Annotated in this window: 65 protein-coding genes and 1 riboswitch (1 of these 66 cut by a window edge); of the genes, 8 read left to right on the top strand and 57 right to left on the bottom strand. The window is 47.6% G+C overall.

Annotated elements, in window-relative coordinates; all coding sequences use genetic code 11:
* Both ribE and ribD read right to left on the bottom strand, forming a co-directional pair.
* Positions 1–237, bottom strand: partial view of a riboflavin synthase gene (ribE, locus tag AM231_RS05635; protein ID WP_053488814.1) — the 5' end (the start) only. 432 nt of this gene lie to the left of the window's left edge; only the first 237 of its 669 coding nucleotides appear in the window; the start codon lies at positions 235–237; the stop codon falls past the left edge of the window.
* Positions 238–261: 24 nt separating this feature from the next.
* Positions 262–1,362, bottom strand: a complete 1,101-nt coding sequence (gene ribD / locus AM231_RS05630) for a bifunctional diaminohydroxyphosphoribosylaminopyrimidine deaminase/5-amino-6-(5-phosphoribosylamino)uracil reductase RibD (RefSeq protein ID WP_054401635.1) — start codon at positions 1,360–1,362, stop codon at positions 262–264.
* Positions 1,363–1,631: 269 nt separating this feature from the next.
* Positions 1,632–1,815, bottom strand: a riboswitch (FMN riboswitch).
* Between the two features lie 575 nt (positions 1,816–2,390).
* On the opposite strand from ribD, the gene AM231_RS05625 reads away from it, so the two are divergent.
* Both AM231_RS05625 and AM231_RS05620 read left to right on the top strand, forming a co-directional pair.
* A complete protein-coding gene (locus AM231_RS05625; RefSeq protein WP_054401634.1) occupies positions 2,391–2,855 on the top strand; it encodes a hypothetical protein in 465 nt (154 codons plus the stop codon).
* A 598-nt stretch (positions 2,856–3,453) separates the two neighbouring features.
* Entirely contained in the window at positions 3,454–3,855 is a 402-nt protein-coding gene (locus AM231_RS05620; RefSeq protein WP_054401633.1) for an acyl-CoA thioesterase, read from the top strand.
* Positions 3,856–3,926: 71 nt separating this feature from the next.
* Here AM231_RS05620 and AM231_RS05615 read toward each other — a convergent pair whose 3' ends face one another.
* The 16 genes from AM231_RS05615 to AM231_RS05535 form a co-directional block, all read right to left on the bottom strand.
* A complete protein-coding gene (locus tag AM231_RS05615; protein ID WP_053488818.1) occupies positions 3,927–4,358 on the bottom strand; it encodes a peptidylprolyl isomerase in 432 nt (143 codons plus the stop codon).
* Positions 4,359–4,557: 199 nt separating this feature from the next.
* Entirely contained in the window at positions 4,558–5,889 is a 1,332-nt protein-coding gene (lysA, locus tag AM231_RS05610) for a diaminopimelate decarboxylase (protein WP_054401632.1), read from the bottom strand.
* A gap of 117 nt (positions 5,890–6,006) precedes the next feature.
* The gene (locus AM231_RS05605) at positions 6,007–7,644 is read right to left on the bottom strand and encodes a spore germination protein (RefSeq protein ID WP_054401631.1); all 1,638 of its coding nucleotides are present in this window, start codon (positions 7,642–7,644) and stop codon (positions 6,007–6,009) included.
* Positions 7,645–7,667: 23 nt separating this feature from the next.
* Positions 7,668–8,096, bottom strand: a complete 429-nt coding sequence (locus AM231_RS05600) for a stage V sporulation protein AB (protein WP_054401630.1) — start codon at positions 8,094–8,096, stop codon at positions 7,668–7,670.
* The gene (locus tag AM231_RS05595) at positions 8,093–8,737 is read right to left on the bottom strand and encodes a stage V sporulation protein AA (RefSeq protein WP_054401629.1); all 645 of its coding nucleotides are present in this window, start codon (positions 8,735–8,737) and stop codon (positions 8,093–8,095) included. Before AM231_RS05595 ends, AM231_RS05600 begins: the two co-directional genes overlap by 4 nt.
* Positions 8,738–8,920: 183 nt before the next feature.
* A complete protein-coding gene (gene sigF, locus AM231_RS05585; protein WP_053488823.1) occupies positions 8,921–9,676 on the bottom strand; it encodes an RNA polymerase sporulation sigma factor SigF in 756 nt (251 codons plus the stop codon).
* Positions 9,677–9,687: 11 nt separating this feature from the next.
* Positions 9,688–10,146, bottom strand: coding sequence for an anti-sigma F factor (spoIIAB, locus tag AM231_RS05580; protein WP_054401627.1), 459 nt, complete (start codon positions 10,144–10,146; stop codon positions 9,688–9,690).
* Complete coding sequence (gene spoIIAA, locus AM231_RS05575) at positions 10,143–10,496, bottom strand: anti-sigma F factor antagonist (protein ID WP_053488825.1); 354 nt, start codon at positions 10,494–10,496, stop codon at positions 10,143–10,145. The genes spoIIAB and spoIIAA overlap by 4 nt, the downstream gene beginning before the upstream one ends.
* Before the next feature lie 88 nt (positions 10,497–10,584).
* The gene (locus tag AM231_RS05570) at positions 10,585–11,778 is read right to left on the bottom strand and encodes a D-alanyl-D-alanine carboxypeptidase family protein (RefSeq protein WP_054401626.1); all 1,194 of its coding nucleotides are present in this window, start codon (positions 11,776–11,778) and stop codon (positions 10,585–10,587) included.
* Between the two features lie 197 nt (positions 11,779–11,975).
* Positions 11,976–12,797 carry a purine-nucleoside phosphorylase gene (locus tag AM231_RS05565; RefSeq protein WP_053488827.1) on the bottom strand — a complete coding sequence of 274 codons (822 nt, stop codon included), beginning with the start codon at positions 12,795–12,797 and terminating at the stop codon, positions 11,976–11,978.
* Between the two features lie 54 nt (positions 12,798–12,851).
* Positions 12,852–13,733, bottom strand: a complete 882-nt coding sequence (gene xerD, locus AM231_RS05560; RefSeq protein WP_054401625.1) for a site-specific tyrosine recombinase XerD — start codon at positions 13,731–13,733, stop codon at positions 12,852–12,854.
* A 39-nt stretch (positions 13,734–13,772) separates the two neighbouring features.
* Entirely contained in the window at positions 13,773–14,006 is a 234-nt protein-coding gene (locus AM231_RS05555; RefSeq protein WP_053488829.1) for a YqzK family protein, read from the bottom strand.
* A gap of 277 nt (positions 14,007–14,283) precedes the next feature.
* The gene (fur, locus tag AM231_RS05550) at positions 14,284–14,745 is read right to left on the bottom strand and encodes a ferric iron uptake transcriptional regulator (protein ID WP_053488830.1); all 462 of its coding nucleotides are present in this window, start codon (positions 14,743–14,745) and stop codon (positions 14,284–14,286) included.
* 109 nt (positions 14,746–14,854) lie between these two features.
* A complete protein-coding gene (gene spoIIM, locus AM231_RS05545) occupies positions 14,855–15,478 on the bottom strand; it encodes a stage II sporulation protein M (protein ID WP_053488831.1) in 624 nt (207 codons plus the stop codon).
* A gap of 89 nt (positions 15,479–15,567) precedes the next feature.
* Positions 15,568–16,782: an endonuclease Q family protein gene (locus AM231_RS05540; RefSeq protein ID WP_053488832.1), complete on the bottom strand. Its 1,215-nt coding sequence runs from the start codon at positions 16,780–16,782 to the stop codon at positions 15,568–15,570.
* 1 nt (position 16,783) lies between these two features.
* Positions 16,784–17,365: an NUDIX domain-containing protein gene (locus AM231_RS05535; RefSeq protein ID WP_054401624.1), complete on the bottom strand. Its 582-nt coding sequence runs from the start codon at positions 17,363–17,365 to the stop codon at positions 16,784–16,786.
* 94 nt (positions 17,366–17,459) lie between these two features.
* Here AM231_RS05535 and mciZ point away from each other — a divergent pair, with 94 nt between their 5' ends.
* Both mciZ and AM231_RS05530 read left to right on the top strand, forming a co-directional pair.
* Complete coding sequence (gene mciZ / locus AM231_RS27990) at positions 17,460–17,612, top strand: Z-ring formation inhibitor MciZ (protein ID WP_082341543.1); 153 nt, start codon at positions 17,460–17,462, stop codon at positions 17,610–17,612.
* A 110-nt stretch (positions 17,613–17,722) separates the two neighbouring features.
* The gene (locus AM231_RS05530; protein WP_054401623.1) at positions 17,723–18,919 is read left to right on the top strand and encodes a hypothetical protein; all 1,197 of its coding nucleotides are present in this window, start codon (positions 17,723–17,725) and stop codon (positions 18,917–18,919) included.
* Positions 18,920–18,993: 74 nt separating this feature from the next.
* Here AM231_RS05530 and AM231_RS05525 read toward each other — a convergent pair whose 3' ends face one another.
* Positions 18,994–20,124 (bottom strand): tripeptidase T, encoded by a 1,131-nt coding sequence (locus AM231_RS05525; protein ID WP_054401622.1) that lies wholly within the window; start codon positions 20,122–20,124, stop codon positions 18,994–18,996.
* 110 nt (positions 20,125–20,234) lie between these two features.
* Between AM231_RS05525 and prli42 the strand changes: the two genes are divergently transcribed.
* Entirely contained in the window at positions 20,235–20,336 is a 102-nt protein-coding gene (gene prli42, locus AM231_RS28530) for a stressosome-associated protein Prli42 (RefSeq protein ID WP_106406049.1), read from the top strand.
* Positions 20,337–20,362: 26 nt separating this feature from the next.
* Here prli42 and lipB read toward each other — a convergent pair whose 3' ends face one another.
* From lipB to lpdA, 5 genes are all read right to left on the bottom strand, one after another.
* Positions 20,363–21,043: a lipoyl(octanoyl) transferase LipB gene (gene lipB / locus AM231_RS05520; protein WP_054401621.1), complete on the bottom strand. Its 681-nt coding sequence runs from the start codon at positions 21,041–21,043 to the stop codon at positions 20,363–20,365.
* Positions 21,044–21,196: 153 nt separating this feature from the next.
* Complete coding sequence (locus tag AM231_RS05515; protein ID WP_054401620.1) at positions 21,197–22,588, bottom strand: dihydrolipoamide acetyltransferase family protein; 1,392 nt, start codon at positions 22,586–22,588, stop codon at positions 21,197–21,199.
* A 19-nt stretch (positions 22,589–22,607) separates the two neighbouring features.
* Positions 22,608–23,594 carry an alpha-ketoacid dehydrogenase subunit beta gene (locus AM231_RS05510; protein ID WP_054401619.1) on the bottom strand — a complete coding sequence of 329 codons (987 nt, stop codon included), beginning with the start codon at positions 23,592–23,594 and terminating at the stop codon, positions 22,608–22,610.
* A 2-nt stretch (positions 23,595–23,596) separates the two neighbouring features.
* Positions 23,597–24,625, bottom strand: coding sequence for a thiamine pyrophosphate-dependent dehydrogenase E1 component subunit alpha (locus tag AM231_RS05505; RefSeq protein ID WP_053488839.1), 1,029 nt, complete (start codon positions 24,623–24,625; stop codon positions 23,597–23,599).
* Between the two features lie 174 nt (positions 24,626–24,799).
* Positions 24,800–26,221: a dihydrolipoyl dehydrogenase gene (gene lpdA / locus AM231_RS05500; RefSeq protein ID WP_054401618.1), complete on the bottom strand. Its 1,422-nt coding sequence runs from the start codon at positions 26,219–26,221 to the stop codon at positions 24,800–24,802.
* A gap of 158 nt (positions 26,222–26,379) precedes the next feature.
* Between lpdA and AM231_RS05495 the strand changes: the two genes are divergently transcribed.
* Complete coding sequence (locus AM231_RS05495) at positions 26,380–26,685, top strand: DUF2627 domain-containing protein (protein WP_053488841.1); 306 nt, start codon at positions 26,380–26,382, stop codon at positions 26,683–26,685.
* A 65-nt stretch (positions 26,686–26,750) separates the two neighbouring features.
* Here AM231_RS05495 and AM231_RS05490 read toward each other — a convergent pair whose 3' ends face one another.
* The 33 genes from AM231_RS05490 to AM231_RS05330 all read right to left on the bottom strand — a co-directional run bounded on the left by AM231_RS05490 (position 26,751) and on the right by AM231_RS05330 (position 55,139).
* Positions 26,751–26,963, bottom strand: a complete 213-nt coding sequence (locus AM231_RS05490) for a hypothetical protein (RefSeq protein WP_054401617.1) — start codon at positions 26,961–26,963, stop codon at positions 26,751–26,753.
* Between the two features lie 65 nt (positions 26,964–27,028).
* Positions 27,029–27,916 (bottom strand): NAD-dependent epimerase/dehydratase family protein, encoded by an 888-nt coding sequence (locus tag AM231_RS05485; RefSeq protein ID WP_054401616.1) that lies wholly within the window; start codon positions 27,914–27,916, stop codon positions 27,029–27,031.
* 460 nt (positions 27,917–28,376) lie between these two features.
* Complete coding sequence (gene spo0A, locus AM231_RS05480) at positions 28,377–29,180, bottom strand: sporulation transcription factor Spo0A (protein ID WP_054401615.1); 804 nt, start codon at positions 29,178–29,180, stop codon at positions 28,377–28,379.
* 195 nt (positions 29,181–29,375) lie between these two features.
* The gene (gene spoIVB / locus AM231_RS05475) at positions 29,376–30,710 is read right to left on the bottom strand and encodes a SpoIVB peptidase (RefSeq protein WP_053488845.1); all 1,335 of its coding nucleotides are present in this window, start codon (positions 30,708–30,710) and stop codon (positions 29,376–29,378) included.
* A gap of 116 nt (positions 30,711–30,826) precedes the next feature.
* Entirely contained in the window at positions 30,827–32,551 is a 1,725-nt protein-coding gene (gene recN, locus AM231_RS05470; protein ID WP_053488846.1) for a DNA repair protein RecN, read from the bottom strand.
* A gap of 49 nt (positions 32,552–32,600) precedes the next feature.
* Positions 32,601–33,050 (bottom strand): transcriptional regulator AhrC/ArgR, encoded by a 450-nt coding sequence (ahrC, locus tag AM231_RS05465; RefSeq protein WP_053488847.1) that lies wholly within the window; start codon positions 33,048–33,050, stop codon positions 32,601–32,603.
* A gap of 18 nt (positions 33,051–33,068) precedes the next feature.
* Positions 33,069–33,560: a hypothetical protein gene (locus AM231_RS05460; RefSeq protein WP_054401614.1), complete on the bottom strand. Its 492-nt coding sequence runs from the start codon at positions 33,558–33,560 to the stop codon at positions 33,069–33,071.
* Positions 33,561–33,628: 68 nt separating this feature from the next.
* Complete coding sequence (locus AM231_RS05455; protein ID WP_054401613.1) at positions 33,629–34,501, bottom strand: TlyA family RNA methyltransferase; 873 nt, start codon at positions 34,499–34,501, stop codon at positions 33,629–33,631.
* A 19-nt stretch (positions 34,502–34,520) separates the two neighbouring features.
* Positions 34,521–36,431, bottom strand: a complete 1,911-nt coding sequence (dxs, locus tag AM231_RS05450; RefSeq protein WP_054401612.1) for a 1-deoxy-D-xylulose-5-phosphate synthase — start codon at positions 36,429–36,431, stop codon at positions 34,521–34,523.
* 107 nt (positions 36,432–36,538) lie between these two features.
* Complete coding sequence (locus tag AM231_RS05445; protein ID WP_207383529.1) at positions 36,539–37,462, bottom strand: polyprenyl synthetase family protein; 924 nt, start codon at positions 37,460–37,462, stop codon at positions 36,539–36,541.
* The gene (gene xseB / locus AM231_RS05440) at positions 37,437–37,697 is read right to left on the bottom strand and encodes an exodeoxyribonuclease VII small subunit (RefSeq protein WP_053488852.1); all 261 of its coding nucleotides are present in this window, start codon (positions 37,695–37,697) and stop codon (positions 37,437–37,439) included. The genes AM231_RS05445 and xseB overlap by 26 nt, the downstream gene beginning before the upstream one ends.
* The gene (gene xseA, locus AM231_RS05435; protein WP_054401610.1) at positions 37,687–39,057 is read right to left on the bottom strand and encodes an exodeoxyribonuclease VII large subunit; all 1,371 of its coding nucleotides are present in this window, start codon (positions 39,055–39,057) and stop codon (positions 37,687–37,689) included. Before xseA ends, xseB begins: the two co-directional genes overlap by 11 nt.
* A gap of 2 nt (positions 39,058–39,059) precedes the next feature.
* The gene (gene folD / locus AM231_RS05430) at positions 39,060–39,920 is read right to left on the bottom strand and encodes a bifunctional methylenetetrahydrofolate dehydrogenase/methenyltetrahydrofolate cyclohydrolase FolD (RefSeq protein ID WP_054401609.1); all 861 of its coding nucleotides are present in this window, start codon (positions 39,918–39,920) and stop codon (positions 39,060–39,062) included.
* Between the two features lie 47 nt (positions 39,921–39,967).
* Complete coding sequence (nusB, locus tag AM231_RS05425) at positions 39,968–40,438, bottom strand: transcription antitermination factor NusB (protein WP_054401608.1); 471 nt, start codon at positions 40,436–40,438, stop codon at positions 39,968–39,970.
* Between the two features lie 178 nt (positions 40,439–40,616).
* Positions 40,617–40,850 carry a DUF2273 domain-containing protein gene (locus AM231_RS05420; protein WP_006209372.1) on the bottom strand — a complete coding sequence of 78 codons (234 nt, stop codon included), beginning with the start codon at positions 40,848–40,850 and terminating at the stop codon, positions 40,617–40,619.
* Between the two features lie 15 nt (positions 40,851–40,865).
* Positions 40,866–41,405 (bottom strand): alkaline shock response membrane anchor protein AmaP, encoded by a 540-nt coding sequence (amaP, locus tag AM231_RS05415; protein ID WP_053488856.1) that lies wholly within the window; start codon positions 41,403–41,405, stop codon positions 40,866–40,868.
* A 70-nt stretch (positions 41,406–41,475) separates the two neighbouring features.
* Entirely contained in the window at positions 41,476–41,889 is a 414-nt protein-coding gene (locus tag AM231_RS05410) for an Asp23/Gls24 family envelope stress response protein (protein WP_053488857.1), read from the bottom strand.
* A gap of 120 nt (positions 41,890–42,009) precedes the next feature.
* Positions 42,010–43,353, bottom strand: coding sequence for an acetyl-CoA carboxylase biotin carboxylase subunit (gene accC / locus AM231_RS05405; RefSeq protein WP_054401607.1), 1,344 nt, complete (start codon positions 43,351–43,353; stop codon positions 42,010–42,012).
* Positions 43,354–43,407: 54 nt separating this feature from the next.
* Positions 43,408–43,911: an acetyl-CoA carboxylase biotin carboxyl carrier protein gene (accB, locus tag AM231_RS05400; protein WP_054401606.1), complete on the bottom strand. Its 504-nt coding sequence runs from the start codon at positions 43,909–43,911 to the stop codon at positions 43,408–43,410.
* Positions 43,912–44,078: 167 nt separating this feature from the next.
* On the bottom strand, positions 44,079–44,933 hold the full coding sequence (locus AM231_RS05395; protein ID WP_054401605.1) for a SpoIIIAH-like family protein: 855 nt from the start codon (positions 44,931–44,933) through the stop codon (positions 44,079–44,081).
* A 75-nt stretch (positions 44,934–45,008) separates the two neighbouring features.
* The gene (gene spoIIIAG, locus AM231_RS05390) at positions 45,009–45,653 is read right to left on the bottom strand and encodes a stage III sporulation protein AG (RefSeq protein ID WP_207383600.1); all 645 of its coding nucleotides are present in this window, start codon (positions 45,651–45,653) and stop codon (positions 45,009–45,011) included.
* A 14-nt stretch (positions 45,654–45,667) separates the two neighbouring features.
* Positions 45,668–46,387, bottom strand: coding sequence for a stage III sporulation protein AF (gene spoIIIAF, locus AM231_RS05385; protein WP_054401603.1), 720 nt, complete (start codon positions 46,385–46,387; stop codon positions 45,668–45,670).
* 40 nt (positions 46,388–46,427) lie between these two features.
* Entirely contained in the window at positions 46,428–47,636 is a 1,209-nt protein-coding gene (spoIIIAE, locus tag AM231_RS05380; protein WP_053488863.1) for a stage III sporulation protein AE, read from the bottom strand.
* Between the two features lie 15 nt (positions 47,637–47,651).
* On the bottom strand, positions 47,652–48,041 hold the full coding sequence (gene spoIIIAD, locus AM231_RS05375) for a stage III sporulation protein AD (protein WP_054401602.1): 390 nt from the start codon (positions 48,039–48,041) through the stop codon (positions 47,652–47,654).
* Between the two features lie 10 nt (positions 48,042–48,051).
* Positions 48,052–48,255 (bottom strand): stage III sporulation protein AC, encoded by a 204-nt coding sequence (gene spoIIIAC / locus AM231_RS05370; protein ID WP_007129715.1) that lies wholly within the window; start codon positions 48,253–48,255, stop codon positions 48,052–48,054.
* Between the two features lie 16 nt (positions 48,256–48,271).
* Entirely contained in the window at positions 48,272–48,790 is a 519-nt protein-coding gene (gene spoIIIAB / locus AM231_RS05365) for a stage III sporulation protein SpoIIIAB (RefSeq protein WP_053488865.1), read from the bottom strand.
* Positions 48,783–49,781: a stage III sporulation protein AA gene (gene spoIIIAA, locus AM231_RS05360; RefSeq protein ID WP_054401601.1), complete on the bottom strand. Its 999-nt coding sequence runs from the start codon at positions 49,779–49,781 to the stop codon at positions 48,783–48,785. The genes spoIIIAB and spoIIIAA overlap by 8 nt, the downstream gene beginning before the upstream one ends.
* Positions 49,782–49,882: 101 nt before the next feature.
* The gene (locus AM231_RS05355; protein WP_053488867.1) at positions 49,883–50,149 is read right to left on the bottom strand and encodes a YqhV family protein; all 267 of its coding nucleotides are present in this window, start codon (positions 50,147–50,149) and stop codon (positions 49,883–49,885) included.
* A 197-nt stretch (positions 50,150–50,346) separates the two neighbouring features.
* The gene (locus tag AM231_RS05350) at positions 50,347–51,600 is read right to left on the bottom strand and encodes an aspartate kinase (RefSeq protein WP_053488868.1); all 1,254 of its coding nucleotides are present in this window, start codon (positions 51,598–51,600) and stop codon (positions 50,347–50,349) included.
* Between the two features lie 237 nt (positions 51,601–51,837).
* Positions 51,838–52,395, bottom strand: a complete 558-nt coding sequence (gene efp / locus AM231_RS05345; RefSeq protein WP_053488869.1) for an elongation factor P — start codon at positions 52,393–52,395, stop codon at positions 51,838–51,840.
* Positions 52,396–52,485: 90 nt separating this feature from the next.
* A complete protein-coding gene (locus tag AM231_RS05340; RefSeq protein WP_054401600.1) occupies positions 52,486–53,556 on the bottom strand; it encodes a M24 family metallopeptidase in 1,071 nt (356 codons plus the stop codon).
* A gap of 153 nt (positions 53,557–53,709) precedes the next feature.
* The gene (gene aroQ, locus AM231_RS05335; RefSeq protein ID WP_053488871.1) at positions 53,710–54,156 is read right to left on the bottom strand and encodes a type II 3-dehydroquinate dehydratase; all 447 of its coding nucleotides are present in this window, start codon (positions 54,154–54,156) and stop codon (positions 53,710–53,712) included.
* A gap of 485 nt (positions 54,157–54,641) precedes the next feature.
* Positions 54,642–55,139, bottom strand: coding sequence for a YqhR family membrane protein (locus tag AM231_RS05330; RefSeq protein ID WP_053488872.1), 498 nt, complete (start codon positions 55,137–55,139; stop codon positions 54,642–54,644).
* A gap of 163 nt (positions 55,140–55,302) precedes the next feature.
* On the opposite strand from AM231_RS05330, the gene AM231_RS05325 reads away from it, so the two are divergent.
* Positions 55,303–56,295: a DUF1385 domain-containing protein gene (locus AM231_RS05325; RefSeq protein ID WP_053488873.1), complete on the top strand. Its 993-nt coding sequence runs from the start codon at positions 55,303–55,305 to the stop codon at positions 56,293–56,295.
* A gap of 6 nt (positions 56,296–56,301) precedes the next feature.
* Complete coding sequence (locus tag AM231_RS05320) at positions 56,302–56,634, top strand: hypothetical protein (RefSeq protein ID WP_053488874.1); 333 nt, start codon at positions 56,302–56,304, stop codon at positions 56,632–56,634.
* Positions 56,635–56,736: the final 102 nt, after the last annotated feature.

Here is a 56,736-nt window from a genome sequence, read left to right as displayed (position 1 = left end):
CCCTCCAGGCTGCAAATCCTTTAGATTGGTGCTTCTATAGGTTTCAGGCATGACGTCCACCGTGAAAATTCCTTTGTTAATCGTCGTAGCTGTTAAGCAGACGCCGTTCACGGATACACTGTCGCCCAGCTTTAAATCATCCATGATCCGGCTAGCTGAGATGCTCAGCAGCATGGCCTCGCCTTTGCGCCCAATCCGTCTCATCACGCCGATCTCCTCGACCAATCCGGTAAACACAGGCATGCCTCCTTCCATGTTCTCTTAATGCCAGACCGGAATGCCGGTGACATATATATTGTCATCCAGTCTTTCCATCTCAAGCTTTGTCAGCTGAATCGCTTGATTCATCAACTCATATCCGCTAAACATGTAATTTCCTGGGGCATCGAATCCTCCGACAATTTTTGGAGCGATAAACTGAATGATCCGATCCACCAGCTTATTCTCCAGCATTGATCCATTGAGTGTACCCCCGCCTTCAAGCAGAATGGAGGACATCCCCATCTGCCCCAGCTTTGCCATCGCAGACTTCAAATCAACGCGAGGCCCTGCTCCGCAGGGAATGACCTGAATTCCCTGTTCTTCCAACCTGGATCGCTTTGTCGCATCCGCCTTCTCCGTTGTCAAGATCCATGTAGGAGCCAATCCGTCTGTTACAACCCTGCTGTCAGGCGGTATGCGCAAGCTGGAATCCACAATAATCCTGATTGGATGCAGCCCTTCAACGCCAAGCCGGGTCGTAAGACTCGGGTTATCCGCTATCACCGTCGATACGCCAACCATGATGCCTTGATGCCGGTGACGAAGCGTATGCACAAGCTCCCTGGATTCCTCATTCGAAATCCATTTGCTATCGCCTGTCTTCGAAGCGATCTTGCCGTCCAGCGTGCTCGCCGTCTTAAGCGTTACGAAGGGATGGCCCGACGTAATGTATTTAATAAAGGCTTCATTAAGGCGGAGAGCACGGTCTCTGAGTATGCCAGTCTCGACCTGGATTCCTGCTGCACGAAGCATCTGAATCCCTGTTCCCGCTACAAGGGGATTCGGGTCTTCGCAGGCAACGACAACTCGCTTAACCCTCTCGGCAATCAGTCTTTCGCTGCAAGGCGGCGTCGCACCATAGTGACTGCAAGGTTCCAATGTTACGTATACTGTGCTGCCTGCTGCTTTTTGGCCTGCCATATTCAAGGCGTGCACTTCGGCATGCGGGGTTCCGCGCTCCAGATGCGTGCCTACTCCTGCAAGCGCGCCGTCCTTTACGATGACGCAGCCGACAACCGGGTTCGTCCCCGTTTGGCCCTGAGCGCGTTCAGCCAAGTCCAGGGCAAGTGTCATATAGAATTCATCGTTTACGATATCCATCCTAAGCCCCCCCTTTCATTGCATTCAAACAAAATAAGCCCCGGTAGGATTCGGCGGAATCCTTACCAGGGCTTGATGAGAGTTAAAATAAAGGACACGATAAATAACCGTTATGAACGCAGATTTTGACTACAACAAACGATCCAAATCCGTTATCAGAGGCGCCAAAATAATCGCCATAACAGCTTTGAATTGCATGTGAAAACCTGCACAAAACGCATGTCACGTTGTGCGCGCAGACACAATAGCACCTAATGCATATGTGTCTCTCACTCCTTCTCCCATCCAGACTATACTGTCGGTCCCGGATTTACACCAGGTCCACCGCATACGGTGTGTATCATCACACACATATCCGGGTCACGGACTAAGACGCAGCGTTCAGCTTTGTTAAGCTGCTGTACTGCGTACATCACCGCCGGTAGGGAATTTCACCCTGCCCCGAAGGATTTTGCTAGATATTCTGTTTTTCCTTGTTTTGCTCCTACTCACTCTAAAATTAACACCCATAAATAAAAAAAGCAAGTGAAAAACACCCTTGCTTTATAACATATATATTTATTCTCCCTCTAGCCAGGCTGTAAAGACAGCTTTACTCACTCTAATTATTCTGCGCTTACCAACCCTTTCACGTGAAAAGTGGGTCTTTAAGATGCTCTGTTTTCTAACAAAATCTGTTTGCTATAGTTTGGTTTGGTCCTTGAAATAAAGCAAAGGAAAATAATGAATACTATTCCCCTTCATTTCATGCATTCTTAGTGCTTTCTCCATCTTAACTTATTTTATTTAATTGTAATCTTAATTATATAACATCCTCATAACATTGTTATTCATTTGTTGAGTTTTAGTTAACATTGTATGGCTAATTATTAGAATTAATTAAAATTATTAATGAAGCAAGTATAATTTTTATATTTTTTTATAAAAAATACCATAAAAACTACAATATATAATTATTTACAATCATTAGGTTAAAGTATATATTTATTACAAGATCATCCGATCTTACCATTATTTGGAGGTGTCTTATGAGTCTGAGAAAAAAATTGTCTAAACTATTTATTTGCGGAAGTGTAGTAAGTGCAATGCTAATGTCTCAATCAGCATTTGCAGCTACTGAAATTACGGTATCTCCCGAACCTCAGTCTGAGAGCCAGCTAAGCACCAATAAAAACATGTATTTTGTATTGCCCAACCTTCAAGCTTGGAATTACTATATGTCTATTGGAAATGGCTATGTATATGAATCGCCCTATTCACACCAAGTGAGGTTAGCTGTTTATCAAAAACCGGCAACGCAAGGTGGTTCAAGTCCAACTGTCAGATACACTGTTGTTAAATCTAACAGTAGCGGAAGTCCTCAATCATATACATTGACAGGAGAAACGACCTTAAACCAGATGGTTCAACTTGATCAAGGCACGTATTATGTCTTTGTTGAAAATATTAGTAATTCCGATGCCTATGTTCATGTTATTCTGGGTAACAATTAAGTAGTTTTCATATTACGAGTAATAATATTGTGCACTTGTCACTCATAAGTATAGTGGCAAGTGTCCATTTACTCCTAGATTCCTATATTCTCGTATAGGGAACCTGAAATCTACCAATACCTATTGCCACGTTTCTTTATGAAACAACTCTCTGGTGAATTCTAAAAGTTATTAATTTGTCCATTGGCTGACCATATGCAGAATTTATTGCAAATAAATCAAAGGCCTGAGCAATAGGCTTGTTTGAGAAACTAAATGCAGAAATCAAAGAAAAAACCTGCCGGTTAATTGGCAGGTTTTTCTTTGATTTTCAGACTATCTACGAAATAACAATGAAACCAACACAACTCTATTTCAAAAATGAATTGTTACTGCGTATAAGTATATACATATTCACCAAACGATTTCTAGATATTTTATACGGATGATTACCCACAACTCACCCATCTTCGAAAATCGCGTTAAACTAACTTTTTTAAAACTTATAACATTAATATCAGACCAAACATGAGATATACTAGGAGAATCCACACCAGGGGGAGAACAGTAAAGTTAAAGTCGTATCATGGATCACAGTTTTATAAAGGAGCGAACAATCATGAAAACTTCACTGGATATCATCGTCCGTCCTACGGAGATCGACGTCAATGGACATGTAAACAATGCGAAATACCTGGAGTATTTGGAATGGGGCCGGGAAGAATGGTATGAAGCAGGAGACCTTCCGTACGATGTGCTGAAACGGCTTGGCGTCCAGACCGTAACCGTCAATATTAACATAAATTACCGTAAGGAGTGCGGGCAAGGCGAGCGACTGACAATCGTAACCGAACCGCATGCGGTGGGTCGAACAAGTTATGTGCTGAATCAGAGGATATTCAACGAACAGGGAGAACTCTGCGCGGATGCTGCAGTCACCAGTGTTGCCATGGATGTTGATACGCGTAAAAGCCGGCTCGTTCCGGAGGAGCTCCGCAAATTTTTTCCTAAATCTGTGTGACTCTACTCCTTCCAGCAGCATAAAAAACAGGCTCACCTCTGAGGCGAGCCTGTCCAATACGAGGCGATAAATTAAGCTTCGTATACTTCTACTTTTTCCATTTTGTCGCGGCCTTTAAATGCATCCACGTACTCCATGCCCTCTACTACTTTACCAAATACCGTATGTTGTCCGTCCAAATGCGGCTGCGGCTCGTAGCAAACGTAGAACTGGCTTCCGCCCGTGTTGCGGCCGGCATGCGCCATAGCCAAGCTTCCACGCTCATGCTTGTTAGGGTTGATCTCGCAGTTGATAGTATAACCAGGGCCGCCGGTACCAGTACCTTGCGGGCAACCGCCTTGAGCGACGAACCCAGGGATTATACGGTGAAATACAAGACCGTTATAAAATCCGGAGTTTGCCAATTTCTCAAAATTTGCGACCGTATTCGGTGCATCATTCTCAAACAGATCAAGCACAACCTCTTTACCATTCTCTAATGTGATCTTCGCTTTTTTCGCCATTTGTGTATCTCCTTCCGTTCTTAGAACGTTTCATCGATTATTTACAATGCAAGTTATAGTTTACTATGAAATGACCCTTGAAGCAAAACGTACTTACACATTCTCTCAAGATATAATCAACGCAAAAAACAGAGCAAAGAGCCCAGCCCACGCCGGAGGCGTGGGTGGGCCCTCTGATGAGGTTTATCTGATAACACGATTAACTTGTTACGGTTTCTTTCGCAGTGTTCGCTGGCACGACATCGTGGCTGATGATGTCAGCAAGCGATTCACGGCGCACGACCAATTTGCTCTGTCCGTCTTTAACAAATACGACAGCTGGCTTTCGGATTCGGTTGTAATTGCTGGCCATGGAATAGTTGTATGCGCCCGTGCAGGTTACGGCTAGAAGATCGCCCGCTGCTACTTTTGGCAGCTCCAAGTCCCAGATCAGCATGTCTCCGCTCTCACAGCACTTGCCCGCAATGGACACCGTTTCTTCAGGCTTCTCCTGAGCCCGGTTGGCGAGCAGCGCTTCATATTTCGACTCATACAATGCAGGACGCGGGTTATCCGTCATTCCGCCGTCGACGGCAACGTATTTGCGTACGCCGGGGATATCCTTGCTTGTACCCACCGTATAGAGCGTGGTTCCTGCCTCTCCTACGATACTGCGGCCTGGCTCCACCCAAATTTCGGGAAGCTCGGAGCCCAGGTCGGCAAAGTGAACCTTTACAGCATCCGTGATCGCTTTTACATATTGGGAAACATGAAGGGGCGTATCTCCATCCACGTAGCGAATACCGAAACCGCCGCCCAAATTAACCACCTTGAATCCAATGTTCAATCCTTCTTTTACAGAAGCGGCAAATTCAGCAACGCGCTGAACCGCCATTTGGAACCCATCCACCTCAAATATTTGTGAGCCGATATGAGAATGAATGCCCAAAAGATGAATATTTGCTTGAGTTTCTGCAAGTTTCACAGCCTCATAAGCTGAACCATTTCCGATATCAAAGCCAAATTTTGAATCGGTCTGACCTGTTGAAATATATTCATGCGTATGAGCTTCGACACCCGGTGTCACGCGAAGAAGAACATTAACCTTTTTATTCTTCTCGGCAGCTATGAATTGAAGTATGTGCAGCTCAACCAGGTTATCCACAACGAAGCAGCCGATTTCAGCATCCAGCGCCATTTCAATTTCTTCCGGCGTTTTATTGTTTCCGTGAAAATGAATTCGGTCTGCCGGAAAACCTGCCTCGAGCGCTGTGTACAGTTCACCGTCGGAAACAACGTCAAGTGACATCCCTTCCTCTTCGGCCAAACGGCACATCGCCATGACACAGAACGCCTTGCTCGCGTAGGCGACCTGGAACTTCAGCCCAGAGGCTTTGAAGGCATCGATGTATTCCTGGCAGCGGTTTCGAACCGACTGCTCGTCTATAATATAAAGTGGTGTTCCGTACTGAGCTTTCAAGCTGGTGGTGTCACAACCACCGATCTCTAAATGCCCCTGATCGTTAATCTTGCTAGTCCCGTGTAAAAACATGCTTACAATTCCTCCGATCCATTGATTCAAATTAAAATAATCGAATAATTGTTCACAGTATATCAGACAACGGAACGTAATCAAAATGGATTTTTCAACACAACTTTTGTGTTATTGTTAATGCTCGCGTCTCGGATTCATCTCAGAACCCATTTTGGTATTGTCTCGAGTCTTATTCAGAGCCGGGCGTCTTCTCGACATAAGCAGCGGTTTGCGGAATAGAATCTCGCCCATCGCTTTGGCACTAAACGGTATAAAGGGCCACAAATAAGACGAGTTATAGGAACGGTGAGTCGTCAGTAGCAGGATCAAAAGCGTCGTCCCGATGACAAAACCCTTCACTCCGAATAATGCAGTAGCTATCAGAAGAAGCAGCCTGACCATCCGATTGGCAAGCCCAAGCTCATAGCTTGGAGTCGCGTACATTCCGATGGTAGCGACCGCCATATACAATACGACCTCATTCACAAATAATCCAGTCTTGACGGCGATGTCACCAACTAGAATCGCAGCAATCAATCCCATCGCCGACGCAAGCGGGGTCGGTGTATGAACGGCCGCCAGCCGGAGCAAATCGACGCCGAATTCCACGATCATAAACTGCAGAATAATCGGTATCTTCGAATTCTCATGTGGACCGATAATATCAAGTCCGACTGGCTTCAGTTCTGGATGGACCACTAACAGCATCCATAGCGGGAGCAGGAACATCGAGGCAAATATGCCTATAAAACGAATCCAGCGCAAGTAAGTCCCCATAAACGGTGTTTGGCGATTCTCCTCGGCATGCTGACAGAGGTCCAGGAAAGTGGAGGGCATGATCATCACGCTTGGCGAGGTGTCTACCATGATTACAATTCGGCCTTCCAGCAGATGAGAAGATACCACATCGGGCCGCTCCGAATATCTTACCAGCGGATAAGGATGCCAGCCTTTATTCACAATAGCTTCCTCCAGTTGTTTGTCTCCGAGAGGGAGTCCTTCCAAATCAACTTCCTGAATTTTTGCGCGAATCGCTTCCACCTGGGTACGATCGGCAATATCATCAATGAAGACGAGACCGACGTCCGTCCTCGTCCGCCTTCCCACTTTCAGAATCTCTATATGCAGTCCCGGATCGCGAACCCGCCTGCGCACCAGGTTCACGTTAGTAACAAGCGTCTCCGTAAAACCATCTCTCGCGCCGCGGACGACTCGTTCCACATCAGGCTCTTCCAGTCCGCGAACCGGATATTTCCGGGCATCCAATAGAATGGCGGAATGCGCATCCTCTATGAATAGCGCGCACAAGCCGGAGAGCACTTCATTGATTATCTTGCTAAGCCTTGTGTCCCGCTCCACCTGAACATGCGGAATGTACTTGGTCATCATCTCGGTCAGCACTTGTTGATTGCTCACGTCTTCGGGTTTCAAGTACGTGAGCCTGGTTAAAATCTCTGTCAGTATATCGTCATTGGTGAACCCGTTTAAGAACAGCAGCCCCGCATTTCTGCCGGCAAAGTTCATTTCGCGAAATACCACATCAAACGATACCCCTAGGCCGATCACCTCTTTAAGCGTTTCTTTCAGGGCACTCAGCTTTGCAGGAATGTGGTCGTTTTGCTGCCAATACAGGACTGATTCCTCTGTACTGTCGGATGTTTCGGACTCTCTCTTTTCCCTTAGCGCCTTTTCCTCCAGCGCTTTAATTTCCGATGGAGGGATCAAAGGTATCCCGGTTTCGAGTTCACCATTATGCATTGTCTTGTCGTCCATAAGCTGCCTCCTAGCCATGACAATCACTTGTTGTAAACAAACCAGTCGAACAAAGAGCCTGCTACCTTTCCTGCCACCATGGCCATAAGAAGACCAAATAAATAACCTGTCAAGCGGAGCCGCTTGGCCAGGATCGGTAATACATTCAATACTTCCGTAAGCGCGGCTGCCAGCATACCGATAAATATCCCGCACATCAATCCGATGACGGTACTCACTATCGGTCCAAGCGGTACGGACCATTTCCAGAAATCGGCCATCGTGCCAATGAAAGAACCTGCGATCAATGCCCCCTCGTACCAATGCACCCGACCATATGTTGCCGTCAGCTGGGATAGTCTTGGAATGATGTCCAGCACAATGATAAGCGCTATCACTCCACCGCCGACCGCAATGCCTCCGGCAACACCAAGCAGGCAAATGAACATCCCCTGAAGAATGGACAAGCTCATCGTTTCTTACCCTTTGTATTGGCGCTGCCGTTCATTTTGCGATATTCTTCGGCAACGACGAACTGATCCAGATTTTCCTGATAGAGATACATCTCCACTTCTAGCGGAGTCGGCTCTTCATTCCATTTCTTCTTGAACAAATGATTGAAGAACACTGTCATTCCGAATCCGAGGCCAAGGGAATACGCAATTTGGAACAAATATGGATGCTCATCTCTTTCCCCTGTCACCATCTCAACAATCCGGATATGTACCTCAAGCATGTTGACATCAGCATGAAAGTTCATGATGGTAAGCGCAGAGCCGAAAAACAAGAGCAGCCAGATGAGCGGAAACCACAATTTCGAGCGTTTGCTGTCAGGACCGACAAGCTCAACCAGCGTATGATGGTTGCCCATCGTTTCAATATGAACGCCGGGAACCAACGCTTTGATCTTGGGGATGATTTGAATTAGATCCATGACAAGCCGGTTGCCATCAATATCCTTCGGTTGCGTTAGCGGCATGGCTCGAAGCCTACCCTCCCATTCGGGCTCACAGACGATGAAGGCGACATCACCGAGTTTGACGGTCTGGTCTATGGGTAACCGTATGCGGCTTCGCAGCTGCAGAAACACCGTCGGAGTGGGATTAATCTTCATCCGAAACACTCCTTTACTGCTAAATTACCGTTAGTATGGGAAAAGCCTCCCGATTCTACTCGGATTGAATCATACTTTTCTTCCGTGAGCTCAGGACGGCTTAAAGTTGCTTCAATAGAATAAAACGCCGTCCCTATGGACGGCGCTGCTTTGAGCAAATTATTCAATTTTTGAAGGTCCAGGTTACTGCGCGATTTCATTGCGAATACTCTGCAGTATTTTCTTCTCAAGTCGTGATACCTGAACCTGTGATATCCCTAGACGGCTGGCAACTTCCGATTGCGTCTGATCCCGGTAATACCTCAAATAAACGATGAGGCGCTCCCGTTCAGTCAAACCCCCTATCGCTTCATTCAAAGCCAGCTTGTCGAACCATCGCTCCTGCGAGTCGTCGGCAATCTGATCCATGAGTGTGATAGGATCTCCGTCATTTTCAAAAACGGTCTCATGAATAGAGGTTGGCGGTTTATTCGCCTCTTGGGCAAACACTACTTCTTCAGGTGTTACTCCAAGCTCTTCTGCCACCTCTTTTATCGTTGGAAGTCGATCAAGCTGTTTGGACAGCTCGTCCCGCTTCTTTCTGACCTTGTTGGCCATTTCCTTAAGCGACCGGCTGACCTTGAGAGTCCCGTCATCCCTTAAAAAGCGCTGAATTTCTCCGATAATCATCGGTACGGCATAAGTAGAGAACTTAACGTCATAACTGAGATCGAACTTGTCCACGGATTTGAGAAGACCGATGCAGCCGATTTGAAACAGATCATCAGGCTCATACCCCCGGTTCATAAACCGCTGAACGACTGACCAGACAAGACGAATATTACAGTTGACGAGCGTATCCCGGGCGACATTATCCCCGCTTTGGCTAAGTGCAATGAGTCGTTTGACCTCCGCGTCGTCCAAATAAGTCTGCGAAGTTTTTTTCACATCGGCATCCATTTGTCCAACCCCTAATTATATAAAGCTTTCTTAGATTCGATCCTCTTTTTCATTTTGATCGACGTACCGCTTCCTGGTTCGCTGATCACTTCAAATTCATCCATGAAATTTTCCATGATGGTGAATCCCATGCCGGACCGTTCGAGCTCTGGTTTTGAAGTATAAAGCGGCTGCTTGGCCATTTCTAAGTCCTCAATGCCTCTTCCGGAGTCTTCAACACACAGCGTAATGATATCCTTATCTATGGAGGCTTCTATCTTGACAACCCCGTCCGGATTGCTGTCATAGCCGTGGATGATACTGTTCGTGACTGCTTCAGAGACCACCGTCTTCAGATCACTCAGCTCATCCATATTCGGATCCAACTGGGAGATGAATGCAGCCACAGCGACACGGGCAAAGGATTCGTTCTCCGACTTTGCGGCAAACTGCAGCGTCATAAAATTATGCTGTGCTTTTCCCTCACTCATGACACGACCTCCATACCCGAGAGCGCCGTACCCTCGTTCTCATATATCGGCATAATTTTGAATAACCCCGACATTTCAAGCAAGCGGTACACCTGCGGCTTGACATCACATACTGCCATCTTTCCGCCCTTTTGCTTGATGAATTTATAGCGTCCCAGGATAACTCCAAGACCCGAGCTGTCCATAAAGTCCAAGTGCTTCAAGCTCAGCACCAAGTGCTCGGTTTGGCGTCTCTGAATAGCTTCATCCAGCTGCATCCGGACATGATCAGCCGTATGATGATCCAGTTCCCCGGATAGACGGACGATCAGAACATGTCTGTGATGCTCCATATCAACGTGCAGATTCATGTTTGCTCACTCTCCTCCCTGTCATGAACAAGGATTTCTACACAGGGAAAAGACATTCCTGCATCATGACAAAACTAGAAGAAAACTCCTATGAATCTACATGAAACAACTTGCCTGTTGTCCGTTTAAACAATTTCCAGAAGCCGGCTTTCTTGACCTCGACAGGAGAAGTCAGCTCGAACTCTTTTACCAGGCGATCTCCTTGATAAACGGATAATTTGCCAACGACCTGTCCTACGGATACAGGCGCCTTTACATTGGTTTCCATCTGAATCTCATGACGGATATCAGGGTCTTTTACCCCCTTCTTAACAAGGACGTTGTAATCTTTATCCGCTTGGATTGAAATCTGCGACTCCATTCCCTTTTGCACTTTCACAATGCCGAGCACCTCACCCGGCTTATAGATGGAACGCATCGTATATTGGGCAAACGCATAGTCAAACATGCGGGACACTTCCTGGTTTCGTGTCTTGGTATCCGGAGCTCCCATGACTACGGCTACCGTACGTAATCCGTCCCGCTTAGCCGTTGCGGACAAACAGAATTTAGCCTCCGACGTATACCCGGTTTTCAGCCCGTCGGCACCTGAATAGAAACGGACCAGCTTGTTCGTATTGACCAGCCAGAAGGGTTTCTCTGAGTCTTTGCGCAAATAATCTTGATAGATGCCCGTATAATCGGTAATCTTTTCATATTTCAGCAATTCCCGGCTCATGACTGCAATGTCGTGGGCCGAAGTATAATGATTCTCCGCGGGAAGTCCGTTACAATTCACAAAATGCGTATCTTTCATTCCAAGCTCGGCTGCCTTGTCATTCATCATCTTAACGAAGCCTTCCTCTGAGCCGGCAATTTTCTCTGCCATTGCCACGGAAGCATCATTTCCCGATGCCATGGCAATACCCTTGAGCATTTCATCTACGGTCATTTCTTCGCCAGGCTCCAGAAAGATCTGGGATCCGCCCATAGAGGCTGCATATTCGCTGGCCTGTACCTTATCCGTCAGCTTCAAGCGCCCTTCATCAACCGACTCCATTATGAGCAGCATGGTCATGATCTTGGTAATGCTGGCCGGAGGCAGCTTATCATGGCTGTTCTTCTCATAAATAATGGTCCCGGTGTCCGCATCCAGCAATATGGCGGAACGCGCGCTTGGGGCCAATTCCCCTTGGTTCAAACCTCCGCCGCCTTTACTCTGCTCTTCTGCATAGGCAGGCACCACTACACTGGACCATCCCATCAACAGTACGAGAAATCCAGCGATTATTGCTTTTTTCACTTTCTGTCCCCTCCTGACATTCGTAATCATGGCATCCCGACAAGTACGGGTCTGCTATTCATTGTCGTCAGGATGAAAACAAATTATTCCAGCATATCACGAAAAGTTCTAGATGACTTAACCTCGAGATATGACAAAGAGGCTGAGCTTTTGCAGATACACTATCTGCATGAGCTCAGCCTCTTTATAGGATTGAGTTACATTTTTGGAATAATAGCCATGACAAGGTCAAGGAATTTGGTTCGAACCTTCTCAGCCGTTTCCATGACTTCATCATGGGAGAGCGGCTGATCCAATATCCCTGCAGCCATGTTACTGATGCACGAGATGCCCAGCACCTCGAGACCCGCATGTCTTGCAACGATAACCTCCGAGACCGTTGACATGCCTACCGCATCCGCACCGAGCGTGCGCAGCATGACGATTTCAGCCGGTGTTTCATAGGTTGGTCCCAGCAAGCCTGCATAAACCCCTTCTCTGAGCACAACATTTTGGCTCACAGCCACTTCTTTTGCCAGTTGGCGCAGCTTCCGGCTGTAGGCTTGGGACATGTCCGGAAACCGGACGCCGAGCTCCGGCTCATTCGGGCCGATCAACGGATTGGTTCCAGTCATATTCAAATGATCAGAGATCAGCATCAGGTCACCAGGCTCATACGAGGTGTTAATGCCGCCTGCAGCATTCGTAACCAGCAGACTCTTCACTCCCAGCTCTTTCATAACACGCACCGGAAAGGCGGTTACTTCCGGGCCATAGCCTTCGTACATGTGGAAACGGCCTTTCATCAGAACGACAGGTCGATCATGAATCGTACCAAGCAGCAGCTCCCCGTCATGGCCTTCTACAGTCGATACCGGAAAATGGGGAATGTCTGTATACGGGATGGATACCGGATTTTGAATCAATTCCGCTAATACGCCGAGACCTGAACCCAAAATCAGACCAACTTCAGGTTCGACGCCCTTCTGTTCGCGTATGTATGCTGCAGCTTCCTTAATATGCTGTTGAACTGTGCTCATAATTCATACCTCTCCTAACTGAATTTAAGTTATAGTACTCCAAAAACGGCCGCTTTAAGCTCTAGGATGATGATGATCGTACACTTCCTTCATGCTTTTCTTCGCAGGCTGATACATGCTGGTTGTGGATAAGGCCGAATGCCCCAGCATTTCCTGCACAGAGCGTAAATCAGCGCCGTTCTGAAGCAGATGAATGGCAAACGAATGGCGGAGCGTATGCGGCGTAATTTCCTCCTCAATTCCAGCCTGCTTGCCATACTTTTTAATAATTTTCCAGAATCCTTGCCTTGTCAAGCGAGTACCCAAGGGATTCAGAAATAATGCTTCCTCATCGGTATCCTTTACCAGCTGTTCCCTCATATTAGGCAAATAATCAGCCATACTCCTGGCAGCAATCTGCGTAATCGGAAGAACCCGCTCCTTCCCTCCGGCGGCACAGCGTAAATACCGCATCTCAATATTAATATCGTGTGTATTGAGATTCACCAATTCCGAAACCTTGATACCTGAGGCGTATAACAGCTCAAGCATCGCCTTGTCTCTTGCTCCTATGGGTGTGCCAGAATCCGGGGCAGACAACAGCTTATCCACCTGTTCTATCGTCAGGGCCTTCGGGTCTTTCCGTTCGAGCTTAGGACGATCGATCAGCTGAGTCGGAGCTTGGGAGATCACAGATTGACGAACCAAGTATTGAAAGAAGGAATGCAGAGATGCAGTGCTGCGAAGCAGGCTTGAGGCCGCCCGGCCTTGCTGCTTCAGCCTGCCCATATACAGTCCCAGCGTAGTTCGATTCACTTCATTCGGGCTGGTTATGCCCTTCTCCTCCGAATAAGCGATGAATCCGGCAATATCAGCCCGGTACGATTCAATCGTATTGCGGGAGAGTCTCTTCTCGTCTTCTAAATAAGTTGTATAGTCGTGCAGATATTGCTTCATAATCGTTCATGCTCCTATTTCCTCGCGTCCCTAATTATGTTACTCCCCATACCAATAATAAAGTCGCAGACGTTCAGCCGGCGAATAACGGGAATCCATCGTGCTCTCAGGTCGAAACGCTTTAATCGCTTGTCCGGTAGGCGTACGGTACGGATCAACTGGCGTCAGCCAGTCTCCTACCCATCCCAATATAATGTAGAAAAACATGGTCAGAACAGCAAAAATCGAAATGAAGCGGATCAGGGAACCTATTTTTCGAATCGAAATAATCACGGGCAGCGCCTCTCTTTCATCATTGAATGATCACAGTAGATGGGCCATCGCCATTGGTGTCATATCAAATAAAGCTTATGATACAAGCTGCCGAATTATGATGTTCCCCGTTCAGTGTCATTAATGATGCTGCCTCTGAAAAATGCTGAGAATAATAAAAAAAACGTCTTTCTCGACGTAATATGGATTGATACCATCTAAAAAACCCTCCCGGCTTACGCCGTAGAGGGCTTGCCGTGATGGTCATCACTGCGGGTTGTTAATGGGTATAAGATTATTATTTGTCCTGGTCGTTCTTGCCCTTCTCTTTGCAACGGTAGCATATGCCGTGGAAATCAAGCCGATGGTCATGAACGGTAAAGTTGAATTCTCTCTCCAACCGCTCTTCCAAAGGACCAAGCCAATCCTCGCGAATCTCATCCATGCTTCCACATTGAGTACATATTAAATGATGATGATGATGCTTCGACGTATCCGTCCGCAAGTCATAGCGGGCAACACCATCGCCAAAATTTATCTTCTCTACAACATGAAGCTCACTGAGCAGCTCTAGGGTACGGTAAACGGTTGCCAGACCGATCTCCGGAGCCTTTTCTTTCACGAGCATAAATACATCCTCTGCGCTAAGGTGGTCGTCTTCATTTTCCAACAATACGCTTACCGTGGCTTCCCGTTGGGGCGTTAGTTTGTATCCTTGGGATTGTAGCTGCTGTTTAATTTTGTCGATCCGCGCTTCCATTGTTTCCCTCCCCCTTGGAAATCACTGCACGTTATTGTTCACTTCCTTCATTATAGGGGGATTTGACAAACAAAGTCAAACGGTTTTGCTATATGGAAAAATTCGCGGTTTATAACAACATTGGCGTGACCCAGCGCATCATGACAGGTGTTACCCAGGTTTCAAATGAAGCAACTCCGAGTGTTAGCAGGACCATAATGAAAGTCAACATGGCATACGAGGCAAAAGGCTTGGTCATACTGCTGCCTCGATTCATGATGAATCGATCCCTGATAATATATAGCGAGAACGTGATCGCTGCCACGCTGCACATCATAAGTACCGGTATGACAAACAAATTTTGCGGGGCGATCGACACCAGCGCGAACAGCAGGCCTTTCCAGGAATACTGTCCAATCAGATAACCGACTGTAAACCCGATGAGCACCCCTTTTAAAAAATCCAATATTAATATTCCCGGAAGCCCGATGACGGACAATCCCAGAATCCATATCAAGCCGATCCATTTCAGGTGTAAGGCTGCGATGCTCCAGTAAGAAGACGAACCCGTAGTTTCTCCACTATCCTGGACATTGACAAAAAAGTGGTTTAAATAACGGGCCATATCTTGCTGCTGCTCCAAAGAAAGGGCATTGACCATCAGTGCTCCAAACAGAACGCCTACCAAAAATAAGACGCCCACGAACACATAAAGCATGGTCTGATCTTTAAAAGCTTGGCGAAATGATTGCATAGAATAGAGTCTCCTTTCTGGTGTCTCTACTCTATTCTATGACAATCGTCAGCCTTGTATGACCTCTTGGATGAAAGAGTTGACCCCATTTACCGGAGCACCTTCCCGTAAGAGCCTCCGCCTCCAGCTGATAAGGGCAGTGTCCCATTCCGGGCCATCACGATGCTTGCCGCGAGTCCCTCGCCGGCAACGGCCGCCAGCTCCGCTTCCGTAGCCTGATGCAGGATATTCATTTCGGTACCGAAGGCATCAAGCAGCTTCGACATGGCGGACTTTCCGAGCCCCGGGATAAACTCTAGCGGAACCTGATAGTGATACGCCGGTCGGCTCTCCGGAACGATAGGCTCAGGGCGGTCGGCAATATTCAGGATCCGGTCAAATACACCTTGAACCAGCTTCGTGCTACCACAGTACGGACACCGAACCAATTCATGAATATCGGTTCCTTCATCCAGGACACTATCGCATCCATTACAGTAGGAGCGGTGATATTTCCCTAACCGGGGATTAAGACCGTAATTCGCACTGATTATGCGGCCTTCCTTCATCGCTAGTGCTTTGCGAAATTCAGCAAATGATGGCTCTGCCATGTCAATCCGGTTATATTCCCTGCCGATCTTACCAAGTGAATGGGCATCCGAATTGGTCAAGAACGAGTAAGAGTCCAGTTCGCTAATCCGCCCGGCCATGGAGGAATCCGCACTAAGCCCAAGTTCGATCCCAGCAATTGCGTTCAGGTCGAAGACTTCGCTCATGCGATCAGCCATATTGCCGTACAAGCCTTTATGCGGAGTGAATACATGCGCAGGTATCAGCAATCCCCCTCGATCCGTAATTTCCTGCTGCAGTTCGCGTGGCGATACGTAAATGCGCTGAGAACTGAGCTGTATATTTTTCATATATTTTGCCATCCAGACAGAAAACTCCTGAATGGTGCGAAGATCAGGGAAATAGGCCAGTACATGGGCTGCACCACGTCCGCTTTCACGGATCTCGATCTCGCTTCCGAGGAGTATTACCGTATCTTGATACGCAATGCCGCCTCCCTCTACTTCTCGCATGGAGCCATTGTCCAAACACTCAAGAATATCTTCCTGGACCGAGGGAGAATGGCAATCGATAATACCAATCATCTGGATACCCTTCCGTATTGAAGCCTCAACGGCGATGTTCTCAAAGGTCAAGTTGTTGCTTGCACTTATTTTCACAGCTTGACCGTTACCTGCCCGTCCAATATGAATGTGCATGTCACAGTAATAGGAGTGAATTCCGGCGGGAGACACATTCTTCTCGGATTGCGGCATCTTAGATCTTTCCTTTCAGCATATACATATCCCAGGCATAAACGGCAAGAATGGTTTTGGCATCACTGATTCGCTCTGTTTGTATGAGTGAATATGCCTCTTCTAGCGTGATCTCCATCATCTCGATAAATTCATCCTCATCCGGATTCATCTCTCCACTGATCAGATCTTCTGCTAAATACAAATGAATGATTTCATCCGCAAAGCCAGGCGAAGTATAGAAGGAGTGAAGTTTACGGATCGACCCGCATGTATAACCCGTCTCTTCCTGCAATTCACGCTTGGCAGCTTCCAGCGGATCTTCGCCTGGTTCGAGCTTACCTGCAGGTATTTCGACTTCGCAGCGTCCAAGCGGTTGACGATATTGATTCACCGCTAGTATCTTATCGCCTTTGATAGCCAGCACGGCTACAGCACCCGGATGCCTAACCACTTCACGGGTTGCTTCCTGTCCATTAGGCAGTTTAACTGTGTCTACCTGTAAAGAAATGATGTTTCCTTTAAAAATAGATTGGGTGGACACTGTGGTTTCTTCCAGCAATTTATCCGAAGCTTCTCGGTTATTACGACCGAAATCGCTCATATCACGACCTCCTTTGTTTAAAAACGGTATGACTGACCATGCTATTGCATAAGGTGTATTATATCAAAATTCCCAAGAAAGAAGGAAGCGCCGGATGAAAAGCTATAAAGGGGAGCACTCGATACATATGGTAGGACAGGCATGGCAGATTCGAATCATGCTAAAACAGTGGCAGCAGCAATGGGGTCCCGGAACGATGATTAAGGATATACTTACAAAAAATAGAAGCGATATTGACGAAAAATAGATTGATAAATTAGGTCTTAAGACCCTTTTTTCGACTTTTTTCTATTTTTTTTGATCAAGGACCATGACCTTTGCTCCTACAAAGGTGTTATATCATTGGGAGGCTTCGTGATGCGAAATATACCAATTATTGAAACCGAACCTATAGCCAATCCGCCTTCAAACCTTTATGAGCGCGGTAAATGGTACAAAAGACGCGGTTATCTTGAACAGGCTTTGGAGAGCTTCAAGGCAGCCACACATACTACTTCCACCGACAAAGGAAGCCAGGAATGGAAGGAAGTGGACCCTAGCTGGCTCGAGTACGGGTTATTAAGCATGCGCATGCGATTATTCGCTAAATCTGAGGAAGCTTTCAGAGTTGTCGTGCAGCATTCCGGAACCTATGCTCAAGAGGCATTAAATCAGTGGGCCGCACTTCTGCTCATGAAAGGAATGCCCGATCACTTGATATGCGAACGGCTCTTGGACGAAACCAGGAACTATAACATGGTACCAAGCATGGTTGGCAAGTCCATGTTCTACATCGGAGCATACTGTTATGCTTCTCTTTGCTTCGCTAAACACAAGGTCATACATCCCGAATGCTCCATACAGTATGCCGCCAGTTTGGTTATGACGGGCCAAATCGCTGAAGCTTTGCAGTTCATCGACCGTTATGGGGATCCCATTAAACGACCTAGTGAAGGAACATCCGAAGCAATCCAACTGTCCAGAATCGGAAAGCTATGCAGATGGTCTCTTACTGATTCAATTCCCGATAGGTTTATTTTCAAGTCGGAAACCCTGGAGCTCGCTCGCACAGCCATATCGCTTAATATGGTTCCCATAGCAGAAGGCCTCCTTCCCGAACAGGACACCTCTGCTTATTATGCTCTGATCTGCTTTCTTTATTATGAAGGGTATAGAGATCTTGCTATCTCAAAAATGGACCAGCTTGAGGTGCTGCCTCTGGATGGTCAAGACAGTTTCAGCAAGAAACTATGTTTTATCGCTGCTGAGAATTTGTATATACACAGAAAATATCACGAAGCCGCCTCCTTGTTCGAACAGCTCAGATTATCTGATCCTCTGCATGAGGAGACACGATTTGGCGAAGCGGCTTGCTATTTGCAATCGACCCTGATCTCCCTCTCCTCACGTTTAGAAGCACAATACGCATCTGCATCTGCAAGCCAAGAGATCAAATCTCATATGAATAATGTCAATGCTGCCCTGCATATCGTCGAGAGTACGAACTGGCGTACGACATGGTCGCCTGCTCAAGACAGGATCGAAAACTCTAAGTCAAAGTCCATCTTAAATTAATATGATCAATCATAAATAAGCCCGTAGCAGAATGGATCATCTGCAACGGGCTTTAGATTAAAAATCACAATGTACTAGGCTTTCGCCGTCTCTTGGATAATGCCTACCACGATCTGCGCAGCCTTAACTAAATCTGAAGCTTGAATGCGCTCCTGCGTGGTATGAATATCCTGATATCCGATGGCCAGATTAACAGTCGGTATCCCGAGTCCATTAAAAATATTGGCGTCACTGCCGCCTCCGGAATGGAATGTACGCGTTGGTAAACCCAATCCGCCAATAGCACGCGTCGCAAGCTGGACAACCTCATCATGTTCATTGAAGCTAAAGGCCGGGTATACGATTTCACTGATAAACTCACAATTGGCACTATATTCACGAACCGTGGTTTCCAGAGCTTCCCGCATATCGTTCACTTGCTTTTCTACTTTTTCTTGAACGATACTACGCGCTTCCGCATCAATCTGAACATAGTCACAGACAATGTTGGTTGCTCCCCCACCTTGGAACTTGCCGATATTGGCTGTAGTTTCCTTATCGATACGTCCCAGCTTCATTTTGGCAATCGCTTTGGATGCAACTTGGATCGCGCTGATGCCATCCTCCGGGTTTACACCGGCATGGGCGGACTTTCCTTTGATGATCATTTGAATTTTGGCTTGGGTCGGAGCAGCAACAGCAATTGAGCCCAGCTCTCCGTTCGAATCCAAGGCAAAACCAAGATCTGCATCCAGATGATCCGGGTTAAGTGACCGAGCTCCAATGAGACCCGACTCCTCCCCAACTGTAATTACAAACTGGATCTGTCCATGCGGGATGTTATTCTCCTGAATGACCCGGATTCCTTCCAGTAAAGCTGCAATGCCTGCCTTATCATCTGCCCCGAGAATTGTTGTGCCGTCGCTTCGAATCCATCCGTCTGCGCCTAACGTCGGTTTAATGCCTTTTCCAGGTGTTACGGTATCCATATGACAAGTAAAGAGCAGCTTAGGAGTTTGCTCTGCCACTTGATCCGCTTTCCATGTAATAATCAAATTGCCTGCTCCGTGCCCTGTTTTTTCCTTCGCATCATCTTCGATGATGTCAAAGCCAAGTTCGGAGAATTTATGTTTGAGAACTTTCGAGATTTCTTGTTCATGCTTGGTTTCGCTATCGACCTGAACCAATTCCATAAATTCTTGGATGATACGTTCTTCTGAGATCACTGGACTTCCCTCTCTTTCGCAGATACGATACAATGTCTTTATATCCATATCTCATGTAATGAATGCAGCATGCCTGTTCATCATTAAACCTATTTTAAAGGAGTTACACAATGCAACGTAAAAAGTGGTTTCGAATTGTGATTTATCTCATGCTGATTGCCATGGTCGGATCAACGCTTCTCGTTATTTTTGAGCCTTTATTCCTTCGTTAACAACTGACGTTCCCAAAACAACGAGGTTACAACCAATGAGCTTCATATGGAAATACCCGGGTGAAGAAAGGGACGATCTCCCGGGCTACTTCCTCCACTTCAAAAGTGCGCCCTGTACAATCCTCCAATGAGGTCACTCCATATTCTTGTATCCCGCAAGGTATAATTCCTGAAAAGCCGGCATCTGCGATTCCCGATTTAATATTAAAAGCAAAGCCATGGCTCGTCACAAATCCGCGATGCTGCCGGCATTTATTGAATTTGACCCCGATGGCGCATATTTTCAAATCTCCGACCCATACTCCAGTATACTCAGGTTTTCGATCTGCTTCGATATTGTAGGAGGCCAAGTAATCAATAATAACCTGCTCTACATCACGAAGGTATCCGTGCAGATCCAGATTCTTACCGCCATCCAGCAATAAGAGCGGATACCCTACAAGCTGCCCGGGTCCATGATATGTAATATCCCCGCCACGATCAATTTCAAACAAGCCGATGCCTTGTCTTTCCAACTCCTCCTTGCTTAATAGCAAGTGCTCTGGATGACGCTGTGATCCAATCGTATAAGTTGGAGGATGTTGGAGGAGCATCAATCTTTCATGACACTCCCCCGTATCAATAGCGGTCACCTGCTGTTTCTGATGCTCCCAAGCCAAGCCATAATCGACGATCGGCGTATACGTTATTTCCAAGGGTTTATTCATGCGACAACGCCTTCTTTCATGAGGGTTCCCATAAACCATTCAATGTAACTGACATCGACTTCATGTGGAATCGTGTTCCGATTCTTCAACTAGTGGTGAGCCTTCCTCCACAAGAAACGTTCTGAAAAATACGCCGTAATGGAATGATTGTGCTTAATAAAGCTTTGTATCCAGCGTATAACCTTCCAGATTATCTTTTACTCGCTGCAGGAATCTTCCACAGATCACCCCATCCAAAATCCGATGATCCAGAGATAAGCAAAGATTTGCCATCGAACGAACAGCGATCATGTCATTGATAACCACCGGCTTTTTCACGATGGATTCGAATGTCAGAATGGCGGCCTGCGGGTAGTTGATGATTGGATAGGACAGAATCGACCCGAAGGATCCCGTATTGTTCACCGTAAAGGTACCGCCTTGCATATCGTCCAGTTTCAGCTTGCCTTCACGAGTCTTGCGCGCAAGCTCTTCGATCTCTCTAGCTAAACCGGCAATATTTTTCTGATCCGCATGGTGAATGACCGGTGTCAATACGGAGTCTTCTGTGCCGACAGCCAGAGACAGATTGATATCGCGTTTGACCACGATTTTATCGACAGCCCAGAACGAATTCATGATCGGGTAATCTTTTATTGCGTTCACGACTGCTTTCAGCAAGAAGGCCAGATAGGTCAGGTTTACCCCTTCCTTACGCTTGAACTCATCCTTCAGCTGATTACGCAGCAGCACAATATTGGTCACATCGACTTCAATCATCGTCCAGGCATGCGGAATTTCCGTCACGCTTTGGCGCATATTTCTGGCTATTGCATTACGCATCGGCGTAACATCAATATAATACTCCGATCTGCCGCCCTCCATTCCCTCCACTTCGATGGTCGGAATCTTCGGCGATTCTGTCAGATGCAGTCCCGAATGGCGAACATTAGGGATTGCTGTACCGAGCGGAGGCGAAGGTTCCGTTGGTGTCTGATACTGGAGGCCTTTGAACGGCGAAGCGGAGCTTCGCTGTACCGATTCTTTAGGAGCATCCACACGCTGGCCAGGAGCTGCTGCGGCTGAAGCGCCTGGAGCTCCCCCTTTTTCAATATAAGCCAGTACATCTTTACGGGTTATTCTACCGCCCATGCCGGACCCCTGAACACGCGTCAGGTCAATCTGATGCTCAGCAGCCAGTGTCTGGACAGCCGGAGAATAACGGAAACGCATGGAGCTGTCTTCACTGTTGTTTGGCTGAGCCTGAGTAGCCGGAGCTGCATCTGGTTGTTCATTGTTCGTCTCTGGAAGGGAGCCAACGGCAATGCGGCATATCACTTCACCAACATTGATGGTCTGGCCCTCCTGTGCAAGGATTTCTCCCATAACACCATCCAAGGTGGATGGAATTTCGGCATTGACTTTATCGGTTATCACTTCACAAATGGGTTCATACTGTTCAATCGAATCTCCCGGTTTCTTTAGCCACTTCGCAATGGTCGCCGAAACAAGGGATTCTGCCAGCTGAGGCATCTTAACATCGGTCAATTTTTGATTTTCAGACATGCTCACAACTCCCTTGTTTTTAATAAAGCGCCAATTGACGCATGGATTCTTTGACTTTGTCCTTGTTAAGCATAAAAAACTTCTCCATCGGCGGACTGATTGGCATGGCCGGCACATCCGGGCCGCACAGGCGCATGATCGGTGCATCCAAATCATAGAGACAGTTCTCGGCGATAATTGCGGATACTTCTCCGCCAACGCCGCCGGTTTTATTATCTTCATGAACGATCAGCACCTTACCCGTTGCGCGGGCAGCTTCGATAATCGCTTCGCGGTCGAGCGGTTGAATCGTTCGCAGATCGAGTACATGAGTGGTAATGCCTTCTTCCTTCTCCAGCTCTTCCGCAGCCTGCATGGTAAAATGCAGCGGCAGGCTATAGCCGATCACCGTAATATCCGATCCTTCACGAAGCACATTCGCTTTGCCGATCGGTACAACATAGTCATCGTCAGGTACATCGCCGGTAATCAGCTTGTAGCATTTTTTATTCTCAAAGAACAGTACAGGGTCCGGATCGCGAATCGCAGCCTTAAGCAGTCCCTTCGCATCATAGGCTGAATACGGCGCTACGATCTTCAGACCAGGAGTACCGAAGAATACCGATTCCGGACACTGGGAATGGTACAAGCCCCCGAATATGCCGCCGCCAATCGGTGCGCGGATAACGACCGGGCAGCTCCAATCGTTATTGGAACGATAGCGAATCTTCGCAGCTTCGCTAATAATCTGATTGGTGGCCGGAAACATGAAATCCGAATACTGCATCTCAGCGATCGGTTTCAGCCCGTACATAGCCGCACCGATCGCTACACCTGCAATTGCCGACTCTGCGAGCGGCGTATCCAGTACCCGCATTTCGCCGAATTGATCCATCAAGCCCTTGGTCGTTGTAAACACGCCGCCTTTGACGCCAACGTCCTCACCCAACACAAATACGGACTCGTCACGCTCCATCTCTTCCTTCATGGCCAGACGAATTGCATCGATATATTCCATTACTGCCATCTTTACGCGCCTCCTTCAGCATCGGCATATACGTGAAGAAGCGTGTCCTCAGGCTTAGGAAACGGAGCCAAGTCTGCAGATTCCGTCGCTTCTTTGAGCTCCAGGTTTAATTGTGCGATCAAGTCCTGTTCGCGTGTTTCGTCCCAGAGTCCGCAGTCGATCAGATAGTTCTTAAAACGGGCGACGCCGTCCTTTTTCCAGTTCTCTTCAACTTCTTCCTTCGTCCGATAGGCCAAATCGTTATCCGAGGTGGAATGCGGCGACAAACGGTACATCATGGATTCGATCAGTGTAGGACCTTCTCCACGGATTGCCCGTTCGCGGGCTTCCTTCACGGCTGCATATACTTCAAGCGCATCGTTACCGTCTACCCGAACACCCGGGAATCCATACCCGAGAGCGCGGTCGCTTACTTTCCCGCTGAGCTGCTTATGAAGAGGAACGGAAATGGCATATTGGTTATTCTCACACATGATAATAACAGGGAGCTTATGAACGCCCGCGAAATTGCAGCCCTCATGGAAATCTCCCTGATTGCTTGAGCCTTCACCAAAAGTTACAAAAGAGACAAAATCCTTCTTCTGCATCTTCGCTGCAAGCGCGATTCCTACAGCATGCGGAACCTGGGTAGTCACTGGGCTGGAGCCCGTCACGATCCGGAGTCGTTTACTACCAAAATGCCCCGGCATCTGTCGTCCGCCGCTGTTTGGATCTTCAGCCTTGGCAAAAGCCGACAGCATCAATTCGCGTGGCGTCATCCCTACTGCCAAAACGAATCCGTAATCGCGGTAGTAAGGCAAAAAGTAGTCCTTCTCCCGATCCAGCGCAAAAGCAGCTGCAACCTGACAAGTCTCCTGCCCGATACCCGACACATGGAAATTGATTTTGCCCGCACGCTGCAGCAGCTGGTTGCGTTCATCGAATTTCCGTGCCAGCACCATATATTTGTACATGTCTAGCACTTGTCCGTCCGTCAGTCCAAGCTGCTCATGCCTATTGTTATTTGTTGTAACCGTTTCTTGTTCTTTCATGGAGATCCCTCCTTTATGTGAGCCATGACTTGAGACTTGATCTGTTAAATATCCATTAGTTAGAGGTGTGTTTGATCAAGTATTAAAACCTGGTACTAAGACTTGGCTTAATATTATTATAATCCCTTTCTCGGCAAAAAGAAATGAGGTATTCCACAAAAGAGTATTCTCCCCCTACAAACCAATAGCACGACCATCCACAGCAAGCATCGCTTCGCCGATAATTTCGGACAACGATGGATGCGCATGTACGGCAGTTCCCACTTCCCATGGCGTGGCATCCAGCACTTGTGCCAATGCCGCTTCACCGATCAACTCGGTAACATGTGGTCCAATCATATGCACGCCCATTATATCCTGCGTCTTCTGGTCGGCAATGACCTTGACGAACCCTTCCCTGGTTCCATGAATCAACGATTTTCCGATCGCCGAAAACGGAAATTTGCCGATTTTGATATCATGTCCCCGTTCTCTCGCCTGCTTCTCTGTCAAGCCGACGCTTGCCACCTCGTGACGTGTATAGATACAGCGCGGAATCCATTCGCTTGGGAACGCTTCAGACTTTTCGCCGGCAAGATGGTTTACAGCTGTAATCCCTTCATGGCTAGCCGCGTGAGCCAGTTGAAGACCACCAATGCAATCGCCGATGGCGTAAATATGAGGCTCCGTAGTCTGCATGTTTGCGTTCACTGCTATGACACCATTGGTCACGCGAACATCTGTATTTTCAAGGCCGATATTCTCGGTATTGCCGACTCTTCCCACAGAGAGAAGGAGCTTATCTGCCGCCAACGTAATTGTTTCTTCCTTATGCTCGATCATGATGGCCACGCTTTGATCCTGAATCGTACAGCTGTCATTTAGAAGCTTGATGTTGGTGAAGACTTCTACGCCTCTGGCTGTAAGCATCTTGGTCAGCTCAAGTCCGATGTCTTCATCCTCTGTCGGAAGGAGATGAGAGGCAGCCTCCACGATCGTAACCTTAACGCCAAAATCATTCAGCATCGAGGCCCACTCCACTCCGATTACGCCGCCTCCTACAATGACGATCGACGAAGGTAGCTCCTCAAGCTCAAGCGCATGATCGCTAGTTAGAATATGTATGCCATCCGGCTCAAGCCCCGGTAAGTGACGCGGACGAGAGCCAGTCGCAATAATTAGATGTGCAGGCACCACCGTTTCCATCTCTCCATCCGGAAGCTCAACCGCCACCGCTCCGCTGCGAGGTGAGAAAATAGAGGGGCCAATGACTCTTCCCTTGCCTTCCACCACGGTGATTTTATTTTTGCGCATCAAATATTGGACGCCTTGGTGCAGCTTATCCACAATGCCGTTCTTGCGCTCCTGTACCTTGCCAAAAGATAGCCGGACCCCGTCCGTCTCAATTCCATAGCTCTCACTGTCCTTCATTTCCGCAAACAGCTCAGCGCTTCGCAGCAAAGATTTGCTTGGGATACACCCACGGTGCAGACAGGTTCCCCCCAGTTTGTCCTGTTCAATGATGACGACATTTTTACCGAGCTGGGCTGCGCGGATGGCTGCTACATATCCACCGGTTCCCCCGCCAAGAATTGCTACATCACATGTTATAGCCACTAACGGCACCTCCATAATAAGTCCATTTTCACACTATTATTGTACTCTCTTTTTTACTGATTACAAAATCACGAATCATAAATCCAAATAGACATCCCCCTTTGAAAAAGGTATGATTAACGTTAGTTAATGACTTCAATGGCAGGAAGGAATCTTCTATGAGAATGTTAATCTCCCGTTTCATTGCCATCTTGATTCTGGTTATTCCGGGTTTTCTGGCGATGAAGGGGTTCTTAATGATGAAGGATGCGGTCTTTTTATATATTGCCGTTCATGGTGACGATACCGTGGCAAACCCTGCGTTCGGGTGGCTTTCTTTCCTGGGCGGGCTCGCGCTGTTCGTCATTGGGATCGGTTTCTTGGGCGGATGGATTCTATTCCGGGACCGCAAGCGAAACTACGTGGGACCGAGATTCAAAAAGAAACGCGAGGCACCAAAATCAGGCACGCCATCTAAACAGTAGTCCATAAACACCAAACACCGGGCTCCTTTCTCCCCGGTGTTTGGTGTGTTCCTCGACTCCCACGTTTATTCCATCAGTGCGTCTTTCAGTTTACTCGACATTCTCATTTCCTTGGAGGTTGCTTTTAATGCGGTTTTCCGCAGATTGATATTCTGCTTCGTTAACGTTTCGATTTCTTCATACATCGCATTGACCAGCATGCCGGCCTCCGCCGATAAGCCCCCCTTGGATTCCATCTCTTTGATCTGCTGTTTCCATGCTTCCAACTTGTCATTCATGCTGATCTTCCTTTCAGGAAACTACTTCCACTTATCCTTCTATGCTGGTCTATCATGTACCTATGCTAACGCCCCTTCAAGTCAGCAGTCAATTCAGCAATCAAATTTGGCATCCATTCGCTCAGATCCCAAAATTTAAAACCAGCTGCAGCTGCTCTGGAATGGTCCATGGTCCAATCTCCCGGTATGCCAAATGGAGACATATGTTCAGGTGCTGCCGAGGTTTGAAGAGGGACTGTTCGTCCAATATTATGCTGGATCAAGCTCATCAGTTCGCGAACTGAAATGGTTCCGCTGGAACAGGCGTTTACCGGACCTTCAAATTTACTGTGACCCGCCCACTCCAAAAACTCAGCCGCTTCCTCGGCATGCACAAACGAAATCCGCGCATCCGGATCAGGCAGTCCGATGGCTTCTCCACTTTCAGCGTGTTCGATATGAAAGAGCAGTCTTCGTGTATAATCATCCGGCCCAAGGACGATAGGAAACCGTACGGCAGTAACGTTCAGATTATGCCGACTGAATAAGACGGCTTCCGACTGACGCTTCCCTTCCTCATAGCTGTAATCTCTTCTGTCATTCATCATGACAGGATATCGATAGGGATCAAAGTCCTCTTCCCTCAAGGGATGATCTGCAAAATCATAGACCGATAAGGATGATGTCAATACATATTGTCCAACTCGACCGGCGAAGATATCTGCGGCTTGCCCGGCTTCTTCCGGAGTATAACATATATTATCATATAAAATATCAAATTCCCGGCCTTCTACGGCCTGTCTTAGTTGATCCGGGTCTTTCCGATCCGCGATAAGCCGCTGTACAGCATCGCCAAAGGAATCCTTATGAGATCCACGTGTCAAAATCGTAACGGTATCGCCGCGAGCCAGCAGCCGGTTAACCAATCGTTTTCCGAAAAAGCGAGTCCCGCCCAATACTAATATGTTAGCCATTTATAATTCCTCCCTGTAAGGATAAGAATACGATTCGATTTGACGCCCCTTTATACAATCATACCCAATGAAAATAGCGATCTGTCCAATTTCTCCATTGAGAGCTCAGACTCCTTCTTTTCTCCTATATTTAATGTTATGCGGCCTGTATCCTAAGCAGCAAGTAGTAAATCGTTCGGTCTATAAGCCGGCCTAGCGCGGCATATCTCGCAGACGTTACGTATTATGACCATGCAAACGCAAAGAAGCCCACCGACGATAGGTTTTCGCCAGCGGGTAACTTTGAGTACTATTATTAGCAAAATAAGCAAGTAACGCATCAGTATAAGTCATAGGTGAATACGGAAAAGTTAATCACAGTTAAAACGTTGAGGTTTATCAGAATCTCATGCCAACAGGCCGATAAGTTCAAGCGAATAACGTTCTATCCATCATCATCTTTCCGCGTTACACCAGCATTTCACGATACCTTATGCTCGATCCGCAGCTTGTCTGCCACCATCGCGATAAATTCGCTGTTGGTTGGCTTCGACTTGCTGATATTAATTGTGTAGCCGAACAGATGGCTGATGGAATCGATGTTGCCGCGTGTCCAAGCGACTTCAATGGCATGACGAATGGCACGTTCCACACGGGAAGGTGTAGTTTTGAATTTCTCAGCGATGGCCGGATACAATGTCTTTGTAATCGCGCCTAATATTTCGATATTGTTGTATACCATCGTAATGGCTTCACGCAAATACTGATAACCCTTGATATGAGCGGGAACGCCAATCTCATGGATAATGGAAGTAATATTCGCATCGAGATTCTTACCCTTACCCATGGGGACCACATTGGATTTCATATTCATAAATGATGCGCTGGAGGACATACTGTTCGTGGAACCCACAAGCTGGCGAATCCGGCTTGCAAGAACCTCCATATCAAACGGTTTTAAAATATAATAAGAAGCACCTAATTGCACAGCACGCTGGGTGATATTCTCCTGACCAAAAGCTGTAAGCATGATGACTTTCGGCTGCGGAGACAAATTCATATCACGTAAACGCTCCAGAACGCCGAGGCCGTCCAAATGGGGCATAATAATATCGAGGATCAATATATCCGGGACCTTACCCGATTCCTCAATCATGCTCAGTACTTCTTCTCCGTTATAAGCGATTCCGGAAACCACCATATCCTGTTGATCCGAAATGTATTCACCAAGCAGGTTTGTAAACTCACGGTTGTCGTCTGCCAACAATACTTCGATCTTTTGCAATTCGTGCTCCTCCTTTAACAGATCAGTTGTAATTTTAACATTTTCTTGTAATATTAAGTTTTCGACATGCTGATTTAAATTCCTTCTGTCGAAAATTATTTTTCTTTATTTTTTTTTGCAGTTGATTTATAATTAAATATTTTGTTTCAAATTAATCTGTATTTCGTTGTTTTACGACAAAAAAATCTCAAGGCGCTAACCAGCCTTAAGATTTTGAGGTGTTGCTTTTTTAGTTTGTAATATGCCGGAGTCCTGGAGCATCCACTCGATAAAGCATCCATACCCTGACTTAGGGTCGTTAACAAACACATGGGTCACTGCTCCAATCAACCTGCCGTCCTGAACGATGGGACTGCCGCTCATCCCCTGAACAATCCCTCCTGTTTTCTTAAGGAGTCTTGGGTCAGTGATGCGCAGTACCATTCCCTTTGTTGCAGGGGCATCTTGTTTGGAAACATGAACAATCTCAATAGTATAACGTTCAACCTTCTGGCCTTCCACAACAGTTAAGATTTCAGCGGGACCTTCCTTTACCTCATGAGATAAGCCAACAGGAATCGGTTCCTGATAAAGACCATGCTCGGGTAGTTGATTCATTTTGCCGAAAATGCCAAAGTGAGTATTTCGTTCAACATTGCCAAGCACCTTGCCGTCTTTAGTGAAGGTTGCCCGTTTCTCTCCAGGCTCTCCTTCTTCACTTCGGCTAATGGATGTGACGTTGGATTGAACGATTTGCCCGCTTCCCACCTCAATGGCTGTTTGTGTATTCATATCGGTTATAACGTGGCCCAGAGCCCCGTACACCTTCTGATGCGGTGCGTAGAACGTTAAGGTGCCTACACCAGCAGCAGAGTCACGGATATACAGGCCAAGTCGCCAGCTTTGGTCCTCTTGGTCGTAAGCAGGGCTGAGCTTCGTTCTAAATTCCTTACCGCTTCGTCTAAACGTAATGTCCAATGGACGTTTCGCCTTCCCCGCTTTCTCAACAATGGCGGCCACCTTTGATACATCGTCTAGAGGGTTACCATCCATCGTTGTGAGCAGGTCGCCAAGCTTTAACCCCGCTGCTTCTCCAGGGGAGACCTTGGCACCGTTTTGGCCCCGAACCAGATGATGTCCTACGACCAAAATTCCGGAGGATTTTACTTTAACGCCAATGGTTTGTCCTCCCGGAATCACCTTGAGCTCAGGCACTACATTCACATGAACAGTCTTCAAAGGAATTTTACCAAATAATTTCAGGCTAACCTCGGCCTTGCCGCTTTGCTGGGGATGAAGCTCCAATGGCTGCTTTAATGATACTTGAAGTTTCGATTCAGGGGAACCATTTAACTGCAGGACATCGGGTCGATCAACTGAAGCGAGGGCTTGAACAGGCATAGCAACATCAAGATGGGACTGCTGTCCGGAAATCAATCTAAGCTCATCAGGCAATGAAGCAAACGACTGGACAGGATCAGCAGTTCCAAGGAAACAAAGAAGGAAAGCAAGAACGAAACCGAGCAGTTTTCTCCTGAGGTTGGGCTTCAATGGCTGTCACGCTCCCTTTTTCTTCTTTCGCTTGACGAAAAGGTGGTCGCCAATTGCGTACCTTTAAGTTACCCTGCCCCTAAGGATTTATAACTGTCAATCATTGACCCAAAGCCTTATCTGGATGCCTTTTGCGCTGCCGCCAGATTGAGCATTTCTTGGGCATGATGCAATGTCTTTTCGGTAATTTCGACTCCGCCGAGCATCCGCGCAAGCTCCTTTACCCGTCCTTCTTCATTCAAGTGGTCTACTTGGGTCATGGTTCTTGAGGCTTCAAGCCTTTTCTCGATTAAATACTGATGATCCGCCATACAAGCAACCTGAGGTAAATGTGTGATGGAGAATACCTGACATGTTTTTGCCAGCAGGAACAGTTTCTCAGCAATCGATTGGGCAGCCCTTCCGCTGACCCCTGTATCAACTTCATCAAAGATCAGGACAGGAATTTGATCATGACGGGCAAATATACTCTTCATCGCCAGCATAATTCTGGACATCTCTCCACCTGAAGCAATTTTGGCAAGCGGACGCAGGGGCTCGCCTGGATTCGCGGATATGAGAAATTCGGCCGTATCTATTCCCTGCTTGGTCAAACGCACTTTCTGACCTTCAAATTCATAACCATTCGGATCAAGCTGCAATTCCAGACGGACTTCCAGCGAGGTTCTTTCCATTTGAAGATCTTTGAGCTCACCCTCCACTTGCCTTGCCAAATCCAATGCGCATTGTTTACGGGCATGACGAAGTTCCTTCGCGCTGACCAAGAGCACACTCATCAGCTCGTCCCGACGCTGTTCCAATGCTTGGATAAATTCGTCCTTATTCTCCAGCATATCGGTATCCTGCTGAATTCTCCCGTAGTATTCCAGAATTTGTTCAACATTATCCCCATATTTACGCCGTAATGCGGATATCATATCTAAACGAAGCTCAATCTCATTCAGCCGTTCCGGATTGAACTCAATGCTGTCGCGATAATCCCTTAGCTGAAATACCGCATCTTCGAGCTGATAATATGCAGATTGAAGCTGTTCTACAATCGGCTTTAAGCCCTTCTCGTCATAACCGGACACATCATCCAATCTGGATAGGGATCGGCTGACGGATTCAAGACCCGAAGATCCATACAATTGGTCATATGCGCTAGCTACGGAATCCATCATCTTCTCGCTATGAGACAGCTTGATCCGCTCTTCAGACAATTCCTCATCCTCACCGGTTTTCAGATCTGCCGCCGCAATTTCCTCCAACTGAAAACGATACATATCCAGCATTTGGTAGGCCTTCTGACTGGTCTCCTGCAGTTCCTTAAGCTCTTTTTCCACTTTGCTGAATTCGCCGTACAGCTCCTGATACTTTCGCTTGGCTGGTCCTATGACCTTATCTCCATATGTATCCAAGAGACTCATATGCTGCTCTGCTCGCAGCAAGCTTTGGTGTTCGTGCTGACCATGGATATTAATCAGCTTCTCACCAACTTCGCGCAGCATGCTCAGGTTCAGCAGCTGTCCATTAATCCGCGAGGTGCTCTTTCCTTGCGAGGTCAATTCACGCCGGATTAATAAAAGCTCATTTGGATCCGCTTCCACACCCAGCTTATTCAACGTATGCCATACGGGATGTGCTGGGGGAAGTTCAAATAAAGCCTCAATCTCCGCTTTATCACAACCATAACGAATTAACTCAGCCGAACCGCGCCCTCCAGCAATCAATCCCAGGGCATCAATAATGATGGACTTACCTGCTCCGGTCTCCCCTGTCAAAACGTGGAATCCTGGATAAAAGTGAACGTCCACACTTTCCACGACAGCCAAATTCCGAATCGATAGTGTGTTTAACATGTAACCACCTCCACTACTGCATAAAGAAAGACACGAGTTTTATTACTCATTACAAAATAAAATTCTTGATTTGGGAAACCACATGTTCCCCATCCTCTTCCGTACGGCAAATTAACAAGATCGTATCATCTCCACATATAGTACCCATTACCTGGGTCCATTCCATATTATCGAGTAATACGGCAACCGAATTAGCTGTCCCTGGCAAGCATTTCATGACGACAAGATTACCGGTACGATCAATGTAAACGAAATTGTCAACAAGCGCTCTTTTGAGCTTCTGAACAGGGTTATAACGCTGATCTGTCGGCATGGAGTATTTATATCGCCCATCATCTGTAGGTACTTTGATAAGCAGCAATTCTTTAATGTCACGCGATATCGTAGCTTGTGTAACCTGAAATCCTTCAGCCCTTAGAGCGTCAACAAGCTCATCCTGTGTCTCGATATCATGGTGAGTTATTATATCCCTGATTTTAATATGGCGTTGTCCCTTCATAAAGAGCCTCCTGAATTCTTAACTGTTGTATTCATCTTGACCATTCCATTCTTCGTCTGACCAATCCATGCTGATACGGTGGATCGCCTTCTCATTGGCATCAATGTAGAGCAGCCCGGCGCACTCGGGGTACAGCAGGAGAAACGGCATCAACCGATCGCGAATGCCTGATCCCGTCCAATCGACCGGCATTCGATCTCGGGCCAGCTTCACCATATAGAGCTCCCCGCTGTCATCAGACGCCACATAATCAATAAACAAACGACTTAGGATGGGCTTATGTCCTGTATCAAACGATAAGTTTATTTTTACTTTGCCCCCGACCACTTCATATCCTTCTTGTTCAAGCAGCCCAATCACTGGGTGATCTGGAATGCGTTCATTAATCGGGATGCCCGGCAGCCGGTTCGGTGACGGCGACATCAGCCAACGATTCAGCCTGTAGCTGATAAGCAGGGCAATGACGATACCAAGCAGTATCATTATTAACCAATCATAACGCTCATTCATCCTCTCACCTCGAATTTTGTATTCGCGGATGAGAACATAAATTCCTCTTTTTCAACAAAAGAAACCCATCATTTCGATGAGTTTCCTGTGAATGTATGAGCCGCTTGCGTTACCACGGTGTCAATCCATTGACTCAAGTGGACCGAATCTTGTCCACTCTCCTGAGTCGGTTCTTCCGAGCTTTCAGAAACCTCTGGCTCGATTCGCCAGTGGGCCAGGAATTCAATATTTCCTTCTCCTCCTGTAATGGGAGAGAACGTCAAATTTTTCAACTTAAAGCCCAATTCATCAGCGAAAGTCAGCACTTGCTTCAGCACTTCCTTATGAACCTTCGGATCTCGAACGACACCAGATTTGCCTACCTTCTCCCGCCCTGCCTCGAATTGAGGTTTGATCAGAGCGGCTATATCTCCGGAATGATCAAGCAGATTTTTCAGAGGCGGCAATATAATGCGAAGAGATATAAAAGAAACGTCGATGCTGGCAAAGTCAGGCTGTGGCCCTTTCAGGTCCTCAGGGGTCATATAACGAAAGTTCGTCCGTTCCATGACACACACACGCTCGTCATTACGAAGCGACCAATCCAACTGGTTATACCCCACGTCAATGGCATAGACGTAGCTTGCCCCGTGCTGAAGCGCGCAATCCGTAAACCCGCCCGTTGAAGAACCGATATCCAGCATCGTGCGTCCCTTCATATCGATACCGAATGAACGAATCGCTTTCTCAAGCTTTAATCCTCCGCGGCTAACATACGGATGCACTGAACCCTTGACCTTCAGCTCCGACGTCCTTGGAATCTTCATGCCGGCTTTCTCGATCCGTTCGGTACCGGCATAAACAAGGCCTGCCATAATCGCCGCTTTGGCTTTTTCGCGGCTCTCATAATATCCCTGCTCCACGAGCAGGACATCAATGCGTTCTTTCTGAGTTGGATCCATATTATACTCCCGATCGTTACTAAGACATAAAACCTCTCTTGCCAAGCACAGCTGTTCGGGCATTCTTTAAACGCCGAATTTCCTGACAAACATTTTCTAATGTTAAACCTACTTCTTCACGCTGCTGCTGAATGCTTCCATGTTCAATAAAGCGGTCCTCAATGCCCATTAAGGAAACTACCGCATCATGGAGTTCTTGTTCAGCGAAGTATTCCAAGACGGCGCTGCCCAAACTACCTGCTTGTGAAGCCTCTTCCAGAACCAGCATCGAGGTTCCCTTGTTCGCCAGACTCTTCAGCATATCACCGTCAAGCGGTTTAAGGAAACGGGCATTGACCACCTCGACCATGATTCCCTCACGCTTGAGCTGCTCCGCCGCTTCTTCGGCAAGTTGCACCATAGGACCGGCAGCCAGAATAGCGTATCCTTCACCAGGCCGGACGACTTGCCATGTACCGATAGGAATTGGCACAAGTTCGGTGTCCATAGGGACACCACGCACATTGTTCCGCGGATAGCGGTATGCGATAGGTCCTTCGTTATAATCAAGTGCGGTCTTCATCATATGACGAAGCTCATTCTCGTCTTTTGGCATCATAATCACGATATTCGGGATATGACGCATGAAGGCTACATCGTAGACGCCTTGATGCGTTTCGCCATCGGCACCGACAAACCCGGCACGATCAATTGCAAACATCACATTCGCATTATGACGGCAAATATCATGAACGATTTGATCATAGGCACGCTGCATAAATGTGGAATAGACCGCAAATACAGGTTTCATGCCTTCCATCGCCAGCGCTGCACATAATGTTGCCGCATGCTGCTCCGCAATTCCCACATCAATCATCCGGTTCGGGAACTTCTTGCTAAACGGAATGAGTCCTGAGCCGCCAGGCATAGCTGGTGTAACGGCTACAATCCGCTCGTCCTGTTCACCCAGTTCAACGAGAGTCTGACCGAACACTTCCGTGTACATTGGATTGCCCACAGTTTTAAGCATTTGACCAGATTCGATCTTGTAAGGAGTAGAAACACCATGCCATTTATGAGAATCCGATTCCGCGGGCCGGTATCCTTTGCCTTTGGTTGTTACGGCATGAATCAGAACGGGTCCGTCCACATTATCGGCCTGCTTTAACGTATCGATCAGTTTGTTCAGATCATGTCCGTCTACAGGACCCAGATAGGTAAATCCAAGTTCCTCGAATAAAACGCCGGGAACCATCATATATTTAAGGCTGTCCTTCAACTTCTCCGCGGTCTTCGCAAGCTTGCCTCCGATGGCCGGGATTTTCTTCAGGAGCATTTCCACCTCGTCTTTGGCCCGCAGATAATAACGGTCAGAACGAATCTTGCTCAGATAATTGTGCATGGCGCCGACATTCGGAGCAATGGACATCTCATTATCATTCAGAATGACCATCAGCTTTTTCTGCTCGTGGCCAATATGGTTTAGCGCTTCGAACGCCATGCCTCCGGTAAGTGCGCCGTCACCGATCAAAGCAATAACACGGTTGTCTTCGCCCTTCAGATCACGCGCCATGGCCATGCCCATTGCAGCTGATAATGAGGTGCTGCTGTGTCCGGCTTCCCACACATCATGCTCGCTTTCTGAACGCTTGATGAACCCGCACAAACCTTTGTATTTACGGAGCGTATCGAATTTATCCATTCGCCCGGTTAAGATCTTGTGTACGTAGGCCTGATGCCCCACGTCGAAAATCATTTTATCACGAGGGCTGTCAAAGCAGTAGTGCAAGGCCAGCGTGAGCTCAACGACTCCCAGATTCGGTGCTAGATGGCCACCGGTGGCGGAGAGTTTTTCGATTAGAAAATGACGAATTTGTCCTGCTAAATCCTCGAGTTCGTCCACCGATAGAGACTTAAGTTGTTCGGGATGTTTGATATTTGGAAGAAGCACGAAGAATCTCCCCGCTTTCCTTGAATAAGTTTACGTTTCTTAAGCTGAATGTTTCAGCCATTAACAGACATTATATCACAAAAAAACCGTTTGCATGTAAAGCGTGCTTAGTGGTCCCGGGCCATCAAGAAATCTGATATTTCCAGAAGTCTTGTTGGATCGGTGAAGTTTCCTTCGGAAATAACTCGCTTAGCCTCTGCTGTCAGGCGCTCAACCTCACGTTTGGATGCGTCCAAACCGATGAAGTATGGATAGGTCACTTTCTCTTGTTTCAGATCGCTTTGTACCGGTTTCCCAAGCTTGGACTCATCCCCGACCAGATCCAAGATATCATCTTGGATCTGAAAAGCCAGCCCAATATGATGCCCGAAGGTTCGTAATGATTCGATTTGTGAATCTGAACAATTGGCAATATGTCCACCCGCCATTAGTGAGAACATGATGAGATCACTAGTTTTATGCAGATGTATATATTCGAGCTGCTCCAGTGTCGTTAATCCTTGCTCACCCTCCATATCGGCAACCTGCCCACCTACCATTCCGCGGGGGCCTGCGTACTCGGCAAGATCCTCGACAATCGACAGCACGCGTTCAGCTGGAACACCATGCTGTCTCGAAGCTTGGATTACACTATAGAAAGCATGGGTCAGTAAAGCATCCCCTGCTAATATAGCGCTGGCTTCGCCAAAGACCTTGTGATTGGTCAATTTGCCTCGACGATAATCATCATTATCCATTGCCGGCAAATCATCATGGATAAGGGAATAGGTATGGACCATTTCGACAGCGCACGCTACCGGAAGGGCTGCGTCACGGTTGCCGCCACCAGCCTCGCATGCAGCAATGACAAGCAGCGGTCGCATTCGCTTACCGCCAGCCATTAATGAATACGACATGGATTCACGCAAAGTTTCAGGAACTTTCCAGCTCGGCGGGAAAAGATTGCTAAACTCGCGATCCAGTCGGTCTCCGATGTCATTCATATATTGATGGATCGAAATTCGATTATTCAATGATTTCACCTGTCTCATCAAGCATTCCGCCAAAAGGCTTACGCTTTAATTCTCCGCCTTCTTCTACGATCATTTCGATTTTTTGCTCCACCTGCTCCAGCTTTTTACTGCAGATTTGTGAAAGCTTCATGCCTTGTTGGAACAAATCGATGGCCTTTTCCAGCGGTACATCTCCGTCTTCCAACTGTTCCACAATCGTTTCGAGCTGAGCCATTGCATCTTCAAAACTAATTTCTAATGTATCACTCGCCATACTCTTCATCCTCCTTCATTCCCCACACTTGGCACTGCAGCTGTCCATCGGTCACCTTTACATTAACCAAGTCACCTAATTGCACTTCATCTATAGACTTAACAAGCTTCTGCTCTTTCTCATCGTACACAAGGCTATATCCCCTGGACATAATCTTCAGCGGGCTGAGCGCATCAAGATGCCTTATTTCCGTTTGAAGCTGCGACATCTTCGTTTTCATGATCAACTGCATCGCATTCATTAACTGCCGGTTGGCCTGCTCTTTTCTTTTGGCGGCAATCTCCACTTGAGTCCGCGGATTATACCGGATCAACCCCCGATGCAAGGACAGCTGCCGCTCACGGGTTAAGGACAGCCGTGATTTCAGGTTGCTCTGCAGCTGCTGTGTCAGCATATCGAGCCGTTCAGCATGCTGCAGCATATACCTTCTGGGATATATAAGGACGGGAGATCGCTGCAGCGAGCTTAGACGTTCACGACTTCGTTTCAGGCGCTGCTGAAGTCCCTGATTCAGTTGCCGTTGTTTTTGAACAAGCTGCCCTCTCAGCTCAGCACTGCTTGGTACAGCGAGCTCCGCAGCAGCAGTTGGCGTGGCGGCACGAAGATCGGCAACAAAATCAGCAATTGTAAAATCCGTTTCGTGTCCAACGGCTGAAATGATGGGAATATCGGATTGATAGATGGCTCTGGCAACGATCTCCTCATTGAACGCCCACAGTTCCTCAAGGGATCCCCCGCCGCGCCCCACGATAAGCACATCCGCCTCAGCCATGTCATTCATCATTTGAATAGCCTTCACAATCGAAGGGGCAGCTCCTTTGCCCTGAACGAGCACCGGATACAAGATCGTCTTTGCATGTGGATAGCGTCTACGGATGGTAATCATGATATCCCGGACGGCAGCTCCTGTAGGTGAAGTGACAACGCCAATCGTCTGAGGATAACGAGGAAGAGGCCGTTTGCGTCCGACAGCAAACAATCCCTCGTTCTCCAGCTTCGTCTTCAGCTGTTCATAAGCCAGATACAAGCTGCCAATCCCATCGGGCTGCATTTGAATCGCATAGAATTGATACTGACCATCCCGTTCATATACCGACACATTGCCGCGGGCAATGACGCGAGCACCCTCCTTCGGTATAAAAGGAAGCCTCTGATTATGAGTCGCAAACATAATCGCACGAATGCGGCTGCTCTCATCTTTTAAAGTAAAATACATATGTCCGCTGGAATGATGGGTAAAATTCGAAATTTCTCCGCGGATCCATACGTCAGATAATCTGGCGTCGCCTTCCATTTTCATACGAATATAACGGTTTATATCCTTAACGGATAATACACGTCCCGGGTCTGAAGACTTCATAATTAATTCAGCCCGTTCAGCCTTTTGGCGGCTAACAATGTATTCTGCATAAGCATCGTAATGGTCATGGGTCCCACCCCGCCGGGTACCGGAGTAATCGGGCCGGATACTTCCTTGACGCTTTCAAAGTCAACATCCCCGGCAAGCTTTCCGCTCTCCAGACGATTCATGCCGACGTCGATAACGATTGCACCAGGTTTCACATAACTGGCATCGATCATATTCGCTCGGCCGATTGCAACGACCAGAATATCGGCTTGGGAGGCGATTTCAGCCATATTATGCGTTTTCGAGTGACACATTGTAACGGTAGCATTCTCACGTTGAAGGAGAAGGGCTACCGGCTTGCCGACAATATTGGATCTGCCAATTACTACCGCATGTTTACCCGCGATCTGAATGCCTGTCCGTTTTATCATTTCAATGACACCTGCAGGTGTACAAGGCAGCAGACTGTCATCGCCAATGACGAGATTCCCCACATTTACCGGATGGAAACCATCCACATCCTTCTCCACTGCGATTGCATCAATAATGGCCTTCTCGCGGATGTGCTTGGGTAAAGGAAGCTGAACAAGAATTCCGTGAATGGACGCCTGAGCGTTCAACTTGTCTACAAGAGCCAGCACTTCGTCCTCGCTGGATTCCGCCGCCAGACGGTGTACCTCAGAATAGAAGCCCAGATCCTGACATGCTTTCTCCTTGTTGCGAACATAAACATGGGAAGCCGGATCATCACCTACAAGCACAACAGCCAAACCGGGACGTATATTCTGCTTGGACAATTGCTCTACCTCTAATGCAATCCCCTTGCGAATTTCTTCAGAAATCTGTTTGCCGCTAATAATCGTTGCTGCTGTCATCCTCATCTCTCCTCCACTATGATAGAATGATGCCGTTTACGCAAAACCTAGCCGTTCGCTGATGGAGGAGAAAGTTTCTCCTTCACTTGATCCAGCTCCTGGATCATCCGGCCAAGCACACCGTTAACGAATTTACCTGATTCCTCGGTTCCGAAATGCTTTGACAACTCAATCGCTTCGTTTACTGCCACTTTGCCTGGTACGTCTTCGCGATGAGTCAGCTCATATACTGCTAAACGCAGAATTTGACGATCCACACGGGAAAGACGGCTCACCTGCCAACCTTTTAAATAATGAGCGAGCAGTTCATCAATTGCATCCTTGAGTGCCCAAGTCCCATCAACCAGCTGCAGTACATAGTCCCTCATTTGGACTTCGTCTCCGATGACCCGCTCGGTCTCATTTTCTTCGGCCGCTTCCGAGAGCAGCATCGACACGGCTTCCGCACTGTCGACTTCGTTCATTTCCATCTGATAAAGACTCTGAACGACAATCTCTCTAGCTACACGTCTTTTCATCTTGTTCCTCCTGCGGACCCTGCTGAATCCATTTTTTCTAATTAGTATGATCCATTTGCCATCAAGAATTGACAACAATTAAAATGCCAAAAAAAAACCTGTGAATATCTCTCTCCGCAAAAAAGGCACACTACGCCTGTCCTTTAGCATTTTTTCCGGAGAAAGCATATCACAGGGTTCATTTAAACGGCCGCCAGCGCTCGGAAAGCCAGCGTCCCCATTCCTGAAAGTGGAACATGGAGCCCTGCTTCAAGTCCTTACGCTTGCCAAATATATAGCCGATAAATACCACTAATGCAAAGAACAGCATATCCCAAAAACCGGATAATAAATAAATCAGTCCGCACACAAGCCCGCCGGTTACCCCGGCAATTCTTCCTCTGTGACTCTCCCATATTTCTTTCCAAGGCATTTGGGAAGCTCACCTCTATTCCACGCGGCTCTTGAAGCTTGGTGCCTGAACCACGTTTGCTATATACACGGATACAGAGGATACGGGTATTCCTGTTGTATCTTCAACAAAGTCATGCACCTGCTTCTGCACATCGGTAGTCAGAACAGGAATAGATTCCTCGCCATCAACTACAGCCCGAATCGCAATATCAAGACCCGATTGGGACACCTTGATCCGTGACTTCAAATCCTTGACACCCCGAACGCGAGAAGCAGCCTTCAAGCATAGATTCTCGATCGTCTCCACCGAAATTTGAATGTCACCGAATTCCGTGCGCTGATCGATGGAATTCAGATTCGAGCGGTCGCGTCTAATAGAGATGTAGAAGAAACGAATGCTCAGCAGAAACAAAACCGCAGCAACGATAATTCCAGCCCAGAAAAGGCGTTGTTCCTGAACACTCGTCAATGAATAAGGAACAGCGCCGCTCAATAGGAGGATGGCAACTACGGATATAACACCTATGCTTAAGCTGTATATAAACAGCAGAAGTCTGTCCATGATTTTGGCCACGATATAGCACAGCCTCCTTAAATTAGTTGAAACCCTCGACATCGCTGCCCAGGGCTAGCCTGAAACTATTCTATTTCACGCGTTGAGCCATATCCAATTCTTCCGTCTTCTCTGCGGCTTTTATGAAATGGACATCATGAATATGTACATTGACCTCAATCACCGTGAGTCCTGTCATATTCTCAATGGAACGCTTCACATTGCGTTGGATTTCTCCAGCAACTTCCGGAAGACGATGACCATATTCCACGATGACGGATACGTCAACAGCAGCTTCGCGCTGTCCAACTTCTACTTTGACACCCTTAGATAAATTCTTACGTCCTAGCAGTTCAGCGATGCCGCCTGCAAAGCCTCCGCTCATTCCAGCCACTCCGCGTACCTCTACCGTGGCAAGCCCAGCAATAACTTCAATTACTTCCGGGGCAATTTGAATTTCTCCAATATCTGTACGTTCAAATTCTGTAGGCAAAGTTTCCGCCATTGTCTCAACACCCTTTCAGAATAAGTTAGCGAATGATCCGAACACAGCGTAAAGGACATGCGCTCTTATTACTCATACTATACCATTTGGCCAAGTTTATGACAAACTTGGCCAAAGTTTTTAAATCTCATTTTCTTCCAGAAATTTAATATCAAAATCACCTTTCAAGAAGGTAGGGTGTTTCAAGAGTTTTTGATGAAACGGAATAGTTGAGTGAATTCCTTCAATTTCGAATTCAGCCAATGCACGTCTCATCTTCGCGACTGCCTCGTCCCTTGTCGGTGCCCAAACGATCAATTTGGCAATCATGGAATCATAAAAAGGTGAAATCGTATAACCAGGATATGCTGCACTGTCTACACGCACACCAGGACCGCCTGGAGGTAAATAGAACTGAATGGTTCCAGGAGCAGGCATGAATCCCTTGTCCGGATTCTCGGCATTAATTCTGCACTCGATCGACCAGCCATTGATGACAACATCCTCTTGGCTGAAAGAAAGCGGGTTGCCTTCTGCCACATGAATCATTTCCTGAATCAGGTCGATTCCGGTTACCATTTCGGTAACGGGATGCTCCACTTGAATCCGCGTGTTCATCTCCATGAAGTAGAATTGACCGTCTGGACCCAATAGAAATTCCAGGGTTCCGGCTCCCGAATAGTTAACGGCCTTCGCTGCACGAACTGCGGCTTCACCCATCCGGCTGCGTACCTCTTCACTTAGCACCGGACAAGGAGCTTCTTCAACAAGCTTCTGTCTCCGACGCTGCACAGAACAGTCACGCTCCCCAAGATGAACGGCGTTGCCATGTTTATCAGCGATGATTTGAATTTCCACGTGCTTCATGCCAGTCAGGTATTTCTCAAGATAAACGCCGGCATTGCCAAACGCTTTTTGAGCTTCCTGCTGGGCGTTGGTGATCTGTTTAACTAGCGTTTCTTCATCTTCTGCGATTCGGATACCTTTACCGCCACCGCCTGCCGTTGCTTTAATAATGACAGGATATCCGATATCCCGGGCAAGCATAACGGCTTCATTCAAATCCTCAACCAATCCATCGGACCCCGGAATAACCGGTACACCTGCATCCTGCATCGTTTGTTTCGCAACCGCCTTGTCGCCCATACGGTTAATCGCATCAGCAGAAGGGCCAATAAAGGTGATATTGCAGGATTCACAGATTTCAGCGAAATCCGCATTCTCGGCCAAAAAGCCGTAGCCCGGATGAATCGCGTCACATTCGGTCAACGTAGCGACGCTTATGATGTTGGTGATGTTTAAGTAGCTGTCTTTCGATAAAGTCGGGCCGATGCAATAAGCCTCGTCTGCCAAGCGAACGTGCAAAGATTCACGATCCGGCTCTGAGTATACGGCAACGGTTGCGATGCCAAGTTCCCGGCAAGCCCGGATAATACGAACAGCAATCTCTCCGCGGTTCGCAATAAGTATTTTTTGAAATGTCATGCAGTAACCTCCTTCGGACTCATATGACTCTCGTTCTTGGCGAGTCCCTCCATATTACTCCGGTTTTACCAGAAACAGAGGCTGCCCGAATTCAACAAGTTGACCATTCTGCGCGAGGACTTCTACGATTTCGCCTGTGATCTCTGCTTCCAGTTCATTCATCAATTTCATGGCCTCAATGATGCAGACCGTTGTCTTGTCGCTCACCTTGTCTCCAGGGCTTACAAATGGCCCTGCTTCTGGGGATGGGGAACGATAGAAGGTCCCAACCATCGGTGATACGATTTTATGTAATGAGCTGTTGCTATCCTCCACTGCTTCCTGCACAGGTGCCGCTGCAGGTGTTTGATTCTCTGTGCTCGGCTGTACGACTGGCGGTACCATCACTTGCTGTGCCGGCATATACGCTTGCGGTGCTGCCTGGTAATGGTTTACGATCTCAGCCGCATTCGGTTTCTTAATGGATAAGCGTGTACCTTCGCTTTCAATCTCCAGTTCATGCACGGACGTTTGATCCACCAGCTTAATAAGTTCCTTGATTTCATTTAATTTGAACATTATCGACGTTCACTCCTTCACTTTCTTGGAAGCCCGCTTGGGACAGTCAGTCAATAGCTTAGAGTATTATATCACAATCGAGCGAAATAGAAAGAGTCCAAGGCAATCCTTAGACTCTTTCAGGTTGATCATAATTTGGGAGTTTTTGTTGAAATCTGTAGACTTGCTTATGGTGTAACATATTGGACAGTTACTTTATCAGGCGATACTTTAAGTTCCTTCATGACCAGATTCATGATGCCCGCTGCGCCTTTTGCGTCCAGTTTCTCACTCAGGACAACCACATTATATTTCTCGTTCTCTTCCTTAACAACAGCATTGCCGAATTGCTGCTGCAGTGATTCTTCAATGCTGTTAATTACCTCCTCTTTCCATTCAGCCGCTTTCAGTTGCTCCGCTGCCTGTGCCGTTTGTTCCGGCTGATTTTCATGATTGTTAATTTTGCCAATTAAATCATCGTACAGCTTCATATTTTTTTGATTGCGGTCCAGCTTATAGGAATCCAATTGAGCTACAGCTGATGTTGCGTTGGCTGCCACTTCTTCCAGTACTTCCTTCTCTGTTTTCACGCCGGTGTCCGTACTGCTCGTATCTTTAGATTTCTCGGATCCTTCTGTGGACTCCTTCACTTCGGGTTCAGCTGCCTGATCCGCTTCTACGCCAGCTTTACCTTTATCTGTGCTGCTAGTTTTGCCTTGGTCCTCTTCTTTACCCTGTGTGGCTTCCGCCGGGTCCTCAACACCGGTAACTCCGGTATCTGTCAGTCCAGCTCCCTGCTCATTGGCGCCGGAATCCCCATCCGTACCTTCTTCAAGCACTTCATTGATCACCAGCTCATCCACAGCCCCTGTGTTTCCACTTGCTTCTTGGCCGGCATTAGGCTTCTGACCGTCCACCTGCGTGCTTTCAGCAACCGGTGGCGCTTTCGTTCCTGAATCGTCCGTGAACAAATAGTATGCTGACAAAATAACCATTAAACTAAGCATGGATACCAACCAGATGGTTTGTCTTTTATTATTCATTTGAACATTTCCTCCTTTTGGATGAAAAACATATGCATGGATACTACGGGACCTGATTCTTGAAAGAATTCACTGTTATTCCTGCTTCCGCGGCACTACAGATATGCGGTAGGAAGGGACGTTCAGACCGCGCTGGATTGCATCCACGATCAAACCCTTTACAACTTCATTCTCAGCACCTTTGGCTACGACCAGTACTCCCCGTACTTGAGGCTTGATCTTCTTGGTTATGATCGGCGTCTCATCACCCGAAGAATCATAGGTGACAATCTGTCCATCACGTTGATAGCTCGTTACATGACGTTTACCGCCGTTAGCATCCGTTTCTTCCGTCAGTTCCTGTGTGTCTTTCACATCTTTCTGCATCACGAGTTCTTCCGTAGATTCTACGGTTACCATGACGTCTACGGATCCGACACCTACAATCTGCTCCAGCATCGTCTTTGTGCGCATTTCGAAATCCTGTTCGATGCTTTCAAACGTACTGCCTCCGCTGCCTGCAGTTCCCTCCTGGGTTGTTGAGATCATGGCTGATTCTTGCGGCGGTTCGCGACCGATATTCTCGTGATCCAGCTTCTTCACGTTGACGAAGGAGTTGAACAGCATGATCGCGACTCCCACGAGCCCCAGTATAATCAACCATCGGAAGGTCTGCATTTTCCTTGCTCCATTCGCCCCGCCCCCAAGCCACTGTTCCAACCTCTTCAACCAGTTTCCCATCATCCTCACCTCCACTAAAGCTTTTTATCTTGTTCTTGACCCGGCATATATATTGTGATTAGATCCGGCTTCAAATCCCATCTCCTGCTGATATATCGGCGAACCGGTTCTTCTCTTGCTGCTTGGGTTTTGCTGACTGCTTCAGCCTTCTCTTCGGTATCAGCTTTCCCCTTCCGTTCAGATGTGTTGGATTCGACATGTACCTGAACGGAATCCACTGGGGTTACATTAATGGGCTGCCGAGTTTCCTTGATAACCTCTTCATGTGCCAATTCACCTCCAGCCAATCTCACATCTACCGAGCGGATCGCTGCGCTTGCATATTCCTTGTCCTTACCAGCAACAGCCGATAGCATGACCTTGACTTCCTGAACTGCTTCCCCGATTTCTTGCTCAATTTCCTCTTTCATCACGCGGGCCAATTCATTTCCTGCCCATTGAAGACTTTGACTCTGCTGCATATCTTTGATTTTCTCTGCCTGTGCCATAATCTGCTCTAATTGAACCTCTTCCGGCAGCCCCTTCTCCTGTCTCTCCAGTTCCAACGCCAATTGATTCTCTGGCGACTCTGTAAATAATTTAACAATCGGACTTAAAAGCGTTAGCAGAATCAACAGGCTCAGGACCAATCTGGCGTATCGTTCAAGCGCCTTGCTCGGCAGAATCAAATCAACAAAAGCTGCAAAGAGAACCACCATGACGACGCTTTTCAACCAACCTCCAAGCCAGTCCATTCGTATTCCTCCCCATCCATCGCTGCAGCCGCTTGTTGTTTCACCTCATCATCACGGTAATGTTGCCTGCCGTAAGCAGAATTGTGATTGCCAGGAAGAACATCATACTCACGGCGGCAAGAGCTGTAAAAACATACAGCATCGTTTTTCCGATCATCTGCAAACAAGTACCGATTGGAGTGTCGCCCAGCGGCTGCATGACGGCAGCAGCCACGTTATAAATCAAGGCCAGCGTCAGAATTTTGATCGCAGGAAAGGCGCACAGGAACAAGATGATGATGACACCGGCCAGTCCAATCGAGTTTTTAACAAGCAGCGAGGCCGAGATCACGGTATCTGTAGCATCAGCGAACATCTTGCCGACGACCGGAACAAAATTGCCAGTTACATATTTAGCCGCCCGGATCGTTACTCCGTCGGTAACCGAACTCGTTAGTCCTTGAACGGATATGACGCCGAGAAACACGGTGAGCAGCACACCCAGCACGCCCATCGATATTCCGCGCAGCAGATTGCCAAGCTGGGTCAGCTTGTACTTTTCTGATAGTGAACTGACCAGATGCAAGAGAGCCGAGAAGAACAGCAGCGGGAAAACTATGGTGCTGATCAGCGTGCCTACCGTATGTACCATGAATATGACGAGGGGATGAGCTACCGAGACGGTTACCACATTGCCCATCGAAGCCATGAGCGCAAAGAGCAAGGGCAGCATAGCCATCATGAAATCGATCATTTGCGTAATCGCGTCCCGTGCATACCCAATGGCGATGTTGAAGCTGTTAACAGCTATGACCAGAACCACCATATAGCAGATGGTATAGGCAACCCGGCTTACGGTGCTCTTTTCAAAGGCTGACTGCAAATTCTCAAGGATCAGACTCATGATACTCAGCATGACGATCGTAGCGAGCAGCTTGCCGTTGTAGAGCACCTCATGCCACAAATATTTACCGATCCCCGACATAACTCCCTTGAAGCTCAGCCCGTCACCGCCCGGCAGCAGCATATCCATCAATGAGGGAGTCCTTCCGTCAGGAAAAAAACCGCCATAATCCTTCATGAGCCGATCCCAGTATTTCTCAACCTGCTCTGTCGGCAATTGCTCCGTCTGCTGCTCTATCCATCCATCAGCCGGATTACTTGTCTCAGCTGCATAAACTACGCCGCAGAATATGCCGGATAGAAGCAACATCAGGATCAGTAGTCGAAAGACGGCTATGCTTCTTCGAAGTATCGCTCCTCTTCCCATGTCCCCCCACCTTTATCAAGCCGGGAGGAGCTTCAGGACCGTCTCGATGATGATCCCGATAATCGGTACAGCGAGCACCAATATGAGCACTTTTCCCGCCATTTCTATTTTGGATGCGATCGATTCCTGTCCGGCATCCCGCACGATCTGAGCCCCCATTTCTGCAATGTAGGCAATTCCGATAATTTTCAAAACTGTCTTCAGATAGATGATTTGAACTCCTGAGTTCTCCGCCAAATCTTCCAGCATGGACAGGACATTGCCGATCTTCCCAATCAGGAGCAGAAAGATGAGAACCGAAGTCGACACAGCAAGAAGAAAAGCGAAGAGCGGTTTCTGTTCCTTGACGATCAATATCAGAACGGTAGCGATGAGGCCCAGTCCTACCACCTGGATCATTTCCATAAGAGTCCACCTACTGAAATAGAAAAATACTTTTGATTTCCTTCAGCAAATCATCGAGCAATCGTACGACCATGAACAGCACAACCACAAACCCGATCAGGGTTACCCAATGTGCCATATCCTCTTTACCCATCTGTTTCAGCACGGTATGGATCATGGCTATAATGATTCCGATCCCGGCAATCTGGAAGATGGCATTCACTTCAATGTTCATTTCCCTTGGCACCTCGCTAAAAGATCAAAATGACGATCAATGCTCCAATGAGCAGCCCCAGACTTTTGCTCATCTTTTCATATTTGACCTGGTCATCCCTCGCCGCCGCTTCTTCATGCTTGAGCTGGAGGGCGGCCAATGCGATATGTTTGATCTGGTCCTGCCTGTCACTGGTGCCAAGTACGCTGCTTAGCTGCTCTAACACTTCACGCTCGGCACTTCTCATAGACGTTCGCCTCCAATATTCACCCAGCGCCTTGCGGATGCTGTCCTGTGCCGATAAACCGTAGTCCGGTCTCATGTAGAGTGCCGCTGAGCCGAACAATGACTTGAGCGGTTCGCGGAGGGAAGCACTGATTCGCTCCAGCGCATCAGGAAGGGGCGTTAATCCATAACTGATCTCCGTCTCCAACCGCTGCAAAGCGAGAATCAATTCTCGCAGCTGCCTCGGTCTGGCTGCAAATTGCTGGGCCTGAAAAAAACCCGCTAGCGTACCTGCTCCTAGCACGAGTACAGCCCCCACCAGTTTAAGCATGGGCGTCACCACCCGGTGAACGGCTCATTGTCGTTTGAAGGGCCCGTTGACCTCCGTCGTACAGCTTGTAAGATCTGTGCTCTCCATTTCTATTCAGAACCGCGTACATCTCAAACAACCGATTTTCCAGCAGTCCAAAGAGCGCTGGGCGGACCCGCATATCCTGTACGGATGAGCCGTGTGCGGTGGCAATCACACTGATGCCTGCATGCAGCGCCTCGATGACAGCCTCTGCATCCTCAGGCCTGCCGATCTCGTCCACAATCAGAACATCCGGGGACATGGACCTGATCATCATCATCATTCCTTCGGCTTTCGGACAACCATCAAGCACATCGGTGCGAGGACCAACATCGAAGCCGGGTACTCCGCGCAAACAACCGGCAATCTCAGATCGCTCGTCAACAATTCCAACCTTCATGCCCGGCCAATGCAAGGCCGAGTTCCCCCACTTCCCGTAGCTAATTTGTCGTGCCAGATCTCTTAGCAGTGTGGTTTTTCCATGTTGTGGAGGTGATAGAATCAGTGAGTGCATCACCCGTTTTTGTTTTCGATCAAGCAAATGCGGAAGCATATCATCCGCCGCTCCTTGAATCTCCTTGGCGATCCGGACATTAAAACCGCTGATATCCCGAATATGCTCCACTTTCCCCCCGCTGAGCACCGTCCGGCCGGTAAGCCCGACACGATGGCCACCCGGTATCGTTATAAAGCCTTTGCGCAGTTCTTCTTCCATCGTGTAGAGGGAGTGATTGCTGATCAAATCGAGCAGCCTATGGGTATCCTCGCGCGTCGGAATATATGCTTCCTCAGGCCGTAAAGTAAGCCCGCCTTGACGGTCCAGAAAATGATGCCTGCCCGCTGAATTGATCTCAAGCGGACGACCCTCCCGGATCCGCACCTCCTCCACATGATCAAGAAGCTCATTCGATAAATTGTGCAGCATTCGTTTCACGGTTTCGGGAAACAGCTCTAACCAATTCAGTGTCATATCAATTTCCCCCAGAGTTGTCCTTTTTTTGATCATCTTCTAATAAGAGAACTTCTTATCCCATGTGTATGCTTGTACCGGGGAAATATGCAGCGAATCTATCATCTTTTTAAAACCCCGTATAAGAGACAGGAGACCCCGCATAATATCCACCCAATCTTCCCCCAAGACAATTTATCTGCCATCCCCACAAGACCGATCGTGGTTGTTACGATGAGAATCAGCGGGCCCATGAAAGCCAATGCAGAATTTACGGCCAGCGCTTTATCCACCTGGTTCAGACGAAGCATGATAATAGCCGCCACGATCTCGAGCCCTCCGGAGAAAAAGCGAAGCGTTGCCATGCTAGCGACAAACTTGTCCAACATGCGATATTGTCCTCCTTCTACCTTCTTCACATCTGTGATGATTAAAATTATGCGGAGAACTCTCGTTTTATCTCTATTTTTTGTAATTTCATAGAAACGAATGTATATGCTTCTGACAACGCAAAAAATCCCGGTCATTATCGACCGGGATTTAGTCTATTAAGATAGATAATTACAGTTTTTCAATAAGGCTTTATTTACCGCCGAACCTGCGGTCCTCCGACCAAAGCCTGCTGATCTGTATCGAGGCCGTACGCAGTGTGAAGCGCTTGTACGACTCCTTCCAGATTGCTTCCTTCAATAACACAGGATACTTTGATCTCAGATGTGCTGACCATTTTAATGCTGACTCCCTCTCTGGAAATCACATCAAACATTTTGGCAGCGACACCAGGGTGACTGACCATACCGGCTCCGACAATCGATACTTTCACAAGATTATCTTCCGAGGTTACATCACGGTACGGAATTTCGCTGCGAATGCGGTCAATGACCGACAATGCACGCTCCGTGTCCGCCAAAGAAATGGTAAAGGAGAAATCCGCTTCACCATTCTGTACGCCGCTCTGAACGATAATATCAACGTCAATCTCTGCTTTGGCAAGTTCGCCGAACACTTGTGCAAGCACACCCGGTGTATCGGAAACACCCAGAATACTAATCCTTGCCACGTTCTTATCAAATGCAATTCCGCTGACAACCACACCTTGTTCCATGCTTGCTTCCTCCTTAACAACCGTACCCTCGTTATGATTAAAGCTGGATCTGACGACAAGCTTCACTTGATTATGCTTGGCATACTCAACCGCACGCGGGTGAAGAACAGCTGCACCAAGATTGGCAAGCTCCAGCATCTCGTCATAGGAAATCTCTTTTAGCTTGCGCGCACATTTGACAACCCGTGGATCGGTCGAGTAAATGCCGTCCACGTCGGTATATATTTCGCATACATCCGCTTGAATTGCAGCGGCAAGAGCCACCGCAGTGGTATCTGATCCCCCACGTCCTAGCGTAGTAATTTCTCCATCTTCAGACATTCCCTGGAATCCAGCAACGATAACGATATTCCCTTCAGCCAGCGCTTTGTGCACGCGCTCTGGCTTAATATCATTTATACGGGCTTTGCCATGGACGGCTTCGGTGCGGAATCCCGCCTGCCAGCCGGTAAACGACATCGCTTTACGCCCCAAGCCATGAATAGCCATCGATAACAGCGAGATTGATATCTGCTCTCCTGTGGTCATCAGCATATCCATTTCCCGTGCCGGTGGATTCTCGTTCAACAGTTTAGCCTGATCAATTAAATCGTCTGTCGTATCCCCCATAGCAGATACAACGACTACACATTGATGGCCTTCATCTTGCTTCTCCACAATTCTTCTGGCAACGCGTTTCATGCGTTCTGTATCCCCTACAGAGCTGCCTCCGAATTTCATGACGTACAATGACAATGCTTCTTTCACTCCCCACTAATATCAATATGTAACAGTACTCAGATGGTTTCTCACTTTAAAACAGTATAATACGAAAGAGAGTCACCCCGTCAAGGCTTTTCAGAGCAAAAGGGCATGATATGAGCAAAAAAGCCCGTTCATCGCAAAAAACTCCCGTACAATTGTACAGGAGTCATGTTGCTTCTGAAGATAAAGGCAGCCTGTCAATAGGTGAAGGCGCCCGCATGCATACTACTATGCACGGGAGATATATTTACCTTCGCGGGTATCGATTAGAAGTACATCATCTTCGTTAATGAACAGTGGAACCTGCACATTCAGGCCGGTTTCCAATTTCGCGTTCTTGGTTGCCCCTGTAGCCGTATTGCCTTTAATGCCTGGCTCCGTTTCAACTACTTTCAACTCAACGCTGTTCGGCAGGTTAATCCCGAGGATTTCCCCTTGGTAGCTGATGATGTGCACATTCATGTTTTCTCTCAAAAAGTTAAGCTCCCATTCCAGCTGTTCGCTGGTCAGGCTAAACTGATCATAGGTTTCATTATCCATGAATACATGCTCTTGCCCGCTAGCATAGAGATACTGAACGCCACGGTTTTCGATGATGGCACGGCCGATCGTTTCGCCTGCGCGGAAAGTTTTCTCAACGGTATTGCCATTGCGAAGGTTTTTGAGCTTCGAACGGACAAAAGCAGCACCTTTACCTGGCTTTACATGCTGGAAATCCAAAACGGTAAAAATATCGCCATCCACTTCTACGGTCAAACCTGTTTTAAAATCGTTAACTGAAATCACTAAGATTCCCTCCTAAGGTTACGGTCTAATTAATATAGTACACAACGTTCTTGAAGTACAAGCTCAAAGATTCTACTTATTGAACAACTCTTAAAGCACGGTATAATCCTTCGACGAACTTGTTAATATGTGAATACCCGTTTCTGTGATTACAATATCATCTTCGATGCGGACACCGCCAAGACCCGGCAAGTAAATCCCCGGCTCTACGGTGACCACCATACCCGGCTGCAGCACATCATCACTCAGCTTGGACAGTCGCGGAGATTCATGAACTTCCATACCTAGACCATGCCCTGTGCTGTGACCAAAATATTCCCCGTATCCGTAACGTGAAATAATATCGCGCGTTAATGCGTCTGCCTCGCGTCCCGTCATACCAGGCTTGATATGATCCAGTGCGTGAAGCTGCGCTTCCAGCACAATATCGTAAATTTCTTTCAGTTTAGAATCTGGGTTACCAAGGGCGACTGTTCTCGTCAGATCGGAGCAGTATCCATCCAGCAGCGCACCGAAATCAAACGTTACGAATTCGTTCCCTTGAATCACGCGCTCGCTGGCCACGCCGTGCGGAAGCGCCGAACGTTCTCCCGAAGCTACGATCGTATCAAAGGAAGAGGATGTAGCGCCATTCGTACGCATAAACATTTCCATCTCCAGATCGATCTCACGCTCTGTTTTGCCAGAAGCCAGAATCGTCAGTATATGGCTGAATGTCTGGTCGGCCAAATCAGCAGCCCGCTGCATGATTTTCAATTCCTCAGCATCCTTGAATATTCGCAGTTCCTCAACCATCCCAGATACCGGAACCAGGCTGACTGGCGCCAGTTGTTCCGAATAAGCGGAAAACACGCCGTATGTAACATGATCCTGTTCGAATCCAAGCGATGTAATCCCTTCGGAAGCGAGCAGTTCTTTAACGGTCTCCATGACGTTCGCACCATGCTCAACCACTTTAAATCCGGCTGCTTGCTGCGGAGCTTGCGTCATATAACGGAAATCTGTCAGCAGATAGTTCTCATTGTTCGTAACCAGAACATATCCGGCGGAGCCAGTAAAGCCTGATAAATATCTGCGGTTAATCGGGCTTGCCACCAGAAAGGCCGACAAACCTTTGGTCTGGAGTTTCTCGCGTAGTTTAACGACTCGTTTGTTGCCCATTCTTACCCTCTCCTCGCCCTTCTCTCATGCCAGCATAAAACCGGCAAAAGACGTCTTCGATAATGTTCGGATTTGCCAGACAGGGTTTGCGAACATTTTCTGCAATAGCAGCTGTCCCATAGGAGGGCAAGCAATTACTATACAGAAAAATAACTACCCTTCTTGGTTATCCAGGACTTGCAATAGGGCCGACAGACCCAATGTGTAACTCGCTGCGCCAAAACCGGCAATCTGACCGGCTGCAACCGGTGCTATAACGGATGTATGGCGGAATTCCTCTCGGGCATGAATGTTCGACAAGTGAACTTCCACTGTCGGAATTCGGGCAGAGCTGATGGCATCACGTATTGCGTAGCTGTAATGGGTCAGTGCTCCCGGATTGAGAAGTATGCCATCCGCCTGTCCAATCGCTTCGTGGATACGATCAATGATAGCACCCTCATGATTGGACTGATAGAAGGAAATACGGATACCGGCGATATCCGCCTGTTTACGCAATTGCTCTTCGATCGCCTGCAAACTGAGTGAACCATAAATACCCGGTTCACGGAAGCCGAGCAGGTTTAAGTTCGGTCCGTTGATCACCCATATGGTTTTCATAGGGCTCCCCACCTTTTCGTCAAATAACCAAAAGCTATTTTACCATAGGCGATGTAGGATTGAGAAGTTTTTCTTCTTTAAGAGGTTGTTCAAAAAGTCCGCTTTTGATAAGAAAACCAATCGAGGCAAATTCAAAGGCTGAGCGACCGCGATTCGGAAGTAGGTTTTCTTGCGATATAGAATTTCATCAACTCCGTTGATAACTTATAAATCCTATATCTAACACGAAGCGAATCAGGAAGCAACTCGCCATCGAATCTTGAATTCAGCCGGGCCTAAGCAGATGCTTTCGAAGTATGTTTCCTGCGGAAACATTTCAGGTGCTCACGTACCCAAAACAGCAAATGCTTTCGAAGGCCTTTTCTGCGAAAACCTGTAGCTCCGCTCCTCAATCCCTAGCTTCATCTAACCTAAAGCGTTTTGAAAAAACGCACTTCGGAAGCATAAGCTTCGGTGCTGAAAATCGACCTTTTTGAACATGCACTTTAACCAATTACCTTCTTGGGTTCTCGCAGTTTTTCGTCTGTAAATTCCTGCGCAGCGGTATATCCGATAAATAACCCCCACAATATAAAAATGCAAAACTCGGATATATTCGTATCCCAAGGCAGCTTCTTCACAGGTTCCGTTAAGCGAAGCCAGGGATTCAGCGCTACAAACAGCACCACCCACCATACGATTCCGTAAATGATGCCAGGCCAGGGCCCTTTGAGCTTCCTGAACAGGATGACATAGAGAAGCGAGGCAATAACAGAAAAAGCGATAAAGGATAGCCAACCGGCAATTTGCCCAGCCGCGGTCACAAGGAAGTCATGTTTAAAGAATGGCTCCAGCAAGAAACCGGGCAGCACTCTCGTAAATTTCAACCAGTAAAACAGCCAGAGCACGGCACCCCAGATTAATCCTGCGTAATAGCCCAGCTCTAAGGCGAACAAGATAGGATTGGTGATTTGATTCTCCTTACGGAATTGATGTTCATGCATCTATGGATTCCCCTCTCTAGGCATATCAAAGAACGACATATTTTTTGTTCTTATCCCAAAGTAGTATGCTCCGCTTCGGCTGAGCTAATCCAACTAGAAATTACGATCAAAATTCGATACAATAGTTAATAGAACGAATAACATGTCAGGGAGGGTGAGCTGGTTGTCCGATAAGTCAACCCCGATCAGCTATGGAGGCCAAGCTGTAATCGAAGGCGTTATGTTCGGCGGCAAGCATGTGAATGTGACAGCCGTGCGACGTAAGAATAATGAAATCAAGTTTCTCGAGGTGCCTCGCGAAGACAAGGCATGGATTCGGAAACTGCGGAAGATTCCGCTTCTTCGCGGCATCGTCAGTCTCATAGATTCTACAATCAAAGGTTCCAAACATTTGAATTACTCGGCGGATGCATACGCTGACGACACTCTGGAGCCTGAAGAACGTGAGAAGCAGAAAGAGAAGGAAGACTCAGGCTGGAGTCTAAGCATGATCATTGGTGTAGCCGCTGTCAGCGTGCTCTCCTTTGTATTCGGCAAGCTGCTGTTTACACTCGTTCCTGTTTTTCTAGAGAATTTCTTATTTGGCAGTTCATTTGATAACTACATTCTGCATAACCTGATTGAAGGTGTCATTAAGTTAATCCTGCTTCTTGTGTATTTATGGGCAATCTCCCAAACACCTGTTATCAAAAGACTATTCCAATACCATGGTGCGGAACACAAAGTAATCAGCGCATTTGAAGCCGGTGAAGAGCTAACGGTGAAGAACGTTCAGAAATATACTCGCTTGCATTACCGCTGTGGAAGCAGCTTTATGATGCTGACCATCGTCCTCGGCGTTGTCGTCTACTCCGTAGTGCCATGGGATACCATGACGCAGCGAGTCATTCAAAGAATCGCACTTCTACCGGTTGTGCTTGGTGTTTCCTTCGAGTTCCTGAAACTTACGAATGCCATGCGAGACCTGCCGATTCTCCGTTTTCTCGGTTATCCCGGTCTGTGGCTGCAGCTTCTGACAACGAAGGAACCTACCGATGATCAAGTCGAAGTATCCATCGCGTCCTTCAACAGAATGCGTGAGTTAGATGCTCAATACGAGAATGTTCCCGTTCACCAATCTGTGACAGGAAGTGTGTTGGATCCCGCGAAAGGGTGATAATCGATGAGAAGGCATGCGATCATTTTTTGGACGGCGGTCTCGTTAGGCGGCTTTGGACTGCTGGCACTCCTGTTAGACCCTGGTTCTCGAATGCAGCTGCTGATTCCACTGATTATAGTTGCAGTCGTGTACGTGCTCTACAAGTTTCCGCCTCGCCGATTCAACAAGCGGCCCAAGGTGAAGCCGTCCAAGCGAACAGCCGCTAAGCTGGCAGCCAAGAACCAGGCCGTACGGAAAAGCACGCCAACCACTAAGCGCAAGCAATACCCGTTTCAGGTTATTGATGGAAACAAAGGCAAATCGGATTCGTCCGAAGATGTACCTAAATATCATTGACAAGAAAACCGTCCACCGTGCAAGGAATGAAGTGCCCCCTGTCAAGTAGACAGACTTAAAAACAAAATCATCAGTATTCCATATCCCCTCGGGTTATCAAGA

This window comes from Paenibacillus solani (assembly GCF_001277345.1).
GTDB classification, from domain to species: domain Bacteria; phylum Bacillota; class Bacilli; order Paenibacillales; family Paenibacillaceae; genus Paenibacillus_AQ; species Paenibacillus_AQ solani.
Note: the sequence above shows the minus strand (reverse complement) of the source record. Positions and strands in the feature narration are given on the sequence as shown.

Bases quoted from the DNA above. Each gene is read 5' to 3' on its own strand.
- AM231_RS05620 (WP_054401633.1), top strand. From the start codon at position 3,454: ATGAAAACTTCACTGGATATCATCGTCCGTCCTACGGAGATCGACGTC.
- AM231_RS05455 (WP_054401613.1), bottom strand. From the start codon at position 34,501: ATGGATCCAACTCAGAAAGAACGCATTGATGTCCTGCTCGTGGAGCAG.
- AM231_RS05495 (WP_053488841.1), top strand. From the start codon at position 26,380: ATGAGAATGTTAATCTCCCGTTTCATTGCCATCTTGATTCTGGTTATT.
- AM231_RS05510 (WP_054401619.1), bottom strand. From the start codon at position 23,594: ATGGCAGTAATGGAATATATCGATGCAATTCGTCTGGCCATGAAGGAA.
- AM231_RS05535 (WP_054401624.1), bottom strand. From the start codon at position 17,365: ATGAGCGATTTCGGTCGTAATAACCGAGAAGCTTCGGATAAATTGCTG.
- sigF (WP_053488823.1), bottom strand. From the start codon at position 9,676: ATGGATGCCGATGTGAAAAAAACTTCGCAGACTTATTTGGACGACGCG.
- accC (WP_054401607.1), bottom strand. From the start codon at position 43,353: ATGACATTTCAAAAAATACTTATTGCGAACCGCGGAGAGATTGCTGTT.
- lysA (WP_054401632.1), bottom strand. From the start codon at position 5,889: ATGTTTTTACACGGGACTAGCAAGATTAACGATCAGGGGCATTTAGAG.
- spoIIIAG (WP_207383600.1), bottom strand. From the start codon at position 45,653: ATGGGAAACTGGTTGAAGAGGTTGGAACAGTGGCTTGGGGGCGGGGCG.
- AM231_RS05485 (WP_054401616.1), bottom strand. From the start codon at position 27,916: ATGGCTAACATATTAGTATTGGGCGGGACTCGCTTTTTCGGAAAACGA.
- AM231_RS05420 (WP_006209372.1), bottom strand. From the start codon at position 40,850: ATGCCTTGGAAAGAAATATGGGAGAGTCACAGAGGAAGAATTGCCGGG.
- prli42 (WP_106406049.1), top strand. From the start codon at position 20,235: ATGCAACGTAAAAAGTGGTTTCGAATTGTGATTTATCTCATGCTGATT.
- AM231_RS05330 (WP_053488872.1), bottom strand. From the start codon at position 55,139: ATGCATGAACATCAATTCCGTAAGGAGAATCAAATCACCAATCCTATC.
- spoIIIAF (WP_054401603.1), bottom strand. From the start codon at position 46,387: ATGGACTGGCTTGGAGGTTGGTTGAAAAGCGTCGTCATGGTGGTTCTC.
- ahrC (WP_053488847.1), bottom strand. From the start codon at position 33,050: ATGAAGGGACAACGCCATATTAAAATCAGGGATATAATAACTCACCAT.
- AM231_RS05340 (WP_054401600.1), bottom strand. From the start codon at position 53,556: ATGGGCAACAAACGAGTCGTTAAACTACGCGAGAAACTCCAGACCAAA.
- ribD (WP_054401635.1), bottom strand. From the start codon at position 1,362: ATGGATATCGTAAACGATGAATTCTATATGACACTTGCCCTGGACTTG.
- accB (WP_054401606.1), bottom strand. From the start codon at position 43,911: ATGTTCAAATTAAATGAAATCAAGGAACTTATTAAGCTGGTGGATCAA.
- fur (WP_053488830.1), bottom strand. From the start codon at position 14,745: ATGGAAGCGCGGATCGACAAAATTAAACAGCAGCTACAATCCCAAGGA.
- AM231_RS05540 (WP_053488832.1), bottom strand. From the start codon at position 16,782: ATGCCGCAATCCGAGAAGAATGTGTCTCCCGCCGGAATTCACTCCTAT.
- AM231_RS05625 (WP_054401634.1), top strand. From the start codon at position 2,391: ATGAGTCTGAGAAAAAAATTGTCTAAACTATTTATTTGCGGAAGTGTA.
- folD (WP_054401609.1), bottom strand. From the start codon at position 39,920: ATGACAGCAGCAACGATTATTAGCGGCAAACAGATTTCTGAAGAAATT.
- lipB (WP_054401621.1), bottom strand. From the start codon at position 21,043: ATGAATAAACCCTTGGAAATAACGTATACGCCGATCGTCGATTATGGC.
- xseB (WP_053488852.1), bottom strand. From the start codon at position 37,697: ATGGCGAGTGATACATTAGAAATTAGTTTTGAAGATGCAATGGCTCAG.
- AM231_RS05605 (WP_054401631.1), bottom strand. From the start codon at position 7,644: ATGGACGACAAGACAATGCATAATGGTGAACTCGAAACCGGGATACCT.
- AM231_RS05395 (WP_054401605.1), bottom strand. From the start codon at position 44,933: ATGAATAATAAAAGACAAACCATCTGGTTGGTATCCATGCTTAGTTTA.
- AM231_RS05615 (WP_053488818.1), bottom strand. From the start codon at position 4,358: ATGGCGAAAAAAGCGAAGATCACATTAGAGAATGGTAAAGAGGTTGTG.
- AM231_RS05410 (WP_053488857.1), bottom strand. From the start codon at position 41,889: ATGGCGGAAACTTTGCCTACAGAATTTGAACGTACAGATATTGGAGAA.
- AM231_RS05355 (WP_053488867.1), bottom strand. From the start codon at position 50,149: ATGTTGGACAAGTTTGTCGCTAGCATGGCAACGCTTCGCTTTTTCTCC.
- AM231_RS05515 (WP_054401620.1), bottom strand. From the start codon at position 22,588: ATGTCTGAAAATCAAAAATTGACCGATGTTAAGATGCCTCAGCTGGCA.
- spoIIIAD (WP_054401602.1), bottom strand. From the start codon at position 48,041: ATGGAAATGATCCAGGTGGTAGGACTGGGCCTCATCGCTACCGTTCTG.
- AM231_RS05320 (WP_053488874.1), top strand. From the start codon at position 56,302: ATGAGAAGGCATGCGATCATTTTTTGGACGGCGGTCTCGTTAGGCGGC.
- nusB (WP_054401608.1), bottom strand. From the start codon at position 40,438: ATGAAAAGACGTGTAGCTAGAGAGATTGTCGTTCAGAGTCTTTATCAG.
- spoIIIAA (WP_054401601.1), bottom strand. From the start codon at position 49,781: ATGACACTGAATTGGTTAGAGCTGTTTCCCGAAACCGTGAAACGAATG.
- mciZ (WP_082341543.1), top strand. From the start codon at position 17,460: ATGAAAAGCTATAAAGGGGAGCACTCGATACATATGGTAGGACAGGCA.
- xseA (WP_054401610.1), bottom strand. From the start codon at position 39,057: ATGAAGTCTTCAGACCCGGGACGTGTATTATCCGTTAAGGATATAAAC.
- AM231_RS05600 (WP_054401630.1), bottom strand. From the start codon at position 8,096: ATGAGCTTGTCCATTCTTCAGGGGATGTTCATTTGCCTGCTTGGTGTT.
- AM231_RS05595 (WP_054401629.1), bottom strand. From the start codon at position 8,737: ATGAAGATTAATCCCACTCCGACGGTGTTTCTGCAGCTGCGAAGCCGC.
- AM231_RS05565 (WP_053488827.1), bottom strand. From the start codon at position 12,797: ATGAGCACAGTTCAACAGCATATTAAGGAAGCTGCAGCATACATACGC.
- AM231_RS05460 (WP_054401614.1), bottom strand. From the start codon at position 33,560: ATGAATGAGCGTTATGATTGGTTAATAATGATACTGCTTGGTATCGTC.
- AM231_RS05530 (WP_054401623.1), top strand. From the start codon at position 17,723: ATGCGAAATATACCAATTATTGAAACCGAACCTATAGCCAATCCGCCT.
- spoIIM (WP_053488831.1), bottom strand. From the start codon at position 15,478: ATGCAATCATTTCGCCAAGCTTTTAAAGATCAGACCATGCTTTATGTG.
- AM231_RS05505 (WP_053488839.1), bottom strand. From the start codon at position 24,625: ATGAAAGAACAAGAAACGGTTACAACAAATAACAATAGGCATGAGCAG.
- spoIIAB (WP_054401627.1), bottom strand. From the start codon at position 10,146: ATGAGTGAGGGAAAAGCACAGCATAATTTTATGACGCTGCAGTTTGCC.
- AM231_RS05445 (WP_207383529.1), bottom strand. From the start codon at position 37,462: ATGAGACAGGTGAAATCATTGAATAATCGAATTTCGATCCATCAATAT.
- spoIIIAB (WP_053488865.1), bottom strand. From the start codon at position 48,790: ATGCTTAAACTGGTGGGGGCTGTACTCGTGCTAGGAGCAGGTACGCTA.
- recN (WP_053488846.1), bottom strand. From the start codon at position 32,551: ATGTTAAACACACTATCGATTCGGAATTTGGCTGTCGTGGAAAGTGTG.
- spoIIIAE (WP_053488863.1), bottom strand. From the start codon at position 47,636: ATGGGAAGAGGAGCGATACTTCGAAGAAGCATAGCCGTCTTTCGACTA.
- AM231_RS05490 (WP_054401617.1), bottom strand. From the start codon at position 26,963: ATGAATGACAAGTTGGAAGCATGGAAACAGCAGATCAAAGAGATGGAA.
- aroQ (WP_053488871.1), bottom strand. From the start codon at position 54,156: ATGAAAACCATATGGGTGATCAACGGACCGAACTTAAACCTGCTCGGC.
- xerD (WP_054401625.1), bottom strand. From the start codon at position 13,733: ATGAAGCAATATCTGCACGACTATACAACTTATTTAGAAGACGAGAAG.
- spoIIIAC (WP_007129715.1), bottom strand. From the start codon at position 48,255: ATGAACATTGAAGTGAATGCCATCTTCCAGATTGCCGGGATCGGAATC.
- spoIIAA (WP_053488825.1), bottom strand. From the start codon at position 10,496: ATGAATCTGCACGTTGATATGGAGCATCACAGACATGTTCTGATCGTC.